The organism is Rhizobium sp. M10, from assembly GCF_002531955.1.
Taxonomy (GTDB): domain Bacteria; phylum Pseudomonadota; class Alphaproteobacteria; order Rhizobiales; family Rhizobiaceae; genus Rhizobium; species Rhizobium etli_C.
In genome coordinates, this window is the sequence record NZ_NWTA01000029.1 from 1 (window position 1) to 55,428 (window position 55,428).

59 protein-coding genes (1 of these 59 only partly in view) are annotated in these 55,428 nt (G+C 62.9%); 29 read left to right on the forward strand and 30 right to left on the reverse strand.

Annotated elements, in window-relative coordinates; translation table 11 throughout:
* Positions 1-126: 126 nt before the first annotated feature.
* The 4 genes from CO671_RS29120 to CO671_RS29135 form a co-directional block, all read right to left on the reverse strand.
* Positions 127-3,588 (reverse strand): chromosome segregation SMC family protein, encoded by a 3,462-nt coding sequence (locus tag CO671_RS29120; protein WP_097608818.1) that lies wholly within the window; start codon positions 3,586-3,588, stop codon positions 127-129.
* A 291-nt stretch (positions 3,589-3,879) separates the two neighbouring features.
* Positions 3,880-4,656 (reverse strand): DsbA family protein, encoded by a 777-nt coding sequence (locus CO671_RS29125; protein WP_097608819.1) that lies wholly within the window; start codon positions 4,654-4,656, stop codon positions 3,880-3,882.
* 400 nt (positions 4,657-5,056) lie between these two features.
* Positions 5,057-5,254: a type II toxin-antitoxin system ParD family antitoxin gene (locus tag CO671_RS29130; protein WP_097608820.1), complete on the reverse strand. Its 198-nt coding sequence runs from the start codon at positions 5,252-5,254 to the stop codon at positions 5,057-5,059.
* Positions 5,254-5,751 carry a DUF721 domain-containing protein gene (locus CO671_RS29135; RefSeq protein WP_097608861.1) on the reverse strand — a complete coding sequence of 166 codons (498 nt, stop codon included), beginning with the start codon at positions 5,749-5,751 and terminating at the stop codon, positions 5,254-5,256. The genes CO671_RS29130 and CO671_RS29135 overlap by 1 nt, the downstream gene beginning before the upstream one ends.
* Before the next feature lie 96 nt (positions 5,752-5,847).
* On the opposite strand from CO671_RS29135, the gene mutY reads away from it, so the two are divergent.
* From mutY to CO671_RS29150, 3 genes are read left to right on the forward strand one after another with little or no spacing between them, the layout of a single operon-like run.
* On the forward strand, positions 5,848-6,951 hold the full coding sequence (mutY, locus tag CO671_RS29140) for an A/G-specific adenine glycosylase (RefSeq protein ID WP_097608821.1): 1,104 nt from the start codon (positions 5,848-5,850) through the stop codon (positions 6,949-6,951).
* A 2-nt stretch (positions 6,952-6,953) separates the two neighbouring features.
* Complete coding sequence (locus CO671_RS29145) at positions 6,954-7,568, forward strand: HAD family phosphatase (RefSeq protein ID WP_097608822.1); 615 nt, start codon at positions 6,954-6,956, stop codon at positions 7,566-7,568.
* A gap of 5 nt (positions 7,569-7,573) precedes the next feature.
* On the forward strand, positions 7,574-7,939 hold the full coding sequence (locus CO671_RS29150; protein WP_097608823.1) for a nuclear transport factor 2 family protein: 366 nt from the start codon (positions 7,574-7,576) through the stop codon (positions 7,937-7,939).
* 100 nt (positions 7,940-8,039) lie between these two features.
* Here the strand turns inward: CO671_RS29150 and CO671_RS29155 are convergent, their stop codons facing one another.
* The 4 genes from CO671_RS29155 to CO671_RS29170 form a co-directional block, all read right to left on the reverse strand.
* Positions 8,040-9,182: a site-specific DNA-methyltransferase gene (locus tag CO671_RS29155; protein ID WP_039618319.1), complete on the reverse strand. Its 1,143-nt coding sequence runs from the start codon at positions 9,180-9,182 to the stop codon at positions 8,040-8,042.
* A 447-nt stretch (positions 9,183-9,629) separates the two neighbouring features.
* Positions 9,630-9,887, reverse strand: coding sequence for a hypothetical protein (locus CO671_RS29160; RefSeq protein ID WP_245425044.1), 258 nt, complete (start codon positions 9,885-9,887; stop codon positions 9,630-9,632).
* Positions 9,888-10,145: 258 nt separating this feature from the next.
* Positions 10,146-10,496 carry an antibiotic biosynthesis monooxygenase gene (locus CO671_RS29165; protein WP_097608825.1) on the reverse strand — a complete coding sequence of 117 codons (351 nt, stop codon included), beginning with the start codon at positions 10,494-10,496 and terminating at the stop codon, positions 10,146-10,148.
* On the reverse strand, positions 10,493-10,822 hold the full coding sequence (locus CO671_RS29170) for an NIPSNAP family protein (RefSeq protein ID WP_097608826.1): 330 nt from the start codon (positions 10,820-10,822) through the stop codon (positions 10,493-10,495). Before CO671_RS29170 ends, CO671_RS29165 begins: the two co-directional genes overlap by 4 nt.
* A gap of 68 nt (positions 10,823-10,890) precedes the next feature.
* On the opposite strand from CO671_RS29170, the gene CO671_RS29175 reads away from it, so the two are divergent.
* The gene (locus tag CO671_RS29175; protein WP_097608827.1) at positions 10,891-11,577 is read left to right on the forward strand and encodes a metalloregulator ArsR/SmtB family transcription factor; all 687 of its coding nucleotides are present in this window, start codon (positions 10,891-10,893) and stop codon (positions 11,575-11,577) included.
* Between the two features lie 188 nt (positions 11,578-11,765).
* Here the strand turns inward: CO671_RS29175 and CO671_RS29180 are convergent, their stop codons facing one another.
* Complete coding sequence (locus CO671_RS29180; RefSeq protein WP_097608828.1) at positions 11,766-12,665, reverse strand: LysR family transcriptional regulator; 900 nt, start codon at positions 12,663-12,665, stop codon at positions 11,766-11,768.
* A gap of 117 nt (positions 12,666-12,782) precedes the next feature.
* On the opposite strand from CO671_RS29180, the gene CO671_RS29185 reads away from it, so the two are divergent.
* Both CO671_RS29185 and CO671_RS29190 read left to right on the forward strand, forming a co-directional pair.
* Entirely contained in the window at positions 12,783-14,171 is a 1,389-nt protein-coding gene (locus tag CO671_RS29185; protein ID WP_170965069.1) for an MFS transporter, read from the forward strand.
* Positions 14,172-14,324: 153 nt separating this feature from the next.
* On the forward strand, positions 14,325-15,014 hold the full coding sequence (locus CO671_RS29190) for an HAD family hydrolase (protein WP_097608829.1): 690 nt from the start codon (positions 14,325-14,327) through the stop codon (positions 15,012-15,014).
* A 198-nt stretch (positions 15,015-15,212) separates the two neighbouring features.
* Here CO671_RS29190 and CO671_RS29200 read toward each other — a convergent pair whose 3' ends face one another.
* Positions 15,213-15,860: a hypothetical protein gene (locus CO671_RS29200; protein WP_170965073.1), complete on the reverse strand. Its 648-nt coding sequence runs from the start codon at positions 15,858-15,860 to the stop codon at positions 15,213-15,215.
* 263 nt (positions 15,861-16,123) lie between these two features.
* On the opposite strand from CO671_RS29200, the gene thrC reads away from it, so the two are divergent.
* From thrC to CO671_RS29240, 7 genes are all read left to right on the forward strand, one after another.
* Positions 16,124-17,548, forward strand: a complete 1,425-nt coding sequence (gene thrC, locus CO671_RS29210; RefSeq protein WP_097608833.1) for a threonine synthase — start codon at positions 16,124-16,126, stop codon at positions 17,546-17,548.
* 3 nt (positions 17,549-17,551) lie between these two features.
* A complete protein-coding gene (locus CO671_RS29215; protein WP_097608834.1) occupies positions 17,552-18,850 on the forward strand; it encodes a pitrilysin family protein in 1,299 nt (432 codons plus the stop codon).
* A 28-nt stretch (positions 18,851-18,878) separates the two neighbouring features.
* Positions 18,879-19,493 carry a GNAT family protein gene (locus tag CO671_RS29220; RefSeq protein ID WP_010032848.1) on the forward strand — a complete coding sequence of 205 codons (615 nt, stop codon included), beginning with the start codon at positions 18,879-18,881 and terminating at the stop codon, positions 19,491-19,493.
* A complete protein-coding gene (locus tag CO671_RS29225; protein ID WP_097608835.1) occupies positions 19,490-22,402 on the forward strand; it encodes a sensor domain-containing phosphodiesterase in 2,913 nt (970 codons plus the stop codon). The genes CO671_RS29220 and CO671_RS29225 overlap by 4 nt, the downstream gene beginning before the upstream one ends.
* A gap of 120 nt (positions 22,403-22,522) precedes the next feature.
* Positions 22,523-22,942, forward strand: coding sequence for a hypothetical protein (locus CO671_RS29230; RefSeq protein ID WP_097608836.1), 420 nt, complete (start codon positions 22,523-22,525; stop codon positions 22,940-22,942).
* 95 nt (positions 22,943-23,037) lie between these two features.
* Complete coding sequence (locus CO671_RS29235) at positions 23,038-23,346, forward strand: Dabb family protein (protein WP_064800940.1); 309 nt, start codon at positions 23,038-23,040, stop codon at positions 23,344-23,346.
* A 23-nt stretch (positions 23,347-23,369) separates the two neighbouring features.
* On the forward strand, positions 23,370-24,074 hold the full coding sequence (locus CO671_RS29240; protein ID WP_097608863.1) for a substrate-binding domain-containing protein: 705 nt from the start codon (positions 23,370-23,372) through the stop codon (positions 24,072-24,074).
* A gap of 58 nt (positions 24,075-24,132) precedes the next feature.
* On the opposite strand, the gene CO671_RS29245 is transcribed toward CO671_RS29240, so the two are convergent.
* The 5 genes from CO671_RS29245 to CO671_RS29260 form a co-directional block, all read right to left on the reverse strand.
* Positions 24,133-25,035 (reverse strand): zinc ABC transporter substrate-binding protein, encoded by a 903-nt coding sequence (locus tag CO671_RS29245; RefSeq protein ID WP_097608837.1) that lies wholly within the window; start codon positions 25,033-25,035, stop codon positions 24,133-24,135.
* A 16-nt stretch (positions 25,036-25,051) separates the two neighbouring features.
* Positions 25,052-25,924 carry a metal ABC transporter permease gene (locus CO671_RS29250; protein ID WP_097608838.1) on the reverse strand — a complete coding sequence of 291 codons (873 nt, stop codon included), beginning with the start codon at positions 25,922-25,924 and terminating at the stop codon, positions 25,052-25,054.
* Entirely contained in the window at positions 25,921-26,670 is a 750-nt protein-coding gene (locus tag CO671_RS29255; protein WP_097608839.1) for a metal ABC transporter ATP-binding protein, read from the reverse strand. The genes CO671_RS29250 and CO671_RS29255 overlap by 4 nt, the downstream gene beginning before the upstream one ends.
* On the reverse strand, positions 26,667-26,795 hold the full coding sequence (locus tag CO671_RS34540) for a hypothetical protein (RefSeq protein WP_280953061.1): 129 nt from the start codon (positions 26,793-26,795) through the stop codon (positions 26,667-26,669). The genes CO671_RS29255 and CO671_RS34540 overlap by 4 nt, the downstream gene beginning before the upstream one ends.
* A 431-nt stretch (positions 26,796-27,226) precedes the next feature.
* The gene (locus CO671_RS29260; RefSeq protein ID WP_010032541.1) at positions 27,227-28,165 is read right to left on the reverse strand and encodes a LysR family transcriptional regulator; all 939 of its coding nucleotides are present in this window, start codon (positions 28,163-28,165) and stop codon (positions 27,227-27,229) included.
* A gap of 98 nt (positions 28,166-28,263) precedes the next feature.
* On the opposite strand from CO671_RS29260, the gene CO671_RS29265 reads away from it, so the two are divergent.
* The 9 genes from CO671_RS29265 (at position 28,264) to pcaD (ending at position 36,828) form a co-directional block, all read left to right on the forward strand.
* Positions 28,264-29,412, forward strand: a complete 1,149-nt coding sequence (locus tag CO671_RS29265; RefSeq protein WP_097608840.1) for a muconate/chloromuconate family cycloisomerase — start codon at positions 28,264-28,266, stop codon at positions 29,410-29,412.
* A gap of 11 nt (positions 29,413-29,423) precedes the next feature.
* Positions 29,424-29,714, forward strand: coding sequence for a muconolactone Delta-isomerase (gene catC, locus CO671_RS29270; RefSeq protein ID WP_097608864.1), 291 nt, complete (start codon positions 29,424-29,426; stop codon positions 29,712-29,714).
* A gap of 63 nt (positions 29,715-29,777) precedes the next feature.
* A complete protein-coding gene (catA, locus tag CO671_RS29275) occupies positions 29,778-30,716 on the forward strand; it encodes a catechol 1,2-dioxygenase (protein WP_097608841.1) in 939 nt (312 codons plus the stop codon).
* A gap of 106 nt (positions 30,717-30,822) precedes the next feature.
* Entirely contained in the window at positions 30,823-32,181 is a 1,359-nt protein-coding gene (locus tag CO671_RS29280; RefSeq protein WP_097608842.1) for a Rieske 2Fe-2S domain-containing protein, read from the forward strand.
* Complete coding sequence (benB, locus tag CO671_RS29285; protein WP_009997079.1) at positions 32,178-32,666, forward strand: benzoate 1,2-dioxygenase small subunit; 489 nt, start codon at positions 32,178-32,180, stop codon at positions 32,664-32,666. Before CO671_RS29280 ends, benB begins: the two co-directional genes overlap by 4 nt.
* Before the next feature lie 37 nt (positions 32,667-32,703).
* Complete coding sequence (benC, locus tag CO671_RS29290) at positions 32,704-33,729, forward strand: benzoate 1,2-dioxygenase electron transfer component BenC (protein ID WP_097608843.1); 1,026 nt, start codon at positions 32,704-32,706, stop codon at positions 33,727-33,729.
* On the forward strand, positions 33,726-34,514 hold the full coding sequence (gene benD, locus CO671_RS29295) for a benzoate diol dehydrogenase BenD (protein WP_097608844.1): 789 nt from the start codon (positions 33,726-33,728) through the stop codon (positions 34,512-34,514). The genes benC and benD overlap by 4 nt, the downstream gene beginning before the upstream one ends.
* Before the next feature lie 39 nt (positions 34,515-34,553).
* Positions 34,554-35,888 (forward strand): MFS transporter, encoded by a 1,335-nt coding sequence (locus tag CO671_RS29300; RefSeq protein ID WP_097608845.1) that lies wholly within the window; start codon positions 34,554-34,556, stop codon positions 35,886-35,888.
* A gap of 151 nt (positions 35,889-36,039) precedes the next feature.
* Positions 36,040-36,828, forward strand: a complete 789-nt coding sequence (gene pcaD, locus CO671_RS29305) for a 3-oxoadipate enol-lactonase (RefSeq protein ID WP_097608846.1) — start codon at positions 36,040-36,042, stop codon at positions 36,826-36,828.
* A gap of 53 nt (positions 36,829-36,881) precedes the next feature.
* On the opposite strand, the gene CO671_RS29310 is transcribed toward pcaD, so the two are convergent.
* The gene (locus CO671_RS29310) at positions 36,882-37,367 is read right to left on the reverse strand and encodes a peroxiredoxin (RefSeq protein ID WP_097608847.1); all 486 of its coding nucleotides are present in this window, start codon (positions 37,365-37,367) and stop codon (positions 36,882-36,884) included.
* An 83-nt stretch (positions 37,368-37,450) separates the two neighbouring features.
* A complete protein-coding gene (locus tag CO671_RS29315) occupies positions 37,451-38,293 on the reverse strand; it encodes a protein-disulfide reductase DsbD domain-containing protein (protein ID WP_170965071.1) in 843 nt (280 codons plus the stop codon).
* A gap of 141 nt (positions 38,294-38,434) precedes the next feature.
* Here CO671_RS29315 and CO671_RS29320 point away from each other — a divergent pair, with 141 nt between their 5' ends.
* The 3 genes from CO671_RS29320 to CO671_RS29330 all read left to right on the forward strand — a co-directional run bounded on the left by CO671_RS29320 (position 38,435) and on the right by CO671_RS29330 (position 40,500).
* The gene (locus tag CO671_RS29320) at positions 38,435-39,040 is read left to right on the forward strand and encodes a YqgE/AlgH family protein (RefSeq protein ID WP_097608848.1); all 606 of its coding nucleotides are present in this window, start codon (positions 38,435-38,437) and stop codon (positions 39,038-39,040) included.
* 105 nt (positions 39,041-39,145) lie between these two features.
* On the forward strand, positions 39,146-39,337 hold the full coding sequence (locus CO671_RS29325; RefSeq protein ID WP_010032200.1) for a CsbD family protein: 192 nt from the start codon (positions 39,146-39,148) through the stop codon (positions 39,335-39,337).
* An 89-nt stretch (positions 39,338-39,426) separates the two neighbouring features.
* On the forward strand, positions 39,427-40,500 hold the full coding sequence (locus tag CO671_RS29330) for a putative zinc-binding metallopeptidase (RefSeq protein ID WP_097608849.1): 1,074 nt from the start codon (positions 39,427-39,429) through the stop codon (positions 40,498-40,500).
* 360 nt (positions 40,501-40,860) lie between these two features.
* Here the strand turns inward: CO671_RS29330 and rnhA are convergent, their stop codons facing one another.
* The 5 genes from rnhA to CO671_RS29360 all read right to left on the reverse strand — a co-directional run bounded on the left by rnhA (position 40,861) and on the right by CO671_RS29360 (position 44,819).
* Positions 40,861-41,316, reverse strand: coding sequence for a ribonuclease HI (gene rnhA / locus CO671_RS29335; protein WP_010032196.1), 456 nt, complete (start codon positions 41,314-41,316; stop codon positions 40,861-40,863).
* Positions 41,313-42,278, reverse strand: a complete 966-nt coding sequence (locus CO671_RS29340) for a homoserine kinase (RefSeq protein WP_064686219.1) — start codon at positions 42,276-42,278, stop codon at positions 41,313-41,315. Before CO671_RS29340 ends, rnhA begins: the two co-directional genes overlap by 4 nt.
* Before the next feature lie 167 nt (positions 42,279-42,445).
* Positions 42,446-43,447 (reverse strand): 4-hydroxy-3-methylbut-2-enyl diphosphate reductase, encoded by a 1,002-nt coding sequence (gene ispH / locus CO671_RS29345; protein ID WP_010032185.1) that lies wholly within the window; start codon positions 43,445-43,447, stop codon positions 42,446-42,448.
* A gap of 243 nt (positions 43,448-43,690) precedes the next feature.
* A complete protein-coding gene (locus CO671_RS29355; RefSeq protein ID WP_097608851.1) occupies positions 43,691-44,446 on the reverse strand; it encodes an SURF1 family protein in 756 nt (251 codons plus the stop codon).
* Positions 44,439-44,819, reverse strand: a complete 381-nt coding sequence (locus CO671_RS29360; protein ID WP_010029252.1) for a DUF983 domain-containing protein — start codon at positions 44,817-44,819, stop codon at positions 44,439-44,441. The genes CO671_RS29355 and CO671_RS29360 overlap by 8 nt, the downstream gene beginning before the upstream one ends.
* A gap of 119 nt (positions 44,820-44,938) precedes the next feature.
* On the opposite strand from CO671_RS29360, the gene CO671_RS29365 reads away from it, so the two are divergent.
* Together CO671_RS29365 and CO671_RS29370 are read left to right on the forward strand one after the other, a co-directional pair.
* Positions 44,939-45,580, forward strand: coding sequence for a chloramphenicol phosphotransferase (locus CO671_RS29365; RefSeq protein WP_097608852.1), 642 nt, complete (start codon positions 44,939-44,941; stop codon positions 45,578-45,580).
* Complete coding sequence (locus CO671_RS29370; protein WP_097608853.1) at positions 45,580-46,056, forward strand: GNAT family N-acetyltransferase; 477 nt, start codon at positions 45,580-45,582, stop codon at positions 46,054-46,056. Before CO671_RS29365 ends, CO671_RS29370 begins: the two co-directional genes overlap by 1 nt.
* A gap of 11 nt (positions 46,057-46,067) precedes the next feature.
* Here CO671_RS29370 and CO671_RS29375 read toward each other — a convergent pair whose 3' ends face one another.
* The 7 genes from CO671_RS29375 to coxB all read right to left on the reverse strand — a co-directional run bounded on the left by CO671_RS29375 (position 46,068) and on the right by coxB (position 52,307).
* Complete coding sequence (locus tag CO671_RS29375; RefSeq protein ID WP_097608854.1) at positions 46,068-46,550, reverse strand: HIT family protein; 483 nt, start codon at positions 46,548-46,550, stop codon at positions 46,068-46,070.
* A 447-nt stretch (positions 46,551-46,997) separates the two neighbouring features.
* A complete protein-coding gene (locus CO671_RS29380) occupies positions 46,998-47,876 on the reverse strand; it encodes a cytochrome c oxidase subunit 3 (protein WP_097608855.1) in 879 nt (292 codons plus the stop codon).
* A gap of 60 nt (positions 47,877-47,936) precedes the next feature.
* Complete coding sequence (locus CO671_RS29385) at positions 47,937-48,545, reverse strand: cytochrome c oxidase assembly protein (RefSeq protein WP_097608856.1); 609 nt, start codon at positions 48,543-48,545, stop codon at positions 47,937-47,939.
* The gene (locus CO671_RS33900; RefSeq protein ID WP_092752087.1) at positions 48,542-48,682 is read right to left on the reverse strand and encodes a hypothetical protein; all 141 of its coding nucleotides are present in this window, start codon (positions 48,680-48,682) and stop codon (positions 48,542-48,544) included. The genes CO671_RS29385 and CO671_RS33900 overlap by 4 nt, the downstream gene beginning before the upstream one ends.
* Positions 48,682-49,632, reverse strand: a complete 951-nt coding sequence (locus CO671_RS29395) for a heme o synthase (RefSeq protein ID WP_097608866.1) — start codon at positions 49,630-49,632, stop codon at positions 48,682-48,684. Before CO671_RS29395 ends, CO671_RS33900 begins: the two co-directional genes overlap by 1 nt.
* A 68-nt stretch (positions 49,633-49,700) precedes the next feature.
* Entirely contained in the window at positions 49,701-51,404 is a 1,704-nt protein-coding gene (gene ctaD, locus CO671_RS29400) for a cytochrome c oxidase subunit I (RefSeq protein WP_097608857.1), read from the reverse strand.
* Positions 51,405-51,422: 18 nt separating this feature from the next.
* Complete coding sequence (coxB, locus tag CO671_RS29405; protein ID WP_097608858.1) at positions 51,423-52,307, reverse strand: cytochrome c oxidase subunit II; 885 nt, start codon at positions 52,305-52,307, stop codon at positions 51,423-51,425.
* Between the two features lie 328 nt (positions 52,308-52,635).
* Between coxB and CO671_RS29410 the strand changes: the two genes are divergently transcribed.
* Positions 52,636-53,298 carry an invasion associated locus B family protein gene (locus CO671_RS29410; RefSeq protein WP_097608859.1) on the forward strand — a complete coding sequence of 221 codons (663 nt, stop codon included), beginning with the start codon at positions 52,636-52,638 and terminating at the stop codon, positions 53,296-53,298.
* A gap of 269 nt (positions 53,299-53,567) precedes the next feature.
* Here CO671_RS29410 and CO671_RS29415 read toward each other — a convergent pair whose 3' ends face one another.
* Entirely contained in the window at positions 53,568-54,119 is a 552-nt protein-coding gene (locus CO671_RS29415; protein ID WP_245423747.1) for a hypothetical protein, read from the reverse strand.
* 212 nt (positions 54,120-54,331) lie between these two features.
* Between CO671_RS29415 and tldD the strand changes: the two genes are divergently transcribed.
* Positions 54,332-55,428, forward strand: the 5' portion of a protein-coding gene (gene tldD / locus CO671_RS29420; protein ID WP_010032504.1) for a metalloprotease TldD. It continues 319 nt past the right edge of the window; 1,097 of the gene's 1,416 nt are visible here — the first part of the coding sequence; it begins with the start codon at positions 54,332-54,334; its stop codon lies beyond the right edge, outside the window.

Sequence of the window (55,428 nt, forward strand, 5' to 3'; positions counted from 1 at the left end):
ATGGCCATCCGCCGGAGTGCGCACCGATCATCCAACAATCAGCGCAAATTGAACATGCAAGGGGCCGGCTTCGCCGATCTCCCAAATCAAGATGTCGCGTAGATATTGAGAACCTGCGCGTGTCCCTCACGCAAACTCGCGCAGACGTTCGGCCGTCTGCAGGTCGACGGAGACGAGGGTGGAGACGCCCTGTTCGGCCATGGTGACGCCGAAGAGGCGGTTCATGCGGGCCATGGTGATCGGGTTGTGGGTGATGATGACGAAGCGGGTTTCGGTGGAGGCCGCCATTTCGTCCATCAGGTTGCAATAGCGCTCGACATTGTGGTCGTCGAGCGGCGCGTCCACCTCGTCGAGCACGCAGATCGGCGCCGGATTGGTGAGGAAGACGGCGAAGATCAGCGCCATCGCCGTCAGCGCCTGTTCGCCGCCGGAGAGCAGCGTCATGGTCTGCGGCTTCTTGCCGGGCGGGCGGGCCAGGATTTCGAGGCCGGCTTCCAGCGGATCGTCGGATTCGATCAGCTGAAGCTCGGCGGTGCCGCCGCCGAACAGATGGGTGAACAGCCGCTGGAACTGGGCGTTGACGACGTCGAAGGCGGCGATCAGGCGTTCGCGGCCCTCGCGGTTCAGGCTCTGGATGGCGCCGCGCAGCTTGCGGATCGCGTCGATGACGTCGTCGCGCTCCTTGATCAGCGCTTCGAGCTTTTCGCTCAGTTCCTTCTGTTCCTCGTCGGCGCGCAGGTTGACGGCGCCGAGCCGCTCGCGCTCGATCTTCAGCCGCTCCAGCTCGCGCTCGACCTCGCGCGGATCGGGCAGCGCCTGCATCGGCTGCAGGCCTGCGAGCCGCAGCGCCTCGTGCGGCGGCACGTTCAAGACCTCGCGGATGCGGCTTTCGCTTTCCTGCCGCTTCTCGCGGGCCGAGACCAGGCGCTCCTCGGCGCGGCCGCGGCGTTCGCGGCATTCGGCAAGTTCGGAGAGCGCGGTCGCGGCCTTGTGATCGGCCTCGCGCTGGATGCGTTCGGCCTCGGCCAGGAGATCACCGGCATTGCGGCGCGCCTCCTCGGCCTTCTGCAATTCGGAGAGCAGGGCCCGGCGCTTGTCGTCGAATTCATCCGGCGCCATTTCCAGCTCGGCCGCCTCTTCGCGTGCCTCTTCCTCGCGCTCGCGCAGCGTGGCGACATGATCTTCGCCGCTTGCCGCCCGCTGGCGCCAAGTCTCGCGCTCCTGGCCGATCGCCACGATGCGGCGCTGGCGCGCGTCGTTTTCCCTCGCCAGGCTTTCATGGCGGGCGCGGGCCTCGGCGAGCGCGCCGCGATCGGTCGCCACCTCCGCCTGCTGGAAGCGCAGCCGCTCGTCGATCTCGGTCAGATCGGGCGCATCCTCCAGCTCGATGCGGGCATTTTCCTCCTGGATGCCGATCTCCTCCAGCTGCGCGCCGAGCTGGCTGGCCGCCTCGCTGACGACGTCGCGGCGGCGGATCAGATCGCCGGAGGCACGCTCGGCCGCGACCAGCGCATCGCGCGCTTCGGCCAGATGACGCGCCGACAGCCGGCTCATGTCGCGGGCTTCGGCAAGCTTGCGTTCCTCGAGGCGGATCGCCTCGGCGGCCGCCGCCTGCCGTTCCTCGGCCTCAGTGAGCACGTCGCGGGCGATCGCCGCCTCGCCTTCGAGTTCGGCCAACCGGTTTTTCTGGGCAAGGCGCAGGGCGGCAGCGCTCGGGGCATCGGCGCCGGTGACATGGCCGTCCCAGCGATAGACAGCGCCTTCTCTCGTCACCAGCCGCTGGCCGGGCTTCAGCGCCGCCATCAGCGCTTGCGCTTCGGCCTCGTCGACCAGGCCGATCTGGCGCAAGCGGCGGGTGAGCGCGGCCGGCGCCCGGACATGGGTCAACAGCGGTGTGGCGCCTGCGGGAAGCGCGGGATCGCCGGCGCCATCGCCATTCTCCGACCAATGGGCCGGCGCTTCGGCATCGAGCGGCGATTCCAGATCGTCGCCGAGCGCAGCTCCCAGCGCGGTTTCGAAGCCGCGATCGACCTTCAGCTCGTCGGCGACGGGCGGAAACTTGCCGGCGGCCGCACCGGCGGCGAGCATGCGAGAAATGGTGCGGGCCTCGGTTTCGATGGCATTGAGGCCAGAGCGAGCCTGCTCGACCGGTGCACGAGACAGCGCTTCGCTCTGGCGGGCGGCGGCCAGCGCCTGCTCGATCCCCTGGACGGCGGCTTCGGCGTCGGCCAGCGCAATTTCGCCGGCCTCGACGATGGCGCGCTTCTCGTCGGGATCGGGCAGGCCGGCGATCTTTTCACCGATGGCCGCAAGTTCCTGTTTCGCCTCGTTCATCTGCCGTTCGAGGCGCATGCGGCGGTCGGCAAGATCGCGGATGGCGCGCTCCAGCTGGTTGCGGCCGGCAGCAGCCTCGGCGCGCTCGGCGGTCAGCTGGGTGAAGATGCGCTCGCTGTCGGCAAGCTTTGCCGCCGCGCCCTCGAAAGCCTCGCGGGTTTCCTCGGCATAGCGGCCGGAATCGGCGAGGATTTCTGCTATTTCGGCCTCTTCGGCGTCGAGCTTGGCGAGGATCACCGCATTGTCGGCGACCAGGCGCTCCTCGCGGCGGATATCTTCCGCCAGCTGGGCGAGACGGCGGGTCAGCTCGTCGCGGCGGCGCAGGATGCGGCCGGCATCCTCCTCCAGCTGGCTGCGGGCGATCTGCAGGCGCTGCAGGGCGGCGGCGGCACGGGCCTCGCCCTCGCGCAGTTCCGGCAGTTTCAGGCTGGCGATGCCCTGGCTCTTGGCCGCTTCCATCTGCATCTGCGCCTTTTCGGCGACGATGACGGTTGCCTGGTTGAGCGCGCTGTCGGCCTCGGCTTCCGCCTCCTTGGCCTGCACCCAGCGGATATGCAGCAACATCGCCTCGCGGCCGCGGATATCGGCCGACAGTGTCTTGAAGCGGTTGGCCTGGCGGGCCTGGCGCTTCAGGCTCTCGATCTGGCTTTCGAGCTGCGAGGTAACGTCGTCGAGACGCTCAAGATTGCCTTCGGCGGCGCGCAGGCGCAGTTCGGCCTCGTGGCGGCGCGAATGCAGGCCCGATATGCCGGCCGCCTCTTCCAAGAGCTGGCGGCGGGCCTGCGGCTTTGCCTGGATCAGCTCGCCGATGCGCCCCTGCCCGACCATCGAGGGCGAGCGCGCGCCGGTGGAAGCGTCGGCAAACAGCAGCTGCACGTCCTTGGCGCGGCTTTCCTTGCCGTTGATGCGGTAGAGCGAGCCCTGCTCGCGCTCGATGCGGCGGGTGACCTGGATCTCGTCGCTGTCATTGAAGGCGGCAGGTGCGGTGCGCTCGCCATTGTCGAGATAGAGCGCGACTTCGGCGGTGTTGCGGGCCGGACGGTTGCCGGAACCGGAAAAGATCACGTCGTCCATGCCGGAGGCGCGCATGTTCTTGTAGGAATTCTCACCCATCACCCAGCGCAGCGCCTCGACGAGGTTCGACTTGCCGCAGCCGTTCGGGCCGACGACGCCGGTCAGCCCCCGCTCGATGATGAATTCCGTCGGCTCGACGAAGGATTTGAAGCCGACCAAGCGCAGCTTGTTGAACTTCATGCAGAAATATCCACGGCAGGAAGCCCCCTCATCCGCCCTACGGGCACCGACCGGGGTTGAGCCACCGGTCTCAACCCGTCCTTCGGACCCCCGCTGGGGAGAAGAGGGAATCGAGACGTCGCGGCACATCCCCTTCTCCCCAGCGGGGGTCCGAAGGACGGGTCGAGACCCGTGGCTCGCCCCCGGTCGGTGCCGGCGGGCGGATGAGGGGGCCACACCAGCAAACTGCGCTGAAAACGAAAAACGGGCGCACGGCTTTCGCCGTCGCCCGTCGTTTCGAAACGGTCCGGTTCAGATGAGGCTGTCGATGAGCTTCGACATGGTGTCAACCGGCATGTCTCCAGAATAGCGCTTGCCATTGATGAGGAAGGTTGGCGTTGCATCGACGCCGAAATCCTTGGATCCCCTTTCCCGCGTGGCGTTCACTTCATCCAGAAGCTTCTGGTTCGTCAAGCATTTCGTGAAGCTATCCTCAGTAAATCCGGCCAGCTTCGACATCTGCAGCAGCGCGGCGCGGCCATCATCGGCGGCGGCCCAGACCTGCTGCTGCTTGAAGAGCATCGAAACCATCGGGAAATACTGCTCCGGCGTGCTCATCTGCCCCGGATTGGCGGCGCTGCAGCGGGCAAGCATGAAGGCGGCGGCAGCGCGCGGATCGAAGGGGAATTCGCGGATGATGAACTGCACTTTGCCGGTATCGATGTATTTCTGCTTGATCGTGTCGAAGGTGGTGTTGTGGAAATGGGCGCAATGCGGGCAGGTCATCGACATGTATTCGACGATCTTGACAGGAGCATCGGCCTTGCCCAGCGCCATCTCGGGAAGCGCGCCGGGTTTCAGCACCTCGGCCATGTCGACATCGCCGTCTGACTCCGGCATGTCGGTCGAGGACGTCGCCGCCGTCTGCATGGTATCGACATTGGCGCCATCGGCCATGGTCTTGCCGGAGGACGAAGCATCGGCAGCGTCCTTGCTGTCGTTGCAGGCGACAAGCGCTGCGGCAGCTGCGGCGATGGCGATGCCACCCAGGAGGCGGCGTTTCGTCAGTTGCATTTCGGACATCTGCATGGGTTCCCCATAGGTATGAGAGTGACGGCGTGACTGTGCGATATAACGGCTGACGGCCGCTCACAAGCCACGGTTCACCAACTTCCTTCAAAGAATTGTGACCGCGATGGGACCGAGAGCCCGACCTGGCGTCCGAAATGCGCGATTCTCAGTTTCGCTGGAAGGCCGAAGGTACTGCGGCCGCCTCGAAAACCAAAATGTGACCACACGAGCAGGGTCCGATGTCATGAGATTCGCGCGCTGGGAGATCGTCGCCCGCCCCTCATCCGGCTGCCGCCACCTTCTCCCCGCTCGCGGGGAGAAGGGGATATGCCGCAACCTCTCGGTCCCTCGCCAACGTCTCGCATGGCACGTCCCCTCGCCCCGTTTACGGGGAGAGGGCTAGGGTGAGGGGCAGTCACTAGCGCGAACAGGACTCAGTGTTCATCCGTTCGGCATGCCGGCTTTCCAGCCGCTCAAAAACCGCATCGGCATCAATATCGGCACTCGGATCATCTATCGCCTCGCGGATTTTTCGACGCATGATTTCATCGCTCGCGTCCACTTGCCGGCCATGCCCATTCTTGGCATTACGGGTCAACTCTGGCGTCTTGCTCATCAGCGCCCCCTCGCCGGTTTACCCATAACCGCGGTCCCCAATCGCTGGATCGCCTGACGCAGCTTGTCGCCCTCGATGCCCTCCATCATGCCTTCGAGCTTGCGGGCGGCTTCTCCCTTCAGCGGCTGTGGAGTGCGGGAGCGGCGGGCGAGGTTTGAGACCGGTTTCTGGACGATGCGGATCTGGTGGACGGCGGCAAAGCCGAAGAAGCTGTTGATGCGCTGGATGAGTTCGCCCTGGGCATGGGTGAGGAAAAGCGCGCGCGCGCCTTCGCAGGCGATCGTCAGCACGCCGGGGCGGAAGCCGCCGTCATCGCCGCCGCCGCGGGCCCAGGCGATCTTTTCCGGGCGGGTGCAATCGGCGAAATCCTCGCCGGCGATTTCGCTCCACGAGCCGAGCAGCGCCGTGTTGATGCCGGCCCGGCGCGCCAGGACGGGATCGATCAGCCCGTTCGCCAGCTCGGAAATCTGCTTTACATCTTTGCGTGGATAACTCATCGAAACCCTTGGGCACGGCTGCCAATCGGCGCGGCCGCCTTGATCACGCGCCATTGCTTCGCCAAGTATAGGCACTTCCCCTGATCCCGGCAAATCATGACGATCACGACACCCGACACGCCCACCGCAAAGCCCCTGCTCGACTGGTACGACCGCCATCACCGCGACCTGCCCTGGCGGGTGTCGCCCGGCATGGCGGCCAGCGGCGTCAAACCCGATCCCTATCGCGTCTGGCTGTCGGAGGTGATGCTGCAGCAGACGACGGTGCAGGCGGTCAAACCCTATTTCGAGCGGTTTCTCACGCGCTGGCCTGACGTCACCGATCTCGCCGCGGCCGAAAGCGACTCGGTCATGGCCGCCTGGGCGGGGCTCGGCTACTACGCGCGGGCCCGCAACCTGAAGAAATGCGCCGAAGCGGTGGCGAAAGAGCATGGCGGCGTCTTTCCCGATACCGAAGCCGGCCTCAAGTCGCTGCCCGGCATCGGCGACTATACGGCAGCCGCCGTCGCCGCCATCGCCTTCAACCGGCAAGCGGCCGTCATGGACGGCAATGTCGAGCGGGTGATCTCCAGGCTCTATGCGATCGAGGCGCCGCTGCCGGCCGCCAAGCCCGTGATGAAGGACAAGGTGGCGCTGATGACACCGGTGTCCCGCCCCGGCGACTTCGCCCAGGCGATGATGGATCTCGGCGCGACGATCTGCACGCCGAAGCGGCCGGCCTGTTCGCTCTGTCCGTTCCGGGGATCGTGTCAGGCGCTGAAGCTTTCCGATCCCGAGCTCTTTCCCGTCAAGGCGGCGAAGAAGGAAAAGCCGGTTCGCCAGGGCGCCGCCTTCGTCGCGGTCACCGCCGATGGCGAAATCCTGCTCAGGCGGCGGGCCGAAAGCGGCCTGCTCGGCGGCATGACGGAGGTGCCGACGACGGCCTGGACGGCGCGCGTCGACGGCGAAACCTCAGCCGCAGCCGCGCCCTTCGACGCGGCCTGGCAGGCCTGCGGCACCGTCATCCATGTCTTCACCCATTTCGAGCTGCGGCTGTCGATCTGGCGCACCGCAATCGCCGCAAAGCCGCAGCCGAATGGTGGCGTGAATGACGAATGGTGGGAGCCGGTTACAAATCTTGAGGCGCAGGCCTTGCCGACCGTCATGAAAAAAGCGATCGCAGCGGCTATTCCTCTCGCGTTCAAAACATCCAAGGCATAAACATGACCCCTGAAATAAAACATATCGTTTTCGATATCGGCAAAGTCCTTATTCATTACGATCCGCATCTTCCCTTCGCCCGCCTCATTCCCGATGAGACCGAGCGCAACTGGTTTTTCGCCAATATCTGCACGCATGACTGGAACGTCGAGCAGGACCGCGGCCGCACATGGGCGGAAGCCGAAGCGCTGCTGATTGCCGTGCATCCGGCCCGCGAAGAGCATATCCGTGCCTTCCGCAAATACTGGCACGAGATGGTGCCGCACGCCTATGAGGACAGCGTCGCCATCCTGGAAGGGCTGATCGCCGAAGGCCGCGACGTGACGATGCTGACCAACTTCGCCTCCGACACTTTTCGCGAGGCGCAGCAGCGCTTCCCCTTTCTCACCAAACCGCGCGGCGTCACCGTTTCCGGCGATATCGGCCTGATCAAGCCGGATATTGCGATCTACGAGACGCATACGAAGAGCTTCGGCCTCGATCCCAAGGCGACGATCTTCATCGACGACGCGCCGGCCAATGTCGAAGGCGCCAAGGCCTTCGGCTGGAACGCCGTGCTGTTTTCGGGCGCGGAAAAGCTGCGCAGCGATCTTGCCGCCTACGGATTGAAGGTCTGAGAGCCATGGCTTTCGACCCGGCCGAGGAAATCGAACGCTTCCACGCCGCGATCAACGCCCTCGATTTCCCTGTTATCGAGGGCTATTTCGCCGAGGACGCGACCTATGTCTCGAACGGCGTCGGCAGCCTTGCCGGGCGGAGCGAGATCATGGCCGCCTTCCGGCGCTATTTCGACGTTTATCCCGATCAGACGGCGGAAAATTCGCTTGTCGAAACGCTGACGCCGCTGTCCGGCCGGGCCGTCTGGTCGCTCCGCGCCACCCACAGCAAGACGGGCAAGGCGCTGATCCGCGAGGGCGAGGAGACGATCACCTTCAATACCGAAGGCCGGATCACCCGCGTCGACGTCACCGATTACAAGGATTTCTAAAAATAGAAGACGCCCGGGGGTTCGAGCCCCGGGCGCCTTGGCCTTCTTCCGCAACTGGAGGAAACCGGAAGAAGGTATTTCGATCCCGCGAAGATGCTGCTCACTCCACCTTTGCCAGATCACTGCGGATGACGGACCTGAGATCGTCGATCGGGCGCAGGGACTGCCCGTCTTCGAAATGCCAGAAGGTCCATCCGTTGCATGCATCGAGACCCTGCACCTTGGCGCCGAGACGATGAATAGAGCCGGCCTCGCCGCCTGATGCCACCGTGCCGTCAGCGCGCACGATGGCGCTGTAGCGGCGCTTGGCGTCGGTCAGCACCTGGCCGGGCTTGATCAGGCCGCTTTCGACAAGCACGTTGAAGGCGACGCGAACCTCGGCCTTCTTGCCGGTCATGACGGTCAGTTCCGCCTTGCCGAGCGGCTCGACGGCGGCGATGCGGGCGGAGGCCGCATCGATATAATCCTGCTCGCGCTCGATGCCGACGAAGTGGCGGCCGAGACGCTTGGCGACGGCGCCTGTCGTGCCCGAGCCGAAGAAGGGATCGAGCACGATATCGCCGGGCTTGGTCGAGGCCATGATGACGCGGGCGAGCAGCGCTTCCGGCTTCTGGGTCGGATGCACCTTCTTGCCGTCCTCGCCCTTCAGGCGTTCATTGCCGTTGCAGATCGGGAAGAGCCAGTCGGAGCGCATCTGCACGTCGTCATTGGCGGCCTTCATCGCATCGTAATTGAACGTATACCCCTTCGCCTTGGCATTGGGGCTTGCCCAGATCATCGTCTCATGGGCGTTCTGGAAACGGCGGCCCTTGAAATTCGGCATCGGATTGGTCTTGCGCCAGATGATGTCGTTGAGGATCCAGAAGTTCAGATCCTGCAGCGTCGCGCCGACACGGAAAATGTTGTGATAGGAGCCGATCACCCAGATCGAGCCGGTCGGCTTCAAGACGCGGCGGCAGGCGAGCAGCCAGGCGCGGGTGAAGGCGTCATAGGCCTCGAAGGAAGCGAACTGGTCCCATTCATCATCGACGGCATCGACCAGCGACTGATCGGGACGGTGCAGCGTTCCGCCGAGCTGGAGATTATATGGCGGGTCGGCGAAGATGACGTCGACGGAATGGGTGGGCAAGGCTTCAAGGGCGCTGACGCAATCGCCCTTGATGATCGTGTCAACCCAAGAATCCGGCCGGGAATCCGACTTGACGGAGGCCTTGAGGTCGGCAAGCGGAAAAACTGATGCCATTCTGATACTCACTCATACGCTTTACGCTTAACTCTCCGTTATGGTTACGCAACTTAGTTACCAAAGCCTGAAGGGGTGGCCGATTTCGGGAATTTATTCGGGCGACAGTCACTGCTGTCCAGTTAAAAGATGCGGGGCCGGACGGAAGACATTCATCGTCTTTGGGTTGCGGCGTTTTTTGCTGGAACAGGAGCTCAATACTCCCGGCCTAGGAGATCGGCGAGGGCCGCCCCTCATCCGGCTGCCGCCACCTTCTCCCCGTAAACGGGGCGAAGGGACATGCCGCGACCTCTCCGTGTCTCTCCAGCCTCTCGCAGGGCACGTCCCCTTTCCCCGTCAGAACGGGGAGAGGGTTAGGGTGAGGGGCAATCACTAGCATGACCGGAGAGCTGTGGGTGACAGCCAGGCTGGCCGGCGGAGATGGCCGCAACCACGTCAAACATCTCTTTATTCAAGATTTTCCCGGATGTCGTTAAAACTCATGATCGTGTCAAACATCACCCTATACTCCAACAGCACAGTGTCCGTTATCTTATTACCCTGCACCCTCCTCATGCCACAGGTAACTTGCTTATCAAAATAGCTGCCTTTCATGCTGCATTCACCGTCGATTTCATTTTTACTTCGGCCGGTTAAGCGCGCGGCATCTGAGATTGCTCGCTCTTGGAATGTCACCCCAATGAAATCGGGATTCTGGATGAACATGAGAGCCGTCGAAATTACGAAGAACGCTAAGACAATGTAGATAAAGGAAAATATAGCTGCCCATACAAATTTTATTATCTTTGAGGCCCACACGATCTGGTTTTCCGCATTGCTTGATATTTAAACTGCAGATAGCATTTTCTCCATTTTGATAAATGAAATAAATTCATTGTCACGCGTATAGTTCGAACGGTTGCGCCAACTGCAGTTTTCACAGCGCCGGCCTGGCGACCGCGCGGGACCCGCCCCCTCTTGACATCAAGCCGCATCATGCACCCCGCGACTATCCGCAGGCGCCTCGTCGCGTTCGAACATGCCGTAGTCGCGCAGGACGCTGGCAATCCGCAGGCGGTAATCGGCAAAGATGCCGCCGCGGCCGGCCTGCTGGGCGGCGCGATGGGCTTCGAGGTTGCGCCATTGCTTGACCGCTTCCTCGTCGCGGAAGAAGGAGAGCGACAGCAGCTTGCCGCGGTTGGTCAGGCTCTCGAAACGCTCGATCGAGATGAAGCCGTCGATCTTTTCGAGCTCTGATCGCAACTCGCCGGCGAGGTCGAGATATTTGTGGCGTTCGCCCATATAGGGCACGACTTCGAAGATGACGGCGATCATGGCAGCACCAGCTTGGCGTGAGGGGCGGAGACATTTTTGAGGAAGATGCGGTCCTTCTTGAGGATGAAGCCTTCGCGCCTGGCGAATTCATAATTGTCGCGGCCGAGCGGATCGGCGGCCAGCCTGGCGCGATAGGCCTCGTAAGCGGCGAGGCTGTCGATGTTGTAGACGCCGTAGGCCGTCGTCGCCGATCCCTCGTGTGGGCCGAAATAGCCGATCAGGTCGGCGCCGTTCCGAGGGATGGCCTGGCCCCAGTTGCGGGCATATTCGGCAAAGGCCTCCTTCTTGAAGGGGTCGATCTGATAGCGGATGAAGCAGGTGATCATCGGGTTCTCCTTTTGCTTCCCCGTTTTCGCACATTGCCTGACGGCGATGCTTCGGTTACGATCGAAGTATGAAAGAAGGTCCTGACATTGCGCAGATCGGCGCGCTGATCGGCGATCCCGCCCGCGCCAACATGCTGGCGGCGCTGACGGGCGGGCGGGCGCTGACGGCGACCGAGCTTGCCGGGATCGGCGGCATCACCGTGCAGACGGCGAGCACGCATCTTGCCAAGCTCGAAGCCGGCGGCTTGCTTGCCCAGCGCAAGCAGGGGCGCCACCGCTATTTCACGCTGGCCGACGAGGCCGTCGCCCGGCTGATCGAAAGCATGATGGGCTTCGCGGCCGGACGTGGACATCTGCGCCACCGGCCGGGGCCGAAGGAACCGGCACTGCGCAAGGCGCGCATCTGCTACGATCATCTGGCCGGCGATTACGGCGTGCGCATGCTCGACAGCCTGATTGCCTCAGGCGCGATCGCGGCGGTCGGCGACGGCCTGACGCTGACGGAAAAAGGCGAAAGCGATCTCAAGCGCATCGGCATCGACGTCGGCGACCTCCGATCATCGCGCCGCCCGCTCTGCCGCTCCTGCCTCGACTGGAGCGAGAGACGGGCGCATCTTGCCGGCAGCCTCGGCAAGGCGCTGCTGTCAAATTTTCTCGACAAGGGCTGGGCCAGGCGCACGGCCGAAAGCCGCTCGATCCTCTTCTCGCCGGAAGGCGACCGGCAGTTCCTGAGGCTGTTTCCGGGCGAAACCTAGGTCGTTGCAGACCTGCAACCGCGCCAATTCGGCCAGGGCTCGCTTGATGCCGTTTGACTAGATGATGTCGCCTCGAACAGCCATGGCCTCGGCGCAATCAGCCTTCAGGGATCAGGTGGGCCGGCCTCGAAGCGCTTGCTGACATCTGCGTCTCTGTGAAGAGTTGGACCACCTTAGCCTGCCCGCGTTCAGTTCATCGAGTGGAACGTCTCGAAAATAAGCGCCCTCAGCCAGCGATGAGCGGGGTCTGCGTCCATGCGCGGGTGCCATGCCTGGACGATGTTGAAACCGGGCACGGCGACCGGCAGGTCGAAGGTTCTGATCTCCCTCATCGCGGCGGATCTGCAATAAGACTTCGGAACCGAACCGATCAGATCGGATGAGGCTGCAACGGCGATCACCGCCGGGAAACTTGGCACGATCAGTCTGGCATCCCGATCCAAGCCCAGTTCGGCGAGCGCTCTGTCGACCGGACCGGCGTAGTCCGCCTGCGTCGAGAAGAGTACGTGGCCGCAGGCGGCATAGCGCTCGGCCGTTATCCGATCTGCGTCGAAAATCGGATGCCCCACCCTTGCGACGCCGACAAACCGGTCCTCGAAGAGGCTCTGGCAACGCAGCTCGCCGCTGTCGCGCGGGAGTACGCCGATGTCCAGATCTATCGCCGCCTCCCGCAAAGCCTGAACGTCCTTGTCGGATCTCGGCGCAAAACGAAGCCTTATTCCCGGTGCGGCGTTCGTCACTGCGGCGCTCAGATCCGCGGCGTAGAGAAGCACGAAGGCTTCATTGGCGCGGATCGTGAAGTGGCGCCGCACCTCCCGAATGTCGACGGTCGACGGTGGGCTCAGCACCGCTTTCACAGCGTCTTTCAACAGATGCACGTCTTCGGCAATGGCCAGGGCATGGGGTGTCGCCACCATGCCGCGGCCGGCCGGCACCAGGATCGGATCACCGAGCGCAGTCCTCAAGCGTGACAGTGTCCGGCTCATGGCGGATGTGCTGAGGCCAAGCCGGCGTGCGGCAGCCGATACGCTCCGTTCGGCCAGCAAAGCGTCCAGCGCGACGAGAAGGTTCAGATCGAGATCAGACATGGCGCGATCCTATCAGACGTGGCGCTGCGCGCAACTGACCATTGCTTCCGTTGCGTCTGGCGCAATGCATCCTCGGGGTCTAACTAGTCCCTATCCCAGACACACCGAGGATTTCCCATGTCTCTCAGCTACACCGCACTGGCTTCTCAAGACGGTCTGGCATCGCCCCGACGCTATCTGGCGGTCGCCCTACTGCTTCTGGCCGTTGTTCTCGTCGTATTGGATGGAGCGATCGCCAATGTCGCCTTGCCATCGATTGCGCTCTCGCTGCAGGCGGAAGCGGATAACACTGTATGGGTCGTCTCGGCCTATCAGCTGGCCGTGCTCGTCGCCATTCTTCCCTGTGGGGCGCTTGGGGAGATCTACGGCGCCCGGCGGGTCTTCCTGATCGGCGTTGCGCTGTTCACCGCAGCTTCCGCAGCCTGCGCCTTGGCGGGTGACCTGCCCTTGCTGATCCTTGCTCGTTTCGCGCAGGGCCTCGGCGCGGGCGCGATCATGGCGCTGGCGATGATGAACCTGCGGCAGGCCTTGCCGCAACGCATGCTGGGTCCGATCATCGGCATCAATGCCATGGTCATCGCAATTTCTTCCGCTGCCGGCCCCGGCATTGCCGGCGCCGTTCTTTCCGTCACGACCTGGCCTTGGCTGTTTGCTGTCAATATACCGCTCGGCGTCATCGTTCTCCTCGGCGGCGGCCTGCTCGGCCACGTTGAGGGCGCAAAACGGAAGCTGAAGGCGAAGTCGTTACTGGCCAATACGCTGATGTTCATCCTGTTCTTCTCAGGCGCCGACCGGATAGCGACCGCGCCGGTCAGCGGTGCCGCCCTCATCGCCGCCTCGCTCGCCTGCCTTTTCGGCCTGCTGCGTCTGGAACGAAACAGTGACGCGCCTCTGTTTCCCAAGGACCTGTTGGCGGCGCCGGCATTCCGCATGGCGGTGATCGCCTCGGTATCGTGCTTCTGCGGACAGATGCTGAGCTACATCGCCCTGCCCTTCTACCTCCAACACAGGCTGCACATGACGCCGGTTCTGGCTGGTCTCTACATGATGCCCTGGCCTGCCGCGACCGCGATCATCGCGCCGATCTCGGGACGTCTGGCAAACCGGGTCAAGACCTCATGGCTTTGTGCAATCGGCGGGGCGCTCATGGCGCTTGGCCTTCTGGTGGCTGGCCTCACCCCGCCCGACCTGCGAGGTATCGGATTTCTCGTCGGCACGGTGGTCGCCGGCCTCGGTTTCGGACTGTTCCAGACTCCCAACAACCGAATTCTGCTGCTTTCGGCACCGAAAGCCAGAAGTGGTGCCGCAGGCGCCATGCAAGGGACCGCGCGGCTGCTCGGCCAAACCCTCGGCGGGGTCGCGATGTCGATCATTTTCGCAACGCTGCCCTTGTCGGCCGCGCTCGACTTTGCGGTCGCCATTGCAGCCGGCTGCACTGCCATCGCCGGTCTGGTCAGCCTGAGCCGGGCTCGTTACGAAGTGGCGGGGCAGCCTGGAGCGGCCTGAATGCCGGCTTGAGCATCCGGTGACAGTGGGTCACCGAGCCGGTCGCCTGCCGCATCGCAGCCATGCTTGGGATCAGGTTGAGCTTTGGGCGGCCATCGTGTAAAGCCGCAGCATCCCCTGATAAGACCCAGATTTCCAGCAAGGCGTGAACATATGGACGGCTTCGATCTCATCATCTTCGATTGCGACGGCGTTCTCGTCGATTCCGAAATCATCGCCGCGGAAGTGGAATCCGCGCTGTTGACGGACGCCGGATATCCGATCAGCGTCGAGGAAATGGGCGAGCGCTTCGCCGGCATGACATGGCACAATATCCTGCTGCAGATCGAGCGCGAGGCGAGCATCCCGCTTTCGGCTTCGCTGCTCGATAAGTCGGAGCAGCTGCTCGACGTCAGGCTGGCGAACGACGTCAAGGCGATACCGGGCGTCGAATTCGCCGTCTCCCGGCTGCCGATGAAGCGCTGCATCTGCTCGAATTCGAGCACGAAGCGTCTCGACATGATGCTGGGCAAGGTGGGCCTGAAGCCGCTGTTTGCGCCCAACATCTTCTCCGCCAAGGATCTCGGCCCCGACCGCGTCAAGCCGAAGCCCGACATCTTCCTGCACGGCGCAAGCCGGATGGGTGTCTCACCCGACAGGACCGTCGTCGTCGAGGATTCCGTGCACGGCGTGCATGCGGCGCGCGCCGCCGGCATGCGCGTCATCGGCTTTACCGGCGCCTCGCACAGCTACCCCGCCCACGCCGACAAACTGACCGATGCCGGCGCCGAGACAGTGATCTCGCGCATGAACGACCTACCGGGTGTGGTTGCCGCGCTCGCCGCCTGGGAAGGCGTGCTTTAGGGTTTAGGCAACGCCCTCTCCTCCCTCATCCCTGTGCTCGTCACAGGGATCCAGTGCGCCCAAGTCCTTGGGCGCGAGAGAACGGTTACGTCGACGACAGTCATTCACGGCGCAGACGCGCCGTGGCTGGATTCCTGTGACGAGCACAGGAATGAGGGAAGGTGGAGAGCCGCGCCTCGGAAGCAGTCCCGATAGTGCTCAGCTACTCTTCTTGCTCTTGGCCGGCTGGGTGTCGAAGCCGATATTGACGCGCACCAGCGCGCCGGCGCCGACCGGCATCTTGATGCCTTCCTTGCGGAAGATGACCTGCGTGCCCGGGGCGCCCGCCGGGATTTCGGTGGGGAACTTGGTGACCTCGGAATAGAGCACGGTCTCGCCATCGAGGATGGTGACGCGGACAGGCAGCGTCACCGGGCCGGGATTGCCGGCCGGGCCGGTGATGAGCCGCAGCTGGGCAACCACCGTCATCGTCAGATTGGTGTCGTTCAGCATGCACTGGCGGGTGTAATCGCCGAAGGAGGCCTGGAAGACGATCTGCTGCGGATCGTCCTTCTTGCCCTTGGCATAGGTGCGGAAGATCGAATCCTGGTCACGCAGGAAGATCTGCGGGCAGGCGCCCTGGACGACGGGGGCGACGGCGCCCTGCGCCGTCGTGGCGGTGCCGATCGAAGGATTGTTCGAGGAGGGGTTGGCTGGTGCCAGCGGCATGATCTGGGCATTGCCGTTCGGCTGGGCGGGCGCCGCCTCCGGCTTGCTGTCGCCACCGGTACCAAGCGTATCGCAACCTGCGAGCAGGGCAAGAAGGGAAGCTGAGACGATGAGACGCGAGACCTTGCCGAGCACTATGTTCCACCCTTTGCACAAGCGTTTCTTGGAGGCCCCATGTCTTTTCCGTGAGGCCTTTCACGACGGTTTGCGATGGTCTATATCAGCGGCGCAAACAAAAATCGATTGGGTACGCGCCGTTTTGATGCACTTTTCGCCGCCGGATGCGGGCAACTTCAACAAGATAACGGCAAGTGTGTGGCCGCAGGCGCTGCCCTTGCCGGTTTCCGGCAGTGCGGGCCACGGCCCAGCCCGACCGGATTTCTTCCAGCGATAGATCAAGGATGACCAACGTGGATTATATCTCGACCCGCGGCGAGGCCCCTGCCCTCGGCTTTTGCGACGCCCTGCTGACGGGACTGGCGCGCGATGGCGGGCTCTATGTTCCCCGGGAATGGCCGCAGTTTTCGAAGAGGGAGATCCGCGCGCTCAGGGGCAAGACCTATCAGGAGATCGCCTTCACCATCCTGTCGCCCTTCACCAATGGTGAGATCCCCGAGGCAACCTTCCGGGCGATGATCGACGAGGCCTACGCCACCTTCCGCCATCCGGCGATCGCGCCGCTCGTCCAGACCGGGCCGAACAGCTTCGTCATGGAGCTCTTCCACGGCACGACGCTCGCCTTCAAGGACGTGGCGATGCAGCTGCTTGCCCGGCTGATGGATTATGCGCTTGAGAAGCGCGGCGAGCGGGCGACGATCGTCGGCGCCACCTCGGGCGATACCGGCGGTGCGGCGATCGACGCCTTTGCCGGCCGCGAGCGCACCGACATCTTCATCCTCTTCCCGCACGGCAAGGTCTCGCCGGTGCAGCAGCGGCAGATGACGACCTCGACGGCCGCCAACGTGCATGCGCTCGCCGTCGAAGGCAATTTCGACGACTGCCAGAATCTGGTCAAGGCGATGTTCAACGACGCGGCGTTCCGCGACAGGGTCAGCCTGTCGGGCGTCAACTCGATCAACTGGGCGCGCATCATGGCCCAGATCGTCTATTATTTCACCACGGCCGTGGCGCTCGGCGGGCCGGACCGGAAGATCTCGTTCACGGTGCCGACCGGCAATTTCGGCGATATCTTCGCCGGCTACTGCGCCAAGCGCATGGGCCTGCCGATCGACCGGCTTGTCATCGCCACCAATGAGAACGACATTCTGACACGCACGCTGAAGACCGGCCGATACGACATGAAGGCGGTCAAGGCGACGAGCTCGCCGTCGATGGACATCCAGATCTCCTCGAATTTCGAGCGGCTGCTGTTTGAAGCCTATGGGCGCGATGCCTCGAAGGTGCGCGCGGCGATGGAAAGCCTCAGGCAATCGGGCGGCTTCGAGATCGGCGGGCAAGCGCTGAAGGCGATCCGCCGCGACTTCCGCGCCGGCCGCGCCAGCGAGAGCCAGGTGGCCGAGACGATCCGCAAGACCCATGCGGAAACCGGCTATCTCCTCGATCCGCATTCGGCGATCGGCGTCTTCGTCGCCGCCAAGAAAGAGAAGCCGAATACGCCGATGGTGACGCTTTCGACCGCACATCCGGCGAAATTCCCGGCCGCCGTAAAATCCGCCTCCGGTATTGACCCGGCGCTTCCGACGTGGCTTGCTGGTCTGATGCAAAGGGAGGAGCGTTTCCAGATCATCGAACCGGAGCTTAAAGCCGTTCAAACCTTTATCGGCAAACACGCCCGCGGCAAGACGACGGCAGGCGCAGAAAGATAGCCAATGACAGTTGAGTGCACCCGGCTGAAATCCGGGCTGACAGTAGTCACAGAAACGATGCCACACCTTGAGAGCGTTGCGCTCGGTGTCTGGATCAAATCGGGATCGCGCAACGAGACGGCAGACGAGCACGGCATCGCCCACCTGCTCGAACACATGGCCTTCAAGGGCACGGCGCGCCGCTCGGCCCGTGAGATCGCCGAGGAGATCGAGGATGTCGGCGGCGAGGTCAACGCCGCCACCTCGACCGAAACGACCTCCTATTACGCCCGCGTGCTGAAGGACCACGTGCCGCTCGCCGTCGACATCCTCGCCGATATCCTGACGGAATCGGCCTTCGAGGAGGAGGAGCTGGAGCGCGAGAAGCAGGTGATCCTGCAGGAGATCAACGCCGCCAACGACACGCCCGACGACGTTGTGTTCGACAAGTTCTCGGAGGCCGCCTATCGCGACCAGACGCTCGGCAGGGCGATCCTCGGCACGCCGCAGACCGTCGTTTCCTTCACGCCGCAGCAGATCCGCGCCTATCTCGGCCGCAACTATACGACCGACCGCATGTTCGTCGTGGCGACCGGCGCCGTCGATCATCAAGAATTTCTGCGCATGGTCGAAGATCGCTTCGCCAGCCTGCCGACCGCGCCATCCGCCCCGCCGGTCATGGAAGCGGCGCGTTATGTCGGCGGCAGCGTGCGCGAACCGCGCGATCTGATGGATGCGCAGATCCTGCTCGGCTTCGAAGGCAAGCCCTATCACGCCCGCGATTTCTACTGCTCGCAGATTCTCGCCAATATCCTCGGCGGCGGCATGTCCTCGCGGCTGTTCCAGGAAGTGCGCGAGTTCCGCGGCCTCTGTTATTCCGTCTATGCCTTCCACTGGGGTTTTTCCGACACCGGCATCTTTGGCATTCATGCCGCGACCGGCGGCGAAAACCTGCCGGAGCTGGTGCCCGTGATCATCGACGAACTGCACAAGTCCGCCAATGAGATCCACCAGAAGGAAATCGAGCGCGCCCGCGCCCAGATCCGCGCCCAGCTGCTGATGGGCCAGGAAAGCCCGGCCGCCCGCGCCGGCCAGATCGCAAGGCAGATGATGCTTTACGGCCGGCCGATCTCCAATCCGGAGATGATGGAGCGGCTGGAGGGCATCACCATCGAGCGGCTGACCGATCTCGCCGGCCGACTGTTCTTCGACACGGTGCCGACGCTGTCGGCGATCGGGCCGCTGGAGCAGCTTGCACCGATGGAAGACATCAAAGCCTCGCTTTCGGTCCCGGCGCCGAAGACGATGCAGGCAAGCCTCTGAGCCGCCGTCCGTCTGCCGGGAGTGATCGATGCCAAAATCGGTGTTTCGGTTCCTTTCGCGGCAGCCGGATGCGGTTGAGCTGGAGAATGATAGATATCTCCTGCGCCTGCCGCGCTACCAGGATTTCAACCAGTGGCACCGGCTGCGGTCCGAAAGCCGCAAGTTCCTCGAACCCTGGGAGCCGACCTGGCGGCGCGACGAGCTGACCGAGGGCGCCTACCGCGCCCGCGTCATCCGTGGCAAGCAGGAATATGCCTCGGGCCAGGCAATACCGCTGTTCATTTTCCTCAAGGAAAACCGCTCGCTGGTCGGCGGCATCACCATCGGCTATATCCGGCGCGGTGCGGCACAAAGCTGCATGATCGGCTACTGGATGGGCGAGCGCTACGCCGGCCAGGGGCATATGTTCGCCGCTCTGCAATTGGTTATTCCTTACATCTTCTCCGGGCTTGAGTTGCACCGTATTGAAGCAGCCTGTATTCCAGATAACGCGCGCAGCATACGTCTGCTTGAAAAGGCCGGGTTTCAGCGGGAAGGCTATCTGCGCGGATATTTGAAGATCAACGGTCAGTGGCACGACCATGTGATGTTTTCACGGCTCGCCACCGATACGGATAAAGGCAGGATAACCGACAGCCGATGACCAGAGACCGCATGCTGCCCAAGTCACCGTCCGGACGAGTGATCGCGGTGATCGCAGCCCTTTTCCTGGCGGCCTTCGCCCTCATGGCGAGCGTGGCCCACGCGGCCGAACCGGTGAAGATTTCCCGTGACGATACCGCGCTCGATCTCACCGCGACGACCGAGATCTACGCCAACCAGGGCGAGGCCTTCCAGGTATCGACGGCCGCCGGCGCCGACGGCATCCGCCGGCGCATCGAGGTCCGGGCGAGCTCGGAGAATCACCAGGGCGACTGGGCGGTATTCGCGCTTGCCAACGTCTCGGAGGAACAGTTGGAGCGCGTCATCGTCGCGCCGCATTTCCGTCTGGTCAATTCCAAGCTCTTCTGGCCGGATCTCGGCTCGCAGCGCATCATGGCGATCACGCCGAGCGAAGGTTTTGCACTCGACCGGCAGCCGAGCGACGAGGCCGACGTCTTCCGCATCACGCTGAACCCCGGCGCCGTCATCACCTTCGTCGCCGAGCTGTCGACGCCGGAGCTGCCGCAGATCTATCTGTGGGAGCCGAACGCCTACAAGGATACGATCAACGCCTTCACGCTCTATCGCGGCATCGTGCTCGGCATTGCCGGCCTGCTCGCCGTGTTTCTCACCATCCTCTTCGTCGTCAAGGGCACGTCGATGCTACCGGCGACGGCCGCACTCGCCTGGGCGGTGCTCGGCTATATCTGCGTCGACTTCGGCTTTCTCGGCAAGCTGATCAGCGTCGCTTCGGCCGACCAGCGAATATGGCGGGCCTGCGCGGAAGTGGCGCTCGCCTCGAGTTTCGTCATCTTCCTCTTCACCTATTTGAACCTCAACCGCTGGCATGCGCATCTCGGTTACGCCACACTCGCCTGGGTGCTCGGTCTTGCCCTGCTCTTCGGCGTGGCGATCTACGATCCGTCGATTGCCGCCGGCATCGCCAGGCTGTCCTTCGCGCTGACGGCGGCGACAGGCCTGCTTTTGATCATCTATCTCGGCTTCAACCGCTACGACCGCGCCATCCTCCTGGTGCCGGCCTGGGCGCTGACGCTCGTCTGGCTGTTCGGGGCGTGGCTGACCGTCACCGGCCGGCTCGACAACGACATCATCCAGCCGGCACTCGGCGGCGGCCTGGTGTTGATCGTGCTCCTGATCGGCTTCACCGTCATGCAGCACGCCTTTGCCGGCGGCGCCTTCCAGCAGGGGCTGTTTTCCGATCTCGAGCGGCAATCGCTGGCGCTGACCGGCTCCGGCGACATGGTGTGGGACTGGGACGTGGCGCGCGACCGCGTCGTCACCATTCCCGACGTCTCGGTCAAGCTCGGCCTTTCCCCCGGCGCCATGCACGGGGCGGCGCGCAACTGGCTGCCGCGGCTGCATCCCGATGACCGCGACCGCTTCCGCGCCACGCTCGACGTGCTGCTCGAACACCGGCGCGGCCGGCTCAATCACGAATTCCGCATCCGCGCCGAGGACGGGCACTTCCACTGGCTGCTGATCCGCGCCCGGCCGGTGCTCGGCTCCAATGGCGAGATCATCCGCTGCGTCGGCACGATCGTCGACGTCACCGAGCAGAAAAATTCCGTCGAGCGGCTGCTGCACGATGCGCTGCACGACAATCTCACCGGCCTGCCGAACCGGCAGGTCTTCCTCGACCGGCTGCAGGCGGTGCTGGCGCTGGCGCCGGGCGGCGACACGCTGCGCCCGACGGTGATGGTGATCGACATCGACCGCTACAAGCTGGTCAACGATGCGCTCGGCGTTGCGGCCGGCGACAACATCCTCATCGCGCTGACCCGGCGCCTGCGCCGGCTGATGAAGCCGCAGGACACGCTGGCGCGGCTGGCCGGCGATCAGTTCGGCCTCATTCTGGTGTCCGAGCACAATCCGGCCAAGGTCGCCGATTTCGCCGATGCGATCAGCAAGGCGATCATGGTGCCGATCAACTTCTCCAGTCGCGAGATCATCCTGACGGCCTCGATCGGGCTCGCCTCCTGGGTGGACCGGCAGGAGAGCGCCAGCGGCCTGCTCAGCGACGCCGAGCTTGCCATGTACCGGGCAAAACGGGCCGGCGGCAACCGCGTCGAACCGTTCCAGCCGGCCTTCCGCGACTTCGGCACCGACCGGCTGCAGCTCGAAACCGATCTGCGCCGCGCCATCGAACGCAAGGAATTGTCGATGGTCTACCAGCCGATCGCCCGGCTGGAGGATGTCGAGATCGCCGGCTTCGAAGCGCTGATGCGCTGGGAGCATCCGAAGCGCGGCAATATCCCGCCCTCTGAATTCATCCCGATCGCCGAGGCCTCCGATCTCATCGGCCCGCTCGGCATGTTCGCGCTGGAACAGGCGACCAACGATCTGATGAGCTGGCAGACCCAGACCGGCGAATTGCCGATCTTCGTGTCGATCAATCTGTCGAGCGTGCAGCTGCTCAACAACGAGCTCTATGACGACGTGCGTTCGGTTCTCGCCAAGACCCATTGCGCACCCTCGCGGCTCAAGCTGGAACTGACGGAATCCATGGTGATGGAAAATCCGGAACAGGCCCGCCTGGTGCTGCAGAAGCTGAAAGAAGCCGGCATTGGCCTGGCGCTCGACGATTTCGGCACCGGCTATTCGTCGCTTGCCTATCTCACCCGCTTCCCCTTCGACACGATCAAGCTCGACAAGGCACTGGTGCGCGACGGCAGCGACAAGAAGGCGACCGTGCTCCGCTCGGTCATAGCAATGGCGCGCGAGCTGGAGATGAAGGTGGTGGCCGAAGGCATCGAATCCAACGAGGATGCGATCGAGCTCGCCAAGATGGGCTGCAGCTATGGACAGAGCTATCTGTTCGGGCCGCCGATCCCGTCGGAATCGGTGCTGCGGCTGCTGCGCGACCGGTTTCCGCTGACGAAAAGGGCCTGAACGCAGGCGAACCGGGCTTAACCGGTTTTCCCGCCTGCGCGGCGCGCCTCTCACCCATGAATGGTGATTGACCAACGACCGGCGATGTGCGCCTCTTTCCTATCGCATAAGGACAATTCGATGCTCAAATTACTGCTCGCCCTTTCGGTCGGCGCCCTGTTCGTCTCACCGGTTCAGGCGACCGACCTCTATCCCGCCACCAAGGTCTGCGTGCCGGACAAGCCCCATTGCGAGCGCTGGACGGCGGAGTTCAAGCGATCGCTGGCGCTGGCGCAGAAGGGCGATCACGTCGCCCAGCAGACCGTGGCCTTCTGCCTGTATTCCGGCTGCCACGGCGCCGTCGCCATCGACAGGGTCGCCTCCTGCAGCTGGTACCTCGTCATCGCCGATTCGGGTGCGGCGACGGTGCTCGACCGCTCCAATCTCCGAAACAGCTGCCAGCCGATGACGCCGGCGCAGAAGGACGAAGCCCGCGCCTTGTCCGGCGAGCTCGTCCGCAAGCTCTACAATCGCGCGCCTGTAGCAGGCGACCAGATATAAGCTCTCCGGTCATCCAGATCAGGCCGGCGATAAATCTGATTGCCCTCCCGGCGTTCGCCGCTATTCTGCCGGCAACGACAATCGGGAGGACACTGATGATCCTGCACTGCGTGTTTCTGCGGCTGAAGACCGCGCTGACGACCGACGACAAGCAGGCGCTGTTTGCCGCGATCGCCGCCCTCAAACAGGTCATTCCCGGCATCGTCGATATCAAATACGGGCCGAATGTTTCTCCCGAGGGACTGCACGGCGGCTTCGTCGACGGCTTTGCCGTCACCTTCGAAAGCCCCGAAGCGCGCGATGCCTATCTCATCCATCCGGAACATGTGGCAGTCGGCGAGCGCATCGTCTCCTCGACCGACGGAGGCCTCGCCGGCATCCTGGTCTTCGACCTCAATATTTGAGGCGCATTTGGGACGGCTGGGCGATGAAACAGGAAATCCGGCTTTTTGGCGCGATCGCGGTCCGGCCCGCCGTCCTTGCTCTCATCCCCCAGTTCGAGATGGCCACCGGTTTGATTGTTGCGGCCAGGTGGGAGGTCAATCCCACGGTCAAGAAGCAGATCGAGGCCGGCGAGCCTTTCGATCTCGTCATCATCAACCCTGATATGGTTGAGGCGCTGACCGCCTCGGGAAAGGTCAAGGCGGGGAGCCAGACGGCGTTCGGCAGAATCGGGATGGGAGTGGCGGCCAAGGCAGGCAGCCAACCGCTCGACATCGGATCGACAGAAGCATTCAAACAGGCATTGAAGAGCGCGAGATCCATCGCCTATGCCAGTGACGGAACCAGCGGCGGCTATTTTTCCAGCCTGCTGGATCGGCTGGGCATAGCGGATGAGGTAAAGCCCAGGCTCGTGGCCGCGCCGGGAGGACAGACGGCATCGGCCGTCGGCCGTGGCGAGGCCGAGTTGGCCGTCGTCCCCGTGACCTCAATTCTCGCTGCCGCGCCCGACGTCATGCTTGTCGGCCGGTTTCCGGCAGAGCTTCAAAGCTACATCGACTTTGACGTGGGCATCGGCGCCGATTCCAGCGACGCGGAAGCCGCGAGGCAGCTTTCGGAATTTCTGGTATCGGCAGCCGCGGATGAGGTCCTGGCGGCCAAGGGCGTCGAGCGACGCCACAAGCCTGTTTGACAGGGGCGCATGACGCCGAAGCGGATCGGCATCATGCTTTTCACTATCCGATCGGCCGTCAGCTCGATTTCGCCATGGCGGCGGCGAGCTGATCGACATTGTAGCGGAACATTTTCTCGTAGGTCGGCGCCGGTCCCTTGGCGTCGGACAGCGATTCGACATAGAGCTCGCCGCCGGGCTCCGCACCCGTTGCCTTGGCGACCTGCTTGACCAGGCGCGGGTCGTTGGAATTTTCGAAGAAATAGGCCTTCACGTGCTCGCTCCTGATCTGTTCGATCAGCTTGGCGACATCGGCGGCCGAGGCTTCGCTCTCGGTGGAGAGACCGAGCGGTGCGAGGAAGCTCACCTTGTATTCGCGGCCGAAATAGCCGAAGGCGTCGTGGCTCGTCAGCACCTGGCGGCGGTCCTCAGCGATCGTATCGAATTTCGTATGGGCGTAGGCGTTCAGCTCATCCAGCTTCTGGGTATATTTCTCGGCATTGGCCTTGAAGGCGGCAGCGTCGGCGGGATCGGCTGATGACAGCGCCTTTTCGATATTGGCGACCCAGACCTTGACGTTCACAGGGCTGTTCCAGACATGCGGATCGGTGATGGTCTTGCCGTCCTCTTCCATGGTGCGGGTGCTGATGCCTTCGGAAACCGTCACCGGCTTGCCCTTGTAGCCCGAGGCGGTGATCAGCCGGTCCATCCAGCCTTCCAGCCCTTCGCCGCTGACGAAAGTCACTTCGGCCGCCTTCAAATTCTTCGCGTCGGCCGGCGACGGCTCGAATTCATGGGGGTCGCCGTTCGGCCCGACGAGGCTCGTGACATGAACATGGTCGCCGCCGACCTGTTTCACGACATCGGCAAGCACGGTGAAGGACGCCACGACCTTCAGCGTTTCGGCCGAAGCGGGTGCGGCCGACAGCGCCATCAGCGCGGAAAGTGCGGCGGCGGAGAGAAGCAGTCTGCGCGAAATCATCGAAGTCTCCTTGAAATCAGCCCTTCAGATGCGGGCGGGGAAAGAAGCGCCGGGCGATGCCGGAGGGCGCGAAGAGGATTGAGAAGGCGTAGATCAGCGCTGCCGTCATGATGATCGTCGGGCCGGAGGCGAGCTCGAGATGGTAGGAGGCGATCAGGCCGAGATAGCCGGCGGCGGCCGCACTGGCGGTGGCAATCAGCATCATCACGGCCAAGCTGCGCGACCAGAGCTGGGCGATGGCCGCCGGCAGCATCATCAGGCCGACCGCCATCAGCGTGCCGAGCGCCTGGAAGCTGGCGACGAGGTTCAGCACCACGAGCAGCAGGAAGAGGACGTGATAGATCGGTCCGCGCCCGCCGACGGCTCTCAAGAAACCGGGGTCGAAGCATTCGGCCACGAGCGGCCGGTAGATGGCGGCGAGGATGAGAAGCGTCAGCGAGGTGATGGCGCCGATCTGATAAAGCGCCGGTGCGTCGATCGCCAAGATGGTGCCGAAGAGCACGTGCAAGAGATCGATATTCGAGCCGCGCAGCGAGACGATCAGCACGCCCAGCGCCAACGAAGCGAGATAGAAGCTCGCAAAGCTCGCATCCTCGCGCAGCACGGTCATGCGGCTGACGGCGCCGGACAGCAGCGCCACCGACAGGCCGGCGACCAGGCCGCCGAGGCCCATCGCCGTCAACGACAGCGAGCCGGCGACGAGATAACCGATCGCCGCCCCCGGCAGCACCGCATGGCTCATGGCGTCGCCCATCAGGCTCATGCGCCGCAGCATCAGGAAGACGCCGATCGGCCCCGAGCCGAGCCCGAGGCAGAGGCAGGCGATGAGGGCGCGGCGCATGAAACCGAAATCGGCAAAGGGCGCGAGGAAGAGATCGTAGGCCGTCATGCCGCCGGCGCCTCTTGGCGGGCGCAGGCCGCCGCGTCCTCATCCCAGCGCTCGGCCATGGCGCGAGCCTTCATGAGATTGGCGGACGACATGACATCGGCGGTCGGGCCCCAGCCCACAAGCTCGCGGGCGAGCAGCAGGGTTTCGGGAAAATGCGTCCGGACGAGCTCGAAATCATGCAGCACGGCGATGACGGTGCGCCCCTCGCCGTGCCAGCGGGAAACGATGTCGAGCAGATCCCTGGTCGTGCGGGCATCGATGGCCGTAAACGGCTCGTCGAGCAGGATGACCCCGGCATCCTGCAGGAGCAGGCGGGCAAAGAGCACGCGCTGGAACTGACCGGCCGAGAGCGAGCCGACATGGCGCCTGCCGAAACCGTCGAGGCCGACAGCGGCCAGCGCCTCGCCCGCCTTTTCGAGATCGGCGGGTGCCACGCGGCCGAAGGCTCCCCTGCTCTTCCAGGCGCCGAGCATGACGGTGTCGATGACCGAGATCGGGAAACGCCGATCGATCTCGGCCGCCTGCGGGAGATAGCCGAATTCTGCCCGCCTCAGCCGGTGCTCGACCCTGCCCTCGGCCGGACGAAGCTCCCCCATGATCGCCTTCAGCAGCGTCGACTTGCCCGCCCCATTCGGCCCGGCAATCGCCGTCAGGCTGCCCGGCGCAAAGGCGCCGGAGACATGATGGACGGCGGGGTGGCGATCATAGGCGACCGTGAGATCATCGAGACGGATCAACGGCGTCATGGCAGCAGAACCGCCCAGTGAATGGCCAGCCAGAGCGCGGCAATGCCCAGCGAGATGCCGATCACCCGGGATAAGGCCGATTGCCCCATAAGGCTGATGGAGGGGCGATCGGGGTTCGGGTGCATGGCTCATCCTGACAATGTAATAACATTACGGTTATGTTATAACGATTGCGGCGAGATTGAGGCGGAGCCTCTTGACGGGTTTGATATTGCGGGACGGCAAGGTGCGGCCATTTGACAGCCGGACGCTCAGAGCCGAATTTGGTTCATAATGCTGCGGCCGTGCCGCACGCGTGCATTCTGCCATACCGTGCTGTCTTGCTCCGCAAGCCACCCCACCCTCCGTCCTCCGGGCTTGACCCGAGGATCCACTCTGCCCTCGATCGGACTGGGCGTGGATCCCAGGCTCGGAGGCCTGGGATGACGGAGACGGGGGGGTGCGTTTCTGGCAAACTCGCCGTCGGGCGTGTGCTCCACTTAGGATGCCGGTCGGGGTCAGCCTGAGCGCGATGGATCCTCAAGGGAGCGAACGAGGCACATCCGGCGGGCCTGCGTCAACTCTCGAGCGCATCCAGATGGACATTGGAGAGTTGGAGCCAGGGTGGATTGTCGGCATACATTTCGCGGATAACCTGCTTTATCGATTCGATCCGACCGCCGGCTTCGTCACGGCGATAGCTCATGATGATGGGTGAGGTCGCTCTCTCGTCGGCAATCATGCGATAGCAGACATCGTCCGGCCGCTGGCGCTGCGAGGCCGCGGGGATGATGCAGAGGCCGGCGCCCGCAGCGACCATGCCCAGCGCCGTCTGGATTTCGCGAACCTCCTCGACATGTCCGGGATTGACGTTGATCTCGCCAAGCAGGTTCAGCGTCTCGTCCGCAAAGCTTGGCCGGGGCGTCGAGGGATAGATGATCAGGGATTCCCCCTCCAACTCGGAAAGCGCGATAGGCTCCTTGGCGATGGATTTGGCATGGTTCTTCGGAAAGGCGACGACAAGCCGCTCCTCTCGGAGCGTCAGCCGTTCGACTTCCCTGTCGTTGAAACGCACCCTGCCGAAACCCAGATCGATGCGTCGCTCCTTGAGCGCAGTCACCTGTTCCGTAGACATCATTTCCCGGATCTCGATATCGAGGTCGGGCCAGCGCTGCCGCATGCGCCTGACGAGGTCCGGCATGCCTCCATAGAGGGTGGAGCCGACGCAGCCGATGACGAACCGTTCGCGCTGATCCTTTCCTATTCTCCGGGTCTGATCACGGATATGCTCGAGCCGGGCGATGATCTGCGAGGTCTGGTCGAAGAAGAACCGTCCCGCCTCCGTCAAGCTCAGCGGCCGCTTGGACCTGTCGATCAGGCTTACGCCGAGCTCCTCCTCCAGCTGTTGGATCTGCCGGCTGAGCGGCGGCTGGGCGATGTGGAGAATTTCCGCGGCGCGCGAGAAATTGCGCTCGGTGGCAACCGCCACGAAATAGCGGAGTTGGCGCAGCTCCATTCCTATTATACCTCCCAGGTATAGAGTTCGACCTATATAGTCTTGGACCTTACCCTAAACGAGGGCTAGCCTTCCTGCAAATAAAGGGAGGAAGTGCAGTGCGCGCGGAAATTCGGATCGTTTCCATCGAGGCTACTATACTCGATCTGCCGACCATCCGGCCGCACACGCTCTCGATGGTCACCATGAGCCGCCAGAGCATGACGATCGTGCGTGTTCGCTGCTCCGATGGAATCGATGGCCTCGGTGAAGGCACGACCATCGGCGGTCTCGCCTACGGGCCGGAGAGCCCGGAAGGCATGAAGCTCACCATCGACGAATATATCGCGCCGCTGCTTCTCGGCCGCGACCCGACGCGCGTACAGGCGACGATGGATCTCGTTCGGAAGGCGGTAAAGGGCAATCACTTTGCCAAATGCGCCGTTGAATCCGCGTTGCTGGATTGCCAGGCCCGCCGCCTCGGCGTGTCGATGTCGGAGCTGCTCGGCGGCCGGCGTCGCGAGAAACTGCCGGTTGCCTGGACACTCGCGTCCGGCGATACCGCAAAGGATATCGAAGAGGCGCAGGCGCTGCTCGACCGGCGCCGCCACAAGGACTTCAAGCTGAAGATCGGCGTCAAGTCGATCAAGGAGGATATCCGCCACGTGGCGGCCATCCGCAAGGCGCTGCCGGACATGGCCTCGGTTCGTGTGGACGTGAACATGGCCTGGCGGGAACGCGAGGCGCGCAATGCGATTGCGGCACTCACCGATGCGGGCTGCGTCTTGGTGGAGCAGCCGGTGTGCGGTGTGGCGCCGCTTGCCCGGCTGACGCGCGGGTCGCCGATCGCCATGATGGCCGATGAAGTGCTCGTCGGTCCCGAAAGCGCGCTCGAAGCGGTGACGGCGCACGCAGCTGACGTGTTCTCGATCAAGATCGAGCAGGCAGGCGGCCTGTTCGCCGCCGCCAAGGTCGTCGCCATCGCCGAGACGGCCGGCATCGGCATCTATGGCGGCACCATGCTCGAAGGGCCGATCGGCACGATCGCTGCTGCGCAGTTGATGGCCGGCGTGAAGGATCTGCAATGGGGCACGGAGTTTTTCGGCCCGCTGCTGCTGACCGAAGAGATCCTCGCCACGCCTTTGGATTACAGCGATTTCGAACTGACCATTCCCAGCGGACCGGGACTGGGGATCGAACTGGACGAGGATCGCATGGCGTTCTTTGTTCGGGGCAGAGTACGCAAGACGATCAGCATTGCCGGATAAGGGAGGCGATGATGCTTTTCCATGTAAGGATGGATGTGAAGATTCCCCATGATCTACCCTCGGCGGAGGCGGCGGAGATCATCGCGCGGGAAAAGGCCTATTCGCATGAGCTGCAGCGCAGCCGCAAATGGCGGCATATCTGGCGCATTGCCGGTGAATACGCGAACTACAGCATCTTCGACGTGAAGGACAATACGGAGCTGCACGAGATCCTGTCGGGGCTGCCGTTGTTTAAGTTCATGGACATCGAAGTGACGCCGCTGCTGCGGCATCCCTCGGCGATCCGCGAGGACGACACCTAGCGCCATGTTCGGCGCGGGACGGAAGCCGCATCGACTTTCTGAGCAATCCAAGAGGAGGAAAAAATGAGCGTGAAGATTTTCGGCAGGCCCGACATTCAGGACTTTCTGAGTGTCCTCAGCGGCCTCGACAAGGACAGCGGCAATCCGCGCGTCAAACTGATCGTCCATCGGATCATGTCCGACCTGTTCAAGGCGATCGACGATCTCGATATCACCCCCGACGAATATTGGAGCGGCATTGCCTGGCTCAATGAGATCGGCGCCGCCGGCCAGGCCGGCCTGATCTCGCCCGGTCTCGGTCTCGATCATTTCCTAGACGAACGCCTCGATGCGATCGATGAGGCGCTGGGCATCGAAAATCCGACGCCGCGCACGATCGAGGGTCCGCTCTATGTGGCCGGCGCACCGGTCTGTCACGGCTTTGCCCGTCTCGATGACGGCACCGACGCCAATGGTCACACACTGATCATGCACGGCACCGTCTATGGTTCTGACGGCAAGCCGCAGCCGGGTGCGACTGTCGAAGTCTGGCATTGCGACACCCGCGGGTTCTATTCGCATTTCGACCCGACCGGCAAGCAGGCGCCGTTCAACATGCGCCGCACGATCGTGACTGACGAACAGGGCTGTTACAAATTCCAGAGCATCGTGCCGCACGGCTATGGCGTGCCGCCGGGCAGCCCGACGGAACAGCTGCTTTCCGCCCTCGGGCGCCACGGCCAGCGGCCGGCGCATATCCATCTCTTCATCAGCGCCGACGGCCATCGCAAGCTGACGACCCAGATCAACATCGAAGGCGATCCGCTGGTCAACGACGATTTTGCCTATGCGACGCGAGACGGCCTGGTTCCGGCCCTGATCGAGCGCAGCGACGAGGCCAGCATCAAGGCCAATGGTTTGAGCGGCCCGTTCGCCGAGATCACGTTCGACATCCATCTGACCGCACTGGTGGACGGCATCGACAACCAGATCAACGAACAGCGCAAACGCGCCGCCGCGTAAACGGCAAGGAGGGCGGCTGAATAGCCGCCAGCCCGCATATCATCGTCATCATCGACACTGTTGCAAAGGTTGCGCCGGTTATTGCGCACTTTGCGGGAGAAAAACCATGTCTGCGATCATCGACAAAGCAAGAGACCTCGATCATCTGCTTGCCACTGCCGTGCAGGACGACAAGGAGGCCGGCCTGTTCCGTTGCCGCCGGGACATCTTCACCGACGAAGACCTCTTCGAGCTGGAGATAAAACATATCTTCGAAGGCAATTGGGTTTATCTGGCCCATGAGAGTCAGATTCCGGAAAACAACGATTATTACACGACCTATATCGGCCGTCAGCCGGTCGTCATCACTCGCGACAAAAACGGCGAGCTGCACGCGGTCATCAACGCCTGCGCCCACCGCGGCGCGATGCTGTGCCGCCGCAAGCACGGCAACAAGGGCAGCTTCACCTGCCCCTTCCACGGCTGGACCTTTTCCAACACCGGCAAGCTGCTCAAGGTCAAGGACGAGAAGACCACCCAGTATCCGCCTCAGTTCGCGCAGAACGGTTCGCACGACCTGAAGCGCGTTCCCCGGTTCGAGAATTATCGGGGCTTTCTGTTCGGCAGCCTGAATGATGAGGTCGCGACGCTCGCGGACTATCTCGGCGAGACGAAGGTCATCATCGACCAGATCGTCGACCAGGCGCCGGACGGGCTTGAAGTGCTGCGGGGCAATTCGTCCTACATCTACGACGGAAACTGGAAGCTGCAGATGGAAAACGGCTGCGACGGCTATCACGTCAGTTCCGTGCACTGGAACTACGCCGCAACAATGGGGCGGCGCAAGGAAGAGGGCACGAAGGCGGTCGACGCCAACAGCTGGAGCAAATCGATTGCCGGCGTCTATGGTTTCGAGAACGGCCACATCCTGCTGTGGACCAACACGATGAACCCCGAAGTGCGTCCTATCTACGATCAGAAAGACGAGATCGCAGCCCGCGTCGGCGCCGAGAAGGCAAACTTCATCGTCAACCAGACCCGCAACCTCTGCCTCTACCCGAATGTGTTCCTGATGGACCAGTTCAGCACGCAGATCCGTGTGACCCGCCCGATCAGCGTCGACAAGACCGAAATCAATATCTTCTGCTTCGCGCCGAAGGGCGAAAGCGAGGCTGATCGCCGGCTCCGCATCCGCCAATACGAGGATTTCTTCAACGTGTCCGGCATGGGCACGGCCGACGACCTGGAAGAATTCCGCGCCTGCCAGTCCGGATATGCAGGCACCGCAGCGCTCTGGAACGACCTGTCGCGGGGCGCGCCGCTCTGGATCGACGGTCCTGACGAAAACGCGAAGCAGATGGGCATCGCACCGCTGCTGTCGGGCGAGCGCAGCGAGGACGAGGGCCTGTTCGTTCGCCAGCACGAATACTGGGCCAGGGTGATGCGCCAGGCACTGTCCGCCGAAAAGAACGGAGTTGTCCCATGAGCATTTCCCATGACGCCATCTGCGCGTTCCTTTATCGGGAAGCGCGTCTCCTGGACGATCGCGAGTGGGACGAATGGCTGACCTGCTATGCACCCGACGTGACCTACTGGATGCCGGCCTGGGATGACGACGATCGGATTACCGAAGACCCTCAGTCGCAGATTTCGCTGATCTACTACCCGAACCGCGACGGCCTGGAAGACCGCGTGTTTCGGATCAAGACCGAGCGGTCTGGCGCGTCGACCCCCGAGCCTCGAACCAGCCACAACGTGACCAATGTCGAGGTACTGGCGGATCGGAGCGGGGAAGTGGACGTGCGCTACAACTTCCACACGCTGAACCACCGCTACAAGGTCACCGACCAGTTCTTCGGCACAATGTTCGTCACTCTGCGCAAGCACGGTGACAACCTTCTGATCGCAAAGAAGAAAATCGTGCTGAAGAACGATTACATCCGCCAGGTCATCGACGTCTACCACATCTGAAGGCCGGCGCGCGCAGCCGAGACTTTGAGGAGCAGTCATGTGCTACAAGATCGCATTGAATTTTGAAGACGGCGTAACCCGTTTCATCGGGTGCAAGAGCGGCGAGAAGGTTCTCGACGCGGCCTATCGCGCCAAGATCAACCTGCCGATGGACTGTTCCGACGGCGTCTGCGGCACCTGCAAGTGTCGCGCCGAGAGCGGCTCCTACGATCTCGGCGATGATTTTATCGATGACGCGCTTACCGCCGACGAGGCAGAGGCCGGGCTGGTGCTGACCTGCCAGATGAGGCCCTCATCCGACTGCGTCATAGCCGTGCCGACGACATCGACCGCCTGCAAGACGGGGCAACAGAAATTCACCGCCACGGTGGCGACTGTCGTGCCGCACAAGGATGCAGCGATCGTATTGGAACTGGATGTGGACGCAGAGGCCGCTCCCTCCTTCCTGCCCGGCCAGTATGTCAACATCGACGTGCCGGGCAGCGGCCGGAGCCGTTCCTATTCGTTCAGCACAGCGCCGGGCGAACAACGCATCGGCTTCCTGATCAAGAAAATCCCGGGTGGATTGATGAGCAGCTGGCTTGCCAAGGCCCAGCCCGGTGACAGGCTCAATCTGACCGGCCCCCTGGGCAGCTTTTATCTGCGCAGCGTCGAGCGGCCGCTTCTGTTTTTGGCCGGAGGCACCGGTCTTGCGCCGTTCCTCTCGATGCTCGAGGTTCTTGCCCGCGCAGGATCGGAACAGGAAATCCATCTGATCTACGGCGTGACGCGCGATCTCGATCTGGTTCTCGTCGACGAGATCGAGGCCTATGCCGCGCGCCTGCCCAACTTCAGCTTCACCACGGTGGTGGCCGAGGAGGCCTCGAGCCATCCGCGTAAGGGATGGGTTACGCAACATATGCCGGCCAAGCTGCTTCATGACGGCGATGTCGACGTCTATCTCTGCGGTCCCCCGCCGATGGTCGATGCGGTGCGCAAGCATTTCGACGACAACGGCGTGAAGCCCAACAGCTTCCAATACGAAAAATTCACGCCCAATGCGGCGGCGAAGGAGGCAGCATGAGCGCGCCGCGCGTCACCGGTCGGTTTGACGGCAAGGTGCTGGTCGTTACCGGCGCCGCGCAGGGCATCGGCCGTGCCGTGGCCGTCCGTGCCGCGAAAGAGGGCGGCAAGGTGCTGTTCGTCGACCGCGCCGATTTCGTGGCGGAGATCGCAGCCGAAGCCGGCACCGCCGAAACTGCCGCCTTCAATGCCGATCTGGAGACCTATGACGGCGCGGTTTCCGCGATGCGCTTCGCCGAGCAACGCTTCGGCGGCATCGATATCCTGATCAACAATGTCGGCGGCGCCATCCGCATGCGCCCCTTCGCGGAATTCGAAGCGCAGCAGATCGACGCGGAGATCCGCCGCTCGCTGATGCCGACGCTCTATTGCTGCCATGCCGTCCTGCCGCATCTCTTCGCGCGGGGCGGCGGCACCATCGTCAACATATCCTCGAATGCAACGCGCGGCATCCATCGCGTGCCTTATTCGGCGGCCAAGGGCGGCGTGAACGCCATCACCCAGTCGCTTGCCATGGAACTGGCTGAGCGCAACATCCGCGTCGTCGCCACCGCACCGGGCGGCACGGAAGCGCCGGCGCGTCGGATTCCGCGCAATGGCGCGGGCGATACGAATGCGGAGAAGGCCTGGATGGCCGAAGTCGTCGGCCAGGTGAAGCAATCCAGTCTCATGAAGCGGTACGGGACCATCGAGGAACAGGTAGCGCCGATCCTGTTCCTCGCCTCGGACGAAGCGTCCTACATCACCGGCAGCGTGCTGCCCGTGGCTGGGGGCGATACCGGCTGACATCTCAACACTGACTGCGTTAAAACTCAGGGAGGAGCCATGATGCGCACGATCGATGTGAATGAAGCGATAGACAACAATCCATTCGGAAGATTTCAGTGGTCGGTGGTGGCGCTCTGCGCGCTGCTGCTGATCGTCGACGGTTATGACGTCTTCGTCGCCGGCACCGTGCTGCCGACGCTGATTGCGGAATGGGGCCTGACCAAACCGCAGGCCGGCGCGCTGCAGGCCTGGGCGCTGTTCGGGATGATGTTCGGCGCCCTCGCTTTCGGCTCCCTGGCCGACAGGATCGGACGCAAGAAGGGCATTGCGATCAGCTTCGTGCTTTTCACCCTTTCCACCCTTCTGACCGGTTTTGCCAGTTCACCCGACCAGTTCAAAATCTTTCGCTTCGTCGCCGGTCTCGGCTGCGGCGGATTGATGCCCAATGCGGTGGCGCTGATGAACGAATATGCTCCTAAGCGGCTCCGCAGCACCATCGTCGCGCTGATGTTCTCCGGTTATTCCGTCGGCGGCATGGTTGCCGCAGGGCTCGGCATCGGCATGATCCCGCAATATGGCTGGCAGCCGATGTTCTTCGTCGCCGCCCTGCCGTTGCTGATGCTGCCGCTGGTGCTCTGGAAGCTGCCCGAATCCCTTGGCTTTCTGATCCGCCAGGGCCAGCAGGAGAAAGCCAGACGGATCTATGCGAAGATCGATCCGTTGGCGCGCCTCGGCAAAGACGACATGCTGGTCTTCACCGAAACCAAGGGCGCGTCCGCATCGGTCGCCGAACTGTTCCGCCACCAGCGCACGTTGCGCACGCTCATGCTCTGGGTGGCGTTCTTCTGCTGCCTGCTGCTTGTCTATCTGCTGTCGTCCTGGCTGCCGAAAGTGCTGCAGGAAGCCGGCTATGCCGAAAGAGCGAGCCTTGTCAGCCTCTTCTCACTCAACTTCGGCGGCATGGTCGGCGCCATCGCCGGCGGTTGGCTGGGCGACCGGTTCGGCCTTCCGAAGGTCGTCGTCGGCTTCTTCGTGGCGGCGGCCCTGTCGATCGCGCTGATTGGTTTCAATCTGCCTGCCGGGCTGCTGTTCCTGGCGATCTTCATCGCCGGCGCCACCACCATCGGCACGCAGATCCTGCTTTATGCGAGCGTCGCGCAGCTCTATAACCTCTCCGTCCGTTCGACGGGGCTGGGCTGGGCGTCCGGCGTGGGTCGTATCGGTGCCATCGTCGGCCCGACCCTCGGTGGCGTGCTTCTGGCACAACAGCTGCCGCTGCAGCAGAACTTCCTGATCTTCGCGATTCCCGCGGCGGTCTCGGCGCTCGCCATGCTGGTCTTCGCGATCAGCAACGCCCGCCGCGCCGGCGCCATCGTGCTGGCTGCCGCATAAGAGTGCGGAACGCATGCTTCCGCCGACGGCCATCCCGATGTGGCCGCCGGCGCCTTCGCGTCGCAACTGCGCCGACGCCTGGATAGGAGGTTCGGCCGGATCGTCGGGAAATTACCTCCAGACACTTCTAAAAACCGAAAGTCGTCAAGCCATGCCCTATCTCGATCTCGCCAGCCACCGCCTGCACTATCGCATCGACGGTGACAGGAGTGCGGCAGGCAAGCCGTGGCTCATGTTCTGCAATTCGCTCGGAACCGATCTGCACATGTGGGATGCACAGGCAGCCGCATTGTCACAGCACCACCGCGTGCTGCGTTATGACCGCCGCGGCCACGGTCACTCGTCGGCGCCGCCGCCGCCTTATGCGCTGTCAGACCTCGGCAAGGATGTCCTCGCGCTGCTCGATGCGCTGGAGATAGAGCAAACGCATTTCTGCGGCCTGTCCATCGGCGGCCTGACCGGGCAATGGCTGGGCATTCATGCCGGACAACGTCTGGGCAAGATCGTTGTGTGTGCGACGTCCGCCAGGATCGGCACCGCCGAAAGCTGGGTCGCGCGTATGGAGGCCGTGCGGGAAAACGGCCTTGGCGGGCTTACCGCGGCCACGGCAGAACGCTGGTTCACGCCGGCGTTCAACGCCGACCAACCTGGCATCGTGCGCGACATTCTCGATCGTTTCACCGCGACAACGGTCCAGGGCTATATCGGCGGTTGCGCGGCTCTGGCAACCACGGATTTGCGGGAAGAAATCACGCGGATCACCAACCCCCTGCTTGCCGTCTCAGGAAAAGAAGATCCGGTATGTCCGCCGTCCGATTTGGAGAGCATCGCCGTTCGTGTGCGGCAGGGTCGTCATCTGTCATTGCCGGGGCGTCATATCGTCAATGTCGAGTCGGCATCGGCGTTCAATGCTGCGCTGAGCGAGTTTCTCGACGATTGACAACTCGGAAAGGCGGCCGACCGGCCGCCCCTTTTACTGTCAGCAATGAAAACTCAAAGCAGTTCCAGCATCGCGGCAGCACCCGAGACGGTGGCCTGGCCGGGGCTTTCCTCGACGTTGAGGGCCTTCACGACGCCATCTTCGACCAGCATCGAATAGCGCTTGGAGCGCAGGCCGAGGCCGCCGGCGGAGAGGTCGGCTTCGAGGCCGACGGCCTTGGTGAAGCCGGCGTCCCAATCGGCGAGGAAGTGGATCTTGCCGAAGCCGCCGGAGGATTGCGCCCAGGCGCCCATCACGTGCCAGTCGTTGACGGCCAGAACGGCGATGTCGTCGACGCCCTTGGCGAGGATGGTGTCGCGGTTTTCGAGGTAACCCGGCAGGTGGTTCAGCGAGCAGGTGGGCGTAAAGGCGCCCGGCACGGCAAACAGCACGACGCGCTTACCGGCAAAGAGCTGATCGGTGGTGATTTCGACCGGGCCGTCGGCGGTCTTTTGCTTGAAGGTGGCGGCCGGAAGCTTGTCGCCAATCGCGATGGTCATGGGTTTTCTCCTCGGGGTTCGGGCTTCTTGGGGTTCGGGCTGGCGGCGGGCGCCGCCGGGGATGGGGCGACTATAAGTGCCGGTCAGTCAAAGGCAAGCGTGGTCTCCATCGCCTTGTCGCCATCGATGACAAGCACGCTCCAGCGCTTGCCGGATAGGTCATAATCCTTCGGCAGCTTGCCGATTGCAATGTCGGTCTTGAAGGCTGCGCCATCGCGTTTGCCGCCGACCTGCTTGGTGAAAGCATAGCCGCTCGGGCCGGTGACGATGATATCGGGCGCGCCGCCGCTTCCCCCGCCGGGCAGGGTGAGCGTCAGCGACAGCGCCGTCCTGTCGGACGTCATGGCGTACGCCGCGACCTTGAAATCGGCCGAAGGCGGCTTCGGCAAGGCGGCATCGGCGGCCGCGAGGATCCCCTTTTCCTCCGGCTGCGACTGCTTGGCCGGGCCGAGCTTCACCGCCAAATTCGCCTGGAAGGGGATGCAGATGTCCTTGCAGATGCCGATGAAGGCCGTCGCGTCGATCGCGACCGGGCCGTTGCCTGATGCCGTCAGCGACAATGGCAGCGTCACCGGTGCGTCATAGGCGATATCCTCGATCCCGCCCTTGAAAAAATGCTTGGGGACGGGATAGCCGATGGCATCGAGCGCCACGCCGCTTTCCGGGGCGATGGTGACGTGAGGCGGGATGCCGCTGTTGCCGGGCTCGCGCCAATAGGTGATCCAGCCGGGTTTCGGCTGGATCTGCAGGCCGGCGCGGATTTTGCCGCCGGCATCGGGCGCCAGCGCCACGAGGCGCATGCGGCCGCCCTCGGCCTCGGCCCAGGCGCTCATTTCCGCCTGCGCGGAACAAAACGGGGCGAGCGCTGCGGCGAGCGAAATGGCCGCCATGAAAAGCCGGCGCGGTGCCAAAGAAATAATCATCATGGAACAAAGGTTTACCGAAAGTCCCGTTTGGCCGCCAGAAGCGGACGGCCACATAATCTTCATTTTCAGTTGATTGATTGGTGACATTGGCCCATCCTTCTCTTGTCGGGGCCTTGGTGCGGTCTGGCAGCAGGAGGAACGATGTCCTTATCGACGCTGAAGAACAGACGGGAACGTGGCTTCTTCGATGGCCAATTCCTCATCGCCATGCCCGGCATGGAGGACCGCAATTTTGCGCGCACCGTGATTTACATCTGCGCGCATTCGGATGCCGGCGCCATGGGCTTCGTCATCAACCGGCCGCAGAGCCTGACCTTCACCGATGTGCTGCTGCATCTCGACATGATCAAGCAGGAAGAGCCGATCGTGCTGCCGCAGCGCGCCCGCGACTTCCCGATCCAGACCGGCGGCCCGGTGGAAAGCGGCCGCGGCTTCGTGCTGCATTCGGACGATTATTCCAGCGACTCCTCGATCCCGGTCAGCGACGATATCTGCCTGACGGCGACGCTCGACATCGTGCGCGCCATCTCCAAGGGCGTCGGGCCGAAGCGGGCGACGATGCTGCTCGGTTATTCCTCCTGGGGCGCCGGCCAGCTCGAAACCGAGGTCGCCAACAATGGCTGGCTCACCTGCCCGGCCAATGAAGAACTGATCTTCGACCGCAGCCTCGAGGACAAATACGAGCGGGCGCTCGCCGGCATGGGCGTGACCGCCGCCATGCTTTCGGCCGAGGCCGGACACGCCTAACATCTCGCGGCGGCGGGCTTGACGCGCGCTGGAACGAATAGCCGCAAGTGACGTTTCCTTCCGGCGCGGACGAGAGGTCCGACGCCGACCAAGGAGACATGACCTATGGGTAGCACCAGCGACAAGATTTCAGGCAAGGCCAACGAAATTGCCGGCAAGACGAAGCAGGCCGTCGGCAAGGCCACCGGCAATCGCGACATGCAGGCCAAGGGCGCCGTCCAGGAAGCCAAAGGCAAGGGACAGGTCGCAACCGGCAAGGTCAAGGACAAGCTCAAGGGCGCCGTCGACCGGCTCTGAACCACAAGCGCATCCTTGATGAACCATGCCTGCTGCGCTTCGCGCGGCGGGCATTTTTAATCCGCCGCCGCTTTGCTGAGATCAATACGATGAAGCTTTTTGCCTGCGACAATTGCGATCAGGTCGTCCATTTCGACAACCGCCACTGCGTGCGCTGCAATCATCGCCTCGGTTTCCTGCCCGGTGATCTCGCCATGCATGCGCTGGAGCCGCGCGACGAGATGGTCTGGCAGCTCGTTGCCGATCCCGAGCGGCAGGTGCGCTTCTGCGCCAATGCCGGCCTCGACATCTGCAACTGGCTGGTGGAGGGCGACGGCGACAGCGAGTTCTGCGCCGCCTGCCGCCACAACCGGCTGGTGCCGAACACCGATACCGAGGACGGCATCGGTCGCTGGCGGCGCATCGGCCAGGCGCAGCGCCATCTGTTCTATTCGCTGTTGCGCTGGAAGCTGCCGCATCCCGACCGGGCGCAAGATCCGCAAGGCGGGCTGGTCTTCGATTTCCTCGAGGATTCGCTGCAGGATAACGGCTATGTCGTGCCTGCTATGACCGGCCACGAGGAAGGCCTCATCACCATCCGCGCGGCGGAAGCCGACGATGCGACGCGCGAACAGGCGCGCAGCTCGATGAACGAGCCCTATCGCACGCTGCTTGGCCATTTCCGCCACGAGGCCGGCCATTTCATCTGGAACAAACTGGTGCGCGACCGCGACGGCCTTTCGGACTTCCGCGCTGTCTTCGGCGACGAACGGCAGGATTATGCGGCCGCCCTGCAAAATCACTATGCTGGCGGCGCGCCTCTGGGATGGCAAAACAATTTCATCAGCGCCTATGCGGCCTCCCACCCCTGGGAGGATTTCGCCGAATGCTTCGCCCATTACCTCCATATCGTCGACACGCTGGAGACGGCGCGCGCCTTCGGCATCGCCATCGATCCGCGCGGCCACGAAGAAATATCAGGCGAGGTGGATTTCATCCCTTACAGGGCAAAAAGCGCCGAGCAGCTGGTCAGCGCCTGGGTGCCCCTCAGCCTGGCGATCAACGCCATCCAGCGCAGCATGGGCCAACCAGACTCCTACCCCTTCGTGCTGTCTTCACCTGTCGTGGCCAAGCTCGAATATCTGCACCGGCTGATCCAGGGGGCGGCGGTGGCGAGGCAGTAGGTGGAGTGAGAGCGTACTTTTTTGATAAGCATCATTTCATGCCGTGGGCCCATATGGGCTACCAAGGTCGCTGCTTGCTCCCTCGTCTCCCCCGCGGGGAGAAGGTGGCCCGAAGGGTCGGATGAGGCGGCCACACGGCACGCCATTCCTTGCCCTTCGCCTACGCTCAGCGCATTCGCGGCTCCGCCGCGCACCCCCTCATCTGCCTGCCGGCATCGACCGGGGCGAGCCACGGGTCTCGCCCGTCCTTCGGACCCCCGCTGGGGAGAAGGGGAATCGTGGCATCGCCACGTCCATCTTTGACCCGTCACAAGCCCGAGGGAGCGGGGGAGGATACAATCCTGCCCACTATCTGCCTCTTTAAAACGAAACCGCCTTGCCCTTCTTGAACGGCTCCATACCCCGGCGCGCCAGTTCATCCGCACGTTCGTTTTCCGGGTGGCCGGCGTGGCCCTTGACCCAGTGCAGCGTCACCTTGTGGCGGTTGCGGGCTTCCTCCAGCGCCTGCCAGAGTTCGGCGTTCTTCACCGGCTTCTTGTCCGATGTCTTCCAGCCGTTTTTCTTCCAGCCGAAAATCCATTTGGAGATGCCGTCCTTGACGTAGGCGCTGTCGGTATAGAGATCGACCTCGCAAGGGGTCTTCAGCGCCTGCAGGGCGGAGATCGCCGCCAGCAGTTCCATGCGGTTGTTGGTCGTGTCCGCCTCGCCGCCGCAAAGCTCCTTTTCGACGTCGCCATAACGCAGCACGGCGCCCCAGCCGCCGGGGCCGGGATTGCCGGAGCATGCGCCGTCGGTGAAGATATCGACGTGTTTCATAGGCTCAATCCGTATTCGGCGGCCGAGCCTATCTGGCGGTGGAAGCGCAGCTTGCGCAGATATTCGAGCGGGTCCTTCTTGGTGACCATGGCGCCCTCGGGCGTCGTCAGCCAATCATAGAGCCGCGTCAGGAAGAAGCGCAGCGCCGATCCGCGCGACAGCACCGGCAAAGCCGCGATCTCTTCGCCGCTCAAGGGGCGCACGCTCTGGTAACCCTCGAGCATCGCCGTCCCCTTGGTGATGTTGTAGGCGCCGTCTTTTTCGAAGCACCAGGCATTCAGGCAGATCGAAACGTCATAGGCGAGCAGGTCGTTGCAGGCGAAATAGAAATCGATCAGGCCGGAGAGCTGATCACCGAGGAAGAAGACGTTGTCGGGGAAAAGATCGGCATGGATGACGCCGGCCGGCAGACCCTTCGGCCAGGCGGCGGCGAGGAAATCGAGTTCGCTGCGGATCTCATCCTGCAGGCCGGGCTCGACCTCGTCGGCGCGCGCCTCGGATTTTTCCCAGAGCGTCCGCCAGCCATCGAGCGACAGTGCGTTCGGGCGCTTCAGCTCGAAACCGGCACCCGCCACATGCATTTGGGCGAGCGCCCGGCCGACCTCGCGGCAGTGTTTCGCCTCCGGCTTTCGCAGCCACATGCCTTCGAGGAAGGAAATCAGCGCCGCCGGGCGGCCGGAGAGCGAGCCGAGCAGCGCGCCGTCGCGGCGCGGCAGCGGCAGCGGGCAGGAGAGGCCGCGGGCGGCAAGATGCTGCATCAGGCCGAGGAAGAACGGCAGGTCGCTCTTTTCCACGCGCTTCTCATAGAGCGTCAGGATCAGCGGTTCCTTGGAGGTGTGCAGCAGGAAATTCGAATTTTCCACACCTTCGGCGATGCCCTTGTAGGAGAGCAGGCTTCCCGCGTCATATTCGGTCAGGAACCATTTCAGATCGTCTTCGGCGATATCGGTATAGACTGCCAAGTGAGGTCTCGTCTTTGCTTATGGATGATGGATGGCCGGGGCCGCGATGACGGCCTAGAGCATGATGCCGAAAAGTGTCAGCGGTTTTCGGACGACATCATGCTCTAACTCTTTAATTTAGAACAGGATTCAGATTTTAGGCCGACCGGGCCTAAAATCATCCTGTTCTAGCCGTTGACGAAGGCCATGTCGGCCGCCGTCAGCTCGATGCTGCGCAATTCGCGGTTGACCAGAAAATTCTCGGTTTCCTGTACCGTTTCGGCCAGTTCGACGCGGGCGTCGAAGCGGGCGCGGAACGCCTCGATGATCTCGTTGACGATGACCTCGGGGGCGGAGGCGCCGGCGGAAAGGCCGAGCGTCGAGATCGCGCCGATCTCGTCCCAGTCGAGTTCGGCGGCGCGCTGCACGAGAATCGATTTCTTCGCCCCCGCCCGCAGCGCCACTTCGACCAAGCGCTTGGAATTGGAGGAATTCGGCGCGCCGACGATGATGAAGAGATCGCAGCCGGGGGCCGCCTGCTTCACCACTTCCTGGCGGTTGGTCGTCGCATAGCAGATCGAATCGGCGGCCGGCGCGGTCAGGTTGGGAAAACGCTCGTGCAGGCGGGCGATGACGCCGGCGGTGTCGTCGACCGAGAGCGTCGTCTGGGTGACGTAGCCGAGGTTGTCCGGGTCGGCGGGCGCATAGGCGTCGGCATCCTCGATCGTCTCGATCAGCGAGACCGATCCCTCCGGCAGCTGGCCCATGGTGCCGATCACCTCGGGGTGGCCGGCATGACCGATCAGGACGACGTGGCGGCCGAGGCGATTGTGGCGCATTGCCTGCTTATGGACCTTGGAAACCAGCGGACAGGTGGCGTCGAGATAGAAGAGATTGCGGTTTACCGCATCCTCCGGTACGGATTTCGGCACGCCATGGGCGGAGAAGACGACCGGCTGGGCGCGATGCTCGGCCGGGATCTCGTCCAGCTCTTCGACGAAGACGGCGCCCTTGGCCTCCAGCCCCTCGACGACATAACGATTGTGGACGATCTCGTGGCGCACATAGACCGGGGCGCCATAGGATTTCAGCGCCAGCACGACGATCTGGATGGCGCGGTCGACGCCGGCGCAGAAGCCGCGCGGCCCGCAGAGCCTGATCGTCAAGGGAGGTTTCGCCGCAATATTCATGTCTGTTCCGTTATGCATTCCTCATTCCTGTGCCCGTCACAGGAATCCAGCCACGGCGCGTCGGCGCCGTGAATGACCGTCGACATCCAAGTCCATCTTCCGCGCCCAATGACTTGGGCGCACTGGATTCCTGTGACGAGCACAGGAATGAGGGAGAACTTGGCAACGTCCAGCTTCAACAGCGACGTCCCGCGTGCGGGGCAACCGACCTCTAGCCCAATATGGCCGAGAATTGAAGCGATACTATTGCCGAGGCGCCTTGCCGGGTTTGCGGAACCAGGAGATCGCCACGACGACGACGAGCACGGCGGCCAGGCCGTACCAGGTCAGGGCATATTGCAGATGGTCGTTCGGCAGGTCGACCTGGGTGACGCCGCCGATCGGCAGGCCGGCCGGATTGGGTGTGGAATCGGCATCGACGAAGAAGGGAAGGACGCGCGCCTTGTCCAGCCCGACGCTCTCGGCCATGACGTCGAGGTCCTTCCAGTAGAAGATGTTCTTGGCGACGTCATTGTCCGGCACCAGCGACGAGGGCTTGCCGGGAAGTTTTGCCCGCGCCAGGCCGGTGACGGCCTGCTGATCCGTCAGCTGGCCCTGCATGCGCATTTCCGGCTCCTTGTTCTCATAGGGAACGAAGCCGCGATTGACGAAGAGCACGCGCCCGTCGGCAAGCTCGAGCGGGGTGTAGACGTAAAAGCCGGTCTGGCCGCGCCAGGTGGCGAAGAAATGCCTCTCCTTGTTGTTGATGTAGCGGCCGGCGGCGGTGACCTTGCGGTATTCGATATCGCCGCCGGATGCCGCCATCGCCTCGATGTCGGCCAGCGGCACCGGGGCGGCAGCCTGGCGCGTGGCGATATCGGCGAGCAGGCCCTCTTTCCAGTGGAGGCGCTCGACCTGCCAGGTGCCGAGCGAAATGAGGATGGCAAGCGCAATCAGCACCAGCATGCCTGTTATGACAGGCAGCCGGCGGCGCGCCATTACATGCTCTACTTCAGTCACTCAGGCGTCCCTCGCGGGCATTGTGGCGGTATTGCATGGCGATCAGGATGCCCTTGAACCAGCGCAGCGTCAGCAGCGACAGGATGATGGTCAGCGGCCCGAACAGCAGGATATGCACCCAGATCGGCGGGCCGTAATTCACCTGCAGCCAGAGCACCATGCCGATGATGATAAAGCCGACGATAAGGATGACGAAGACAGCGGGACCGTCGCCGGAATCGGCGAAGGAATAATCGAGACCGCAGGAAGCGCAACGCGGCTTTACCCCGAGCAGGCCATCAAACAGCTTGCCCTGGCCGCAACGCGGGCAGCAGCCCTTGATGCCCGTTTTAACAGGGTCGACAGGGGGAAAATGCGCGCTGTCCTCGTTCATGCCATTCCTTCTGACAATTCCATGCTGCCTTAACTCTCCCATAAAGTATTCGCATCCCGAATGGAAATGCCTGCGCGGTTTCGCCTCACTGATTCGCGCCAAACAGAAGAAGAAGACTGATGACCAATGACAGCCATGCCGGACAGATCATTATCCTGAACGGCGCACCGCGCAGCGGCAAATCCAGCATTGCCCGGGCAATCCAGGAGGAATTCGAGGGGCCGTGGATCAACCTCGGCGTCGACAGCTACAATGCCATGACGCCGAAGCGCTACCTGCCCGGCATCGGGCTCAGACCCGGCGGCGAGCGGCCGGAGCTGGAAGAGCTGATCCCATTCCTCTATGCCGCCCTTTACGAATCGATTGCCATCCATGCCGGATTGGGCCTCAATGTGGTCGCCGATCTCGGCCATCACGACAGCTATTCGCGCCCGCTCGGCATACTTGCCGACTGCGCCCGGCGTCTCGATGGATTTTCCGTGCTGTTCGTCGGCGTGCGCTGTCCGATCGAGACGATCATGCAGCGGCGCGAGCTTGAACAAGAAGGGCGCGAGACGCTTTATCTCCGCGCCACCGAAGAGGTGCCGGTTCCCGAACCGGTACAACGCTGGCAGGACGAGGTGCACCGGCCGGGCATCTACGACATGGAGGTCGATACGTCGGTGCTCACCGCTCTCGAATGCGCCGAAGCAATCCGCCAGCGGCTCGATCTCGGCATATCTGAGCCATCGGCATTCGAGCGGATCGCCGGCGGGCGTTGATGGCAGTAGAACTTCTACCCGTGAAAGAGGCCGAGGATTGGCTAGCCTATCATGCCATTCGGCAGCATGTATTATTCGAACTGCGCGGCCTCGATGGTTACGACGACAAGCATCCGGATGAGCGTGACGCGCGCCATATGCCGCTTCTAATGAGGAAGGATGGCGTGGCACTCGGCACAGTTCGCCTCGATCTGGCGAACGGCGCGACCGGTGTCGTGCGACTTGTCGCGATCATGCCGGAATATCAGAGACAGGGGTTCGGACGGATGTTGATGTCCGAAGTCGAGAAACTAGCGGCGGCATATGGCCTCAGACGTCTGGAAGTCCATGCGGCGCCAGATGCCGTTCCCTTCTACAAAAAGATCGGCTGGGTCATGATTGACGCGCGCAAAAGCAGTCCGCTCATGGCCAAGGAAATCCGGCCATCCCATCGTCGCGGCGGATCGACGGAGGATTCTTCGCTCCCGCGCCGATAGGCGTTTGGCGATCAAGGTCGCATTGCCTCCCGCAGCAATTCAATGGTCTCAGTGACGGATCGCCCTTCAACCTGGGGCGGCTCCGCGCGCTCGCAAAACTCGCGCCAGACGAACAACGTCAGTTCCGCGCCGTCTGTCGAAGTTTCTCCCGGTCCGTCCGCAAAATTCTGCAGCACGCGATACCGGCTGTCTTTCCAGAACAGTTTCTCCACCCAATCATAGATCGGGATCACATGAAAATGGATGGGGTAGCCGGGAGAGTGTCCATATCGGCCGATATAAACGCGTTGCGCGCCCAGTTTTCGTTTCAGTACGTCCTGAGCTGTCGCCAGCAACGGACCAAGCTCCTGCAACGCGGCTGCGGACAAATCTGAAAGATCGTTCGTGTCCATCTTGGCGCTGATCATGAGATAACCGGGAAGAGCGGAATTCATCCGGTGGTTCACCAGCCATCCCTCGGTTTCGACAATGTGAAAGCGCTCAGGAATCTCCAAATTGCCTACTCCTCTATGAATTCAGGAATTTTGCGGACGGAGCACCCTTGATCACTCCCAGGTCAGGCAAATACTTATCGATGACAAAGCACGGGATGAGTGTTCGGCTCTTGCGAATCGTATGCCCCACCCTCCGTCGTGCTCGGGCTTGACCCGAGCATCCATTCACGCGTTTCGTCTTGTATCAAGCGATCGCGGGGACGAGCCCCTCATCCGCCTGCCGGCACCTTCTCCCCGTGAACGGGGCGAAGGAGGTCTGCCGCAACCTCTCCGTCCCCCCGCTGACCTCTCGCAAGGCACGTCCCCTCGCCCCGTTTACGGGGAGAGGGTTAGGGTGAGGGGCAGCTTTCGGCGCTAATCGAACAGCCGTGGGATCAGCGAGCGTGGGGAACTACGCACAAAAAAAGCGGGCCGAAGCCCGCCTTTTCACTTGAAGCTCGCTTCCGATCAGCCGGCTGCGACGGGTGCGCCCCAGCCGCCCCAGACGTAGATGCAGAAGAACAGGAACAGCCAGACGACGTCGACGAAGTGCCAGTACCAGGCGGCGGCCTCGAAGCCGAAATGCTGCTTCGGGGTGAAGTCGCCGCGCAGTGCGCGCAGCAGGCAGACGGCCAAGAAGATCGTGCCGACGAGGACGTGGAAACCATGGAAGCCGGTCGCCATGAAGAAGGTCGCGCCATAGATCGAATTCTTGAAGGCGAAAGGCGCGTGGGCATATTCGTAGGCCTGGACGGCGGAGAAGAAGATACCGAGCAGCACCGTCAGCGTCAGGCCCTGGATCAGGCCCTTGCGGTCGTTGTGCAGCAGCGCATGGTGCGCCCAGGTGACCGTCGTGCCCGAGAGCAGCAGGATGACGGTGTTGTAGATCGGCAGGTGCCAGGGATCGAGGACCTCGATACCCTTCGGCGGCCAGACGCCGCCGGTGTAGGCAAGCCGCGAGGCCTGGATCGCCTCGTTCGGATAGAGGCTGGCGTCGAAATAGGCCCAGAACCAGGCGACGAAGAACATCACTTCCGAAGCGATGAACATGATCATGCCGTAGCGCAGGTGCAGCGAGACGACGCGCGTATGGGCCCCCTCATGGGCTTCCTTCACCGTATCGGCCCACCAGCCGTACATGACGTAGAGGACGACAACGAGGCCGATGTAGAAGAGCCAGGGATTGGCGAGCTCGATGCCGGCAAACTTGAAGGAGCCGCCGTTCAGGTAACGCATGTAGCAGACGCCGCCGAGCGCCATGATGAAGGCGCCGAACGAGGCGAGAATCGGCCACGGGCTCGGATCGATGATGTGGTAGTCGTGATTCTTCTGGTGCGCATCGGCCATGTAGCTATCCCCGGATGTCTTCCTCACTTCGCTCCCGGCATAGCCGGAAACGAGCCTTGATCAAAGTTTCTTTTCAATCTTCACCGCTCCACCCTCATTCGAAGCAACAGGCTTCGGACCCTCTTTCGGGTAGAACGTATATGACAGCGTGACCGTATGGATGTTCTTCGATTCCACGGCCTTGACGATTTCCGGATCGATATAGAATACCACCGGCATGTCGAGCTTCTCGCCCGGCTTCAGGTCCGTTTCCGTAAAGCAGAAACATTGCACCTTGTTGAAATAGACGCCCGCCTCGCCCGGCGTGACGTTGAACACCGCCTGGCCGCGCTGGGTCTCGTTGGAGCGATTCACGGCGGTGAAATTAACCTGGATGGTTTCGCCGATCTTCGGATTGACCTCGCGCTCGACCGGCTTGAAATCCCACTGCAGGCCCGGCGCGACATTGGCGTCGAAGGTCACCCGCATCGTCCGGTCAAGCACGACGCTCGACATCTGATCGACGCGCTGCGTCGTGCCGTTATAGCCGGTCACCTGGCAGAAGATGCGGTAGAGCGGCACGGCGGCATAGCTCATCGCCCCCATGCCGAAGACGAAGCTCAGGCACATCATGACGACGGCGCCGTTGTTGCGGCCCTGCTTCTTGCGTGGGGCGGCGGTTTCGCTCATCCGGCCGTTCCCCCGCCGATCTTCACGATCGTAATTGCATAGAAAAGCACGACGAGGCCGGCAAGCACCAGCCCGAGGGCGATGTTGCGGTTGCGGCGCGACTTCATCTGCTTTTCGGTGAGCTTGACCAGATCCATCAGAACGAACCTCCCGCATACGAGACCAGCATTGCGGCCAGCCGGTCGATCATCAGGGCGGAGAACACGGCGAAGAGATAGAAGATCGAGAAGGCGAAGAGCTTCTTCGCCGGGATCATCTTCAGATCGCCGTCCGGCATGCGCCAGACGGCGATGGAACAGTAGACGAAGATCGCCCCGAGCGCGGCGGCGACGAGGCCGTAGCCGTAGCTGGCAAAACCCAGGAAGGACGGCAGGACCGCGCAGATCGCGGTCAGCACCGCATAGGCGACGATCTGATGCTTGGTCACCCGCTCGCCGGAAACGTTCGGCAGCATCGGCACGCCGACGGCCTCGTAATCGCGCATCTTGAAGAGGGCAAGCGCCCAGAAATGCGCCGGCGTCCACAGGAAGATGATCAGGAAGAGAACGGTGCTCTCGATCGTCACCGAATTCGTCACGCAGGCCCAGCCGATCATCGGCGGGAAGGCGCCGGCGGCACCGCCGATGACGATGTTCTGCGGCGTCGAGCGCTTCAGCCACATCGTGTAGATGACGGCGTAGAAGAAGATGGTGAAGGCGAGGATGCCGGCCGACAGCCAGTTGACGGCAAGGCCGAGAATGACGACCGAAAAGCCCGACAGCACCAGGCCGAAGGCCAGCGCCTCGGAGGGCGCGATGCGGCCGGCCGGAATCGGACGCTTGGCGGTGCGGCTCATGATGGCGTCGATATCGGCGTCGTACCACATGTTGAGCGCACCGGAGGCGCCGGCGCCGACGGCGATGCAGAGGATGGCGATCAGGCCGAGGACCGGATTGATATGGCCCGGCGCCAGCACCAGGCCGGCAAAAGCGGTGAAGACCACGAGCGACATCACCCGTGGCTTCAAGAGTTCGAAGTAATCGCGTGCGCTCGCTTCCGACAATTCGCCGTCCTCTGCAAGCGCCTCGTGATTGTCGATGACCGTCATCATTTCGTCCTGAATGTCTCAATGCCAGGACGCCGTATCAAGATGCGGCGTCCTGTTATCCGCGCAATTTACTTGATGCGCGGCAGCTGTTCCCACTGGTGGTAGGGCGGCGGCGAAGGCAGCTGCCATTCGAGCGTCGTTGCGCCCTCGCCCCACGGATTGTCGCCGGCCACGCGCTTCTTGGCCAGGGCTTCGAAGACGCAGAAGAGGAAGACCACCACGCCGAAGGCCGAGATGTAGGAGCCGACGGAGGAGACGTAGTTCCAGCCGGCAAAGGCATCGGGATAGTCGATGTAGCGGCGCGGCATGCCGGCAAGCCCGAGGAAGTGCTGCGGGAAGAACACCAGGTTGACGCCGATGAACATGATCCAGAAGTGCAGCTTGCCCAGAAACTCGCTGTAGAGGTAGCCGGTCATCTTCGGGAACCAGTAATACCAGCCGGCGAAGATCGCGAAGACGGCGCCGAGCGACAGAACGTAGTGGAAGTGGGCCACGACGTAATAGGTGTCATGCAGCGACCGGTCGAGACCGGCATTGGCGAGCTGGACGCCGGTGACGCCGCCGACCGTGAACAGGAAGATGAAGCCGATCGCCCAGAGCATCGGCGTGGTGAACGAGATCGAGCCGCCCCACATCGTCGCGATCCAGGAGAAGATCTTCACGCCCGTCGGCACGGCGATGACCATGGTGGCGAAGACGAAGTAACGCTGGGCATCGAGCGACAGGCCGACCGTGTACATGTGGTGGGCCCAGACGACGAAGCCGACGGCGCCGATCGCGACCATGGCGTAGGCCATGCCGAGGTAACCGAAGATCGGCTTCTTCGAGAAGGTCGAGATGATGTGGCTGACCATGCCGAAGCCCGGCAGGATGAGGATGTAGACCTCGGGGTGACCGAAGAACCAGAACAGGTGCTGGTAGAGGATCGGATCACCGCCGCCTTCCGGCGAGAAGAACGAGGTGCCGAAGTTACGGTCGGTGAGCAGCATGGTGATGCCGCCTGCCAGAACCGGCAGCGACAAGAGCAGCAGGAAGGCGGTGATCAGCACGGACCAGGCAAACAGCGGCATCTTGTGCAGCGTCATGCCGGGAGCGCGCATGTTGAGGATCGTGGTGATGAAGTTGATCGCACCGAGGATCGACGAGGCGCCGGCAATGTGCAGCGCGAAGATCGCCAGATCGACCGCCGGTCCCGGCGTGCCGCTTGTGGCCAGCGGCGGATACATCGTCCAACCACCGCCGGTGCCATAGGCGCCGGCCGGGCCTTCGACGAACATCGACAGCAGCAGCAGGATAAAGGCAGGAACGATCAGCCAGAAGGAGATGTTGTTGAGGCGCGGGAAGGCCATGTCGGGGGCGCCGATCATGATCGGCACCATCCAGTTGGCGAAACCGCCGATCATCGCCGGCATGACCATGAAGAAGATCATGATCAGCGCGTGCGCGGTCGTGAACATGTTGAACATCTGCTTGGCGCCGTCGATGGCGGCATCGCCCTCGTAGCCGTAGACCATCGAGGCCAGGCCGTGGAAGATCTGGATGCCCGGCTCCTGCAGCTCCATGCGCATGGCCACCGACAGCGCGCCGCCGATGATGCCGGCAATGATCGCGAAGATCAGGTAGAGCGTGCCGATGTCCTTGTGGTTGGTCGAGAACAGCCAGCGGTCGAAAAAGCTCGGCTTGTGCGCGTGATCATGACCATGGTCGTGATCATCATGCGCGTGATCGTGGTGAGCGTGAGAATGATCGTCGTGAGCGGAAGGTCCAGCCATTGTCCCGATCCCCTTTAATTACTGTGCTTCGGCAACGTCGACGGCCTTTGCGGGACCATCGGTTGCGGCCATGAGTGTCTTGTAGGCGCCGGGCAGGTCGCTGGCGGCTGCGCTCAGCCACTGCTTGTACTTGTCCTCGGAGACGACGCGGATGGCGATCGGCATGTACGCATGGTCCTTGCCGCAGAGCTCGGAACACTGGCCGTAGAACAGGCCTTCGCGCTCGGCCTTGAACCAGGTTTCGTTCAGGCGGCCCGGCACGGCATCGATCTTGATGCCGAAGGACGGCATGGCGAAAGCGTGGATGACGTCGGTCGGCGCTGCGGTCACGAGGACGCGCACCGTCTTGTTGACAGGCAGGACCAGCTCGTTGTCGACGGCCAGAAGCCGGGGATAGACCGACTTGTCTTCCTTGCCGGCAGCGGCGCGGTCCTGATCCTTCAAAAGGTAGGAATCGAAGGCGAGCGGGCTGTCGCCCGAACCCTCATATTCATAGTTCCACTGCCACTGCGTGGCGGTCGCCTTGATCGTCACGTCGGGGTTTTCGGGCAGCGTCAGCTGCGCCGTCAGCAGATTGAAGGAGGGAATGGCGAGCAGGAGCAGCACCAGGACCGGCCCCACGGTCCAGATGACCTCGATCACCGTGTTGTGGCTCGTCCTCGAAGGCACCGGATTGGCGCTGGCGCGGAACTTGAAGCAGACGACGATGAGCAGGATCAGAACGAAGAGCGTGATCGGAACGATAAACCACAGGGTATATTGTTCGAACCAGTGGATTTCCCGCATGATCGGCGTCGCCGCCGGCTGCAGCGTCGCCTGCCACGGCTTCGGCTGGTCGGCATATGTGCCGGAAGCAAAAAGCAGACAGACCAGCGCGGTCAGAACTGCATAAGCCTTCTTCATCACCTTATTATCTCCCTCGAGCGCTTGACCTGCAAAACCAACGCAGAATCCTTGCCATCTTCAGCGCTTCAAACCACAGTTTGGCATTTGCCGCAACAGGCCAGAGCAATTGTCTATGCGGCATTTTTGCTTAGAGCGCAGGCATGAAGAGCAGGCAGGCCCGGACGGCAAAACATCCCAAGTTTTTCATCAGCATATGAAAAAACGCCTTTCGGGCCAATCCGGCCGCCGCACATTCTTGCCGAAAGGTCCAATTTCTGCCGCAGTCCCCCGGTTTTCACGGGGTGGGGCTTTTCATTTTCGGTGGGCAGCCTCAACAATAGCGGCAATGATTCGATATCCAGAGGTTTTCATGGGTTTCCGTTCCCTCGCGCAGTCGCTCGTCGTGACTGCCAGCATCGCGGCTGCCGCGGCGACGCCCGTTTTCGCACAGCAACCCGCCCCCTCCCCGGCCGCGCCCACCGCGCCAGCCCCGGCCGCCCCTGCCCCCACCCCGCAGCAGCCGAACGCCGCCAGCCCGAAAGTCGAACCGGCGACGCCCGGCCAGACGCAGCCGCAGGCGCCGGGCACGGTGAAATCCAATCATGGCGCCTGGTCCGTTGTCTGCGACAAGCCGGCCGGCGCTTCGGCGGAACAATGCGCGCTGATGCAGAACGTCATCGCCGAGGACCGGCCGGAAGTCGGGCTTTCCGTCGTCGTCCTGAAGACGGCCGACCGCAAGTCGAAGATCCTGCGCGTGCTCGCACCGCTCGGCGTGCTCCTGCCGAACGGCCTCGGCCTCAATGTCGACGGCAAGGATATCGGCCGCGCCTATTTCGTGCGCTGCTTCGCCGACGGCTGCTATGCCGAGGTCGTGCTCGAAGACGAGCTGCTGAAGACCTTCCGCAGCGGCGCCCAGGCAACCTTCATCGTCTTCCAGACCCCCGAAGAAGGCATCGGCATCCCCGTCGACCTCAAGGGTTTTGCCGAGGGTTTCGACGCGCTGCCGTGAGGGCATGCGAGCGCAGCGCAACTAGGCTCGCATTCCGTCTTCCCTCGCTGCACTTGCTCCAAAGGCTCATCCCACCCTCCGTCATACTCGGGCTTGACCCGAGTATCCAAGCGGCATCCATCAGTGGGCGGGTATGGATTTTCGGCTCAAGGCCTGGGATGGCGGAGGACGGGGTGACGTTCCAGCCAAACGGCCGCGCTATAAATTCCCCAGCGCCGTCTCCCATCGCCGCAGGTGTTGTCTTTCGGCTCGGTCAGTGAATTCCGAGTTCAATCATATTCGGAAAAGCTGCAGACATATTCGCCGTGGTCGCCAGCATCGAAGATATAGCCAGGCATCTCATCTGCACTGCCGTCGCGGCGATGGCTGGGAGAGTAGATTTCCAGCCTTTTTCCACTGCGCCTTTGAATCTCGTCCCTGAGCGCCGTAGCAGGCTTGGAGAACACGATGCTGTAGGATGATGCTGTGAAGCACCCATCATTCGATTGTCCTGAAGCCGGGATTTCGAATGTGGAATACTGATTTCCAAAGAACTTGCCCGGCTTGTTTATCAATGGCGAAGCAATCCCCGCGCCGCCCTTGCATTCCTCGCGAACGATCACATCCGCGGCAGCGATATGCTTTTGGACCTCCGCTTTTTGATATCCTCTTACCACTAACTGTTTCTCGTCAAAATCGAAGTAGATCATTCCGTCCACAGCGAGGCATTCCTCCGGATCGGGAAAGACCTTCTCAAGCCAGTTATCGGCCGCCAGGCCCGTCACCGGAAAAAGAAGAGCGAGAACGATCCCACTCGCACCATATCTCATTATTTCAAACAAATCGGCCCCCAAAGCTGATCATCTCAAAACAGCCACGCTGCCACCCGGCGCGAAACGATAAAACGCCTACATCTCTTTCGAAGGACGTTCCATCTTCCGAGATCGCGCCGCCTAACAAAGAATATTCCACAACAGGGCTTCACTCCTTATCAGTTGGAGCCCTATCTAGGGAGTAAGCGCATTCCCGAACGCATGCCCATTGGAGCCAGACCATGACCACCGATCTCCTGCCGCTTTTCGATGCCGACGAAGCCACGATGCGCGGCCTTGTCGCCGAGGCGCTCGCCGGCGCCGATGACGGCGAGCTGTTTATCGAGCATGCGCAGGCCGAAGCGCTGACCTTCGATAATGGCCGGCTGAAGGGCGGCAGTTTCAATACCGAGCAGGGCTTCGGGCTTCGCGCCGTCGCCGGCGAGGCGGTGGGTTATGCCCATGCCGGCGATCTGTCGGTGGCGGCGCTGAAGCGGGCAGGAGATGCGGTCGGCGCGGTGACGCGCGGCTATTCCGGCTCCTATGCCGCCGCCCCCCAGGGCACCAACAAGAAATTCTACGGTGACCAGAACCCGATCGGCCAGCCGAGTTTTGAGGAAAAGGTCAAGGTCCTGCAGGATATCGACGCCTATCTCAGGGGCAAGGACGACAAGGTGCGGCAGGTGACGGCCTCGGTGGCGGCGAGCTGGCAGGTCGTCGACATCCTGCGCGCCGACGGACATCGGGTGCGCGACATCCGCCCGATGACGCGCATCAACATCTCCGTCGTGGTCGGCCAAGGCGAGCGCCAGGAGAGCGGCTCCTACGGCAGCGGCGGGCGCATCGGCTTCGGCGATTTCATCACCGAGGGCAGCTGGCAATACGGCGCCGACGAGGCGCTGCGCCAGGCGCTCGTCAATCTTGAGGCGATCGATGCGCCGGCGGGCACGATGGACGTCGTTCTCGGCTCCGGCTGGCCGGGCGTGATGCTGCACGAGGCGGTCGGTCACGGGCTGGAAGGCGATTTCAACCGCAAGAAGACGTCCGCCTTTGCCGGCCTTCTCGGCCAGATGGTGGCAGCACCCGGTGTTACCGTCGTCGACGACGGCACGATCGACAACCGCCGCGGCTCGATCACCATCGACGACGAGGGCACGCCCTCCGGCTACAACGTGCTGATCGAGAACGGCAAGCTCGTCGGCTATATGCAGGACCGGCAGAATGCCCGGCTGATGGGCATGGCGCCCACCGGCAACGGCCGCCGCCAGGGTTATGCGCATGTGCCGATGCCGCGCATGACCAACACCTATATGCTCGGCGGCGACAAGACGCCTGATGA

Coding starts and splice junctions, on each gene's coding strand:
- coxB (WP_097608858.1), bottom strand. CDS start 52,307: ATGAAGAAGGCTTATGCAGTTCTGACCGCGCTGGTCTGTCTGCTTTTT.
- ctaD (WP_097608857.1), bottom strand. CDS start 51,404: ATGGCTGGACCTTCCGCTCACGACGATCATTCTCACGCTCACCACGAT.
- CO671_RS29250 (WP_097608838.1), bottom strand. CDS start 25,924: ATGACGGCCTACGATCTCTTCCTCGCGCCCTTTGCCGATTTCGGTTTC.
- CO671_RS29235 (WP_064800940.1), top strand. CDS start 23,038: ATGATCCTGCACTGCGTGTTTCTGCGGCTGAAGACCGCGCTGACGACC.
- CO671_RS29190 (WP_097608829.1), top strand. CDS start 14,325: ATGGACGGCTTCGATCTCATCATCTTCGATTGCGACGGCGTTCTCGTC.
- CO671_RS29310 (WP_097608847.1), bottom strand. CDS start 37,367: ATGACCATCGCGATTGGCGACAAGCTTCCGGCCGCCACCTTCAAGCAA.
- CO671_RS29240 (WP_097608863.1), top strand. CDS start 23,370: ATGAAACAGGAAATCCGGCTTTTTGGCGCGATCGCGGTCCGGCCCGCC.
- CO671_RS29185 (WP_170965069.1), top strand. CDS start 12,783: ATGTCTCTCAGCTACACCGCACTGGCTTCTCAAGACGGTCTGGCATCG.
- benB (WP_009997079.1), top strand. CDS start 32,178: ATGAGCATTTCCCATGACGCCATCTGCGCGTTCCTTTATCGGGAAGCG.
- CO671_RS29150 (WP_097608823.1), top strand. CDS start 7,574: ATGGCTTTCGACCCGGCCGAGGAAATCGAACGCTTCCACGCCGCGATC.
- CO671_RS29410 (WP_097608859.1), top strand. CDS start 52,636: ATGATTCGATATCCAGAGGTTTTCATGGGTTTCCGTTCCCTCGCGCAG.
- CO671_RS33900 (WP_092752087.1), bottom strand. CDS start 48,682: ATGGATCTGGTCAAGCTCACCGAAAAGCAGATGAAGTCGCGCCGCAAC.
- CO671_RS29360 (WP_010029252.1), bottom strand. CDS start 44,819: ATGAACGAGGACAGCGCGCATTTTCCCCCTGTCGACCCTGTTAAAACG.
- CO671_RS29325 (WP_010032200.1), top strand. CDS start 39,146: ATGGGTAGCACCAGCGACAAGATTTCAGGCAAGGCCAACGAAATTGCC.
- CO671_RS29230 (WP_097608836.1), top strand. CDS start 22,523: ATGCTCAAATTACTGCTCGCCCTTTCGGTCGGCGCCCTGTTCGTCTCA.
- CO671_RS29300 (WP_097608845.1), top strand. CDS start 34,554: ATGATGCGCACGATCGATGTGAATGAAGCGATAGACAACAATCCATTC.
- rnhA (WP_010032196.1), bottom strand. CDS start 41,316: ATGAAACACGTCGATATCTTCACCGACGGCGCATGCTCCGGCAATCCC.
- CO671_RS29365 (WP_097608852.1), top strand. CDS start 44,939: ATGACCAATGACAGCCATGCCGGACAGATCATTATCCTGAACGGCGCA.
- catA (WP_097608841.1), top strand. CDS start 29,778: ATGAGCGTGAAGATTTTCGGCAGGCCCGACATTCAGGACTTTCTGAGT.
- CO671_RS29320 (WP_097608848.1), top strand. CDS start 38,435: ATGTCCTTATCGACGCTGAAGAACAGACGGGAACGTGGCTTCTTCGAT.
- pcaD (WP_097608846.1), top strand. CDS start 36,040: ATGCCCTATCTCGATCTCGCCAGCCACCGCCTGCACTATCGCATCGAC.
- ispH (WP_010032185.1), bottom strand. CDS start 43,447: ATGAATATTGCGGCGAAACCTCCCTTGACGATCAGGCTCTGCGGGCCG.
- CO671_RS29135 (WP_097608861.1), bottom strand. CDS start 5,751: ATGAGTTATCCACGCAAAGATGTAAAGCAGATTTCCGAGCTGGCGAAC.
- CO671_RS29255 (WP_097608839.1), bottom strand. CDS start 26,670: ATGACGCCGTTGATCCGTCTCGATGATCTCACGGTCGCCTATGATCGC.
- CO671_RS29280 (WP_097608842.1), top strand. CDS start 30,823: ATGTCTGCGATCATCGACAAAGCAAGAGACCTCGATCATCTGCTTGCC.
- CO671_RS29385 (WP_097608856.1), bottom strand. CDS start 48,545: ATGAGCGAAACCGCCGCCCCACGCAAGAAGCAGGGCCGCAACAACGGC.
- CO671_RS29245 (WP_097608837.1), bottom strand. CDS start 25,035: ATGATTTCGCGCAGACTGCTTCTCTCCGCCGCCGCACTTTCCGCGCTG.
- CO671_RS34540 (WP_280953061.1), bottom strand. CDS start 26,795: ATGCACCCGAACCCCGATCGCCCCTCCATCAGCCTTATGGGGCAATCG.
- CO671_RS29220 (WP_010032848.1), top strand. CDS start 18,879: ATGCCAAAATCGGTGTTTCGGTTCCTTTCGCGGCAGCCGGATGCGGTT.
- CO671_RS29155 (WP_039618319.1), bottom strand. CDS start 9,182: ATGGCATCAGTTTTTCCGCTTGCCGACCTCAAGGCCTCCGTCAAGTCG.
- CO671_RS29380 (WP_097608855.1), bottom strand. CDS start 47,876: ATGGCCGATGCGCACCAGAAGAATCACGACTACCACATCATCGATCCG.
- catC (WP_097608864.1), top strand. CDS start 29,424: ATGCTTTTCCATGTAAGGATGGATGTGAAGATTCCCCATGATCTACCC.
- mutY (WP_097608821.1), top strand. CDS start 5,848: ATGACGATCACGACACCCGACACGCCCACCGCAAAGCCCCTGCTCGAC.
- CO671_RS29315 (WP_170965071.1), bottom strand. CDS start 38,293: ATGATGATTATTTCTTTGGCACCGCGCCGGCTTTTCATGGCGGCCATT.
- CO671_RS29165 (WP_097608825.1), bottom strand. CDS start 10,496: ATGATCGCCGTCATCTTCGAAGTCGTGCCCTATATGGGCGAACGCCAC.
- CO671_RS29395 (WP_097608866.1), bottom strand. CDS start 49,632: ATGACGGTCATCGACAATCACGAGGCGCTTGCAGAGGACGGCGAATTG.
- CO671_RS29225 (WP_097608835.1), top strand. CDS start 19,490: ATGACCAGAGACCGCATGCTGCCCAAGTCACCGTCCGGACGAGTGATC.
- CO671_RS29180 (WP_097608828.1), bottom strand. CDS start 12,665: ATGTCTGATCTCGATCTGAACCTTCTCGTCGCGCTGGACGCTTTGCTG.
- thrC (WP_097608833.1), top strand. CDS start 16,124: ATGACCAACGTGGATTATATCTCGACCCGCGGCGAGGCCCCTGCCCTC.
- CO671_RS29125 (WP_097608819.1), bottom strand. CDS start 4,656: ATGCAGATGTCCGAAATGCAACTGACGAAACGCCGCCTCCTGGGTGGC.
- benD (WP_097608844.1), top strand. CDS start 33,726: ATGAGCGCGCCGCGCGTCACCGGTCGGTTTGACGGCAAGGTGCTGGTC.
- CO671_RS29120 (WP_097608818.1), bottom strand. CDS start 3,588: ATGAAGTTCAACAAGCTGCGCTTGGTCGGCTTCAAATCCTTCGTCGAG.
- CO671_RS29370 (WP_097608853.1), top strand. CDS start 45,580: ATGGCAGTAGAACTTCTACCCGTGAAAGAGGCCGAGGATTGGCTAGCC.
- CO671_RS29145 (WP_097608822.1), top strand. CDS start 6,954: ATGACCCCTGAAATAAAACATATCGTTTTCGATATCGGCAAAGTCCTT.
- CO671_RS29130 (WP_097608820.1), bottom strand. CDS start 5,254: ATGAGCAAGACGCCAGAGTTGACCCGTAATGCCAAGAATGGGCATGGC.
- benC (WP_097608843.1), top strand. CDS start 32,704: ATGTGCTACAAGATCGCATTGAATTTTGAAGACGGCGTAACCCGTTTC.
- CO671_RS29215 (WP_097608834.1), top strand. CDS start 17,552: ATGACAGTTGAGTGCACCCGGCTGAAATCCGGGCTGACAGTAGTCACA.
- CO671_RS29170 (WP_097608826.1), bottom strand. CDS start 10,822: ATGATCACCTGCTTCATCCGCTATCAGATCGACCCCTTCAAGAAGGAG.
- CO671_RS29260 (WP_010032541.1), bottom strand. CDS start 28,165: ATGGAGCTGCGCCAACTCCGCTATTTCGTGGCGGTTGCCACCGAGCGC.
- CO671_RS29330 (WP_097608849.1), top strand. CDS start 39,427: ATGAAGCTTTTTGCCTGCGACAATTGCGATCAGGTCGTCCATTTCGAC.
- CO671_RS29160 (WP_245425044.1), bottom strand. CDS start 9,887: ATGTTCATCCAGAATCCCGATTTCATTGGGGTGACATTCCAAGAGCGA.
- CO671_RS29175 (WP_097608827.1), top strand. CDS start 10,891: ATGAAAGAAGGTCCTGACATTGCGCAGATCGGCGCGCTGATCGGCGAT.